Below are 44,749 nucleotides of genomic sequence, written 5' to 3'. Positions count from 1 at the left end.
AAACCCCCCACCCCCCCCGGCCCACCCCCCACCACCGCCGACACTTCCCCCGCCCCCCCCCCCCCCCCCCCCCCCCCCCCCCCCCCCCCCCCCCCCCCCCCCTTCAGTATTTACAACGCCGCGCTCAGCCTGAGGAGTACGGCCGTGTCGGTGCGCGGAAGCCGGATCGTGAGCTTCGCCTCGGCCGGGTCCCACTCCGTCGTCGCGTCGGCCGTCGTGGGCTGGAGCACCTCCGGGCGGAGCGCGACACCACGCAGGTGAGGCAGCGTGAGCGACCGGCTCTCCGGGACGCCGTCCCGGTCCCGGCGCCACACGGCGACGAAGGTGGACGCCTGCCCCCTCAGTCCGTGGGCGATCCAGGCGTCCTCCCAGTCCGGCAGTCCCAGCGGCCAGAAGGGGTGGGCGTCTGCGATCTCCGGCCGGATGTCCTTGTAGACGCCGATCGCCGAGCGTACGAGCTCGAACTGCTCGTCACTCATGCGGTCGAGGAACCCGGACAGGTGCACTCGGCCCAGGAGCGCCCCGGTGAGGGTGAAGGCGATCCGGTCTGGGGTGTGGTCGGGCTGGGGGTAGGCCCACACGGCCGCCTGTTCGGGGGTCGCGGCGGTGGCGGCCGCGGCGGCGATGGGCGGATAGCGCAGCGGGTCCTGCTGGTCGCTGGTGGACTGGATCTGGGCCACGGCGAGTTGGGCGTAGTCCATGCGCAGGCCGCCGGAGCCGCAGTTCTCCAGGACCAGGCCGGGGTGCCGGTCCAGGAGGCCGTTCATCCAGTCGAGGTGGGCGCGGTGGTGTCCGAGCAGTCCGGCGCCGGGACTCTCCGGGCCGTTCTCCGTGCCGGGACCGATGTTGATGTTGTAGTCGAGCTTGAGGTACCCGACGCCCCACTCACCGACCAGCCGGTCCACGACCGCGTCGAGGTGGGCCCGGGCGGCGGGGTGGCGAAGGTCGAGGTGGTGCCGGCCGTGTTCCGTGACCCGCAGGCCACCACGCCGGAAGAACGCCTCCGGCGGCAGGGTGTGGGCCAACGGGCTGCGCACGCCCACGACTTCGGGCTCCAGCCAAAGTCCCGGGACCATGCCGTGGCGCCGTATCGCGTCCAGCACCTCCTGGATGCCGCCGGGGAAACGGCCCCGGGCGGGCTCCCACGCGCCGACCGCGTCCCACCAGCCCTGGGCGTCGTCGTCGTACCACCCGGCGTCGATGACGAAGACCTCGGAGCCGGCCTTGCCCGCCGCCTCGATGAGCGGCAGGAGCCGCTCGGTGGTCGGGTCGCCCATGAGGGTGTTCATGTAGTCGTTGTAGATCACCGGGAGGGCGCGGAGGTCGGGATGCGCGCGGCGGATCAGCCTGCGGTAGTCGGTGAGTTCACCGAAGGCCGCGTCGAGGCCGCCGCTCCCGCCGCGGACCAGGACGGCGGGAACGGTGTGGAAGTCCTCGCCGGGCGCGAGGGTGTGCCGCCACTGGTGGTGGGCGTCGTCGGGGCCGAACAGGGCTGTGTAGGCGACGCCTTCGCGTTCGCCGCTCTCGAAGCGCCACCCCGCGCTGGACTCGATCTGCCACAGCCAGGTGCGGCCGGAGCGGTCGGTGAGCGCGCCGATCGGCAGGTGACGGCCGGTGGACCAGCTCCCCTGTGAGTAGCGCTCGAAGCAGCCGCGTCCCTCGTGACCGTGCGCGAACCGGCTCAGCGGGACGACCTGGTCGCGGAACGGCGCCTGGTGCCACCGGCATTCGGCGAGCCAGTCGTTGTCCGCCCAGTGCAGGGTCAGTCCGTCGAGAGTGCCGTCCGCGTCGGTGATGCCGCCGAGGGTCAGGGTGCTCACGCTCTCCAGCCGCAGCGGTGCGCGGCCCTCGTTGACCAGACGCACCCGCGAGCGCAGGAAACCGGCACCGGAAGCGGTCTCCAGGGTGACCTCGGCGACCAGACCGGTCTCCGCATCCGCCAGCCGGATCGTCGTACGCTCCCGGCTCCCCTCCCGGACGGTCTCGTGGTCGCGGTAGGTGAGGCGGTCGCCGATCGCGGTCTCGATGAAGCGCTCGCCCGACCACAGGCGTCCGTGACCGGTGGCGGTGACCTCCACCACGGGTACCAGGCCCGCCCAGTCCTGGTCGGACGCCCCCAGCCGGACCGAGCCCGTGGCGTCCAGGACGGCGTGCAGCCCGAGTTCCGGGTGCGACCAGAGACGGGATCTCTCGAGTGTTCCGACGACTGCGGTCAACGCAATTTCCCCTTCCGGGATGGTTCGGTACTGCGACGGTCTCGTGAGTGCTGAGCTGGGGATTCCCGCTCGGTGAGCGAGGGTTGACCTCGTCGGCGGCTGTGTTTGAAAGGTAAATCCCCGGTTACGGTCTCTTGACGCCCGCGATGTGACCGCTCACAATCCTCGCATGGTTGTGACCGGTCACACAAGCTTCGGCGGCCAGACCGCCCCCTCCCCGGGGCAGCGCAGACCCGCCAGCATCCGCGATGTCGCCCAGGAGGCGGGCGTCTCCTACCAGACCGTTTCGAGGGTCATCAACGGCCGTCCGAACGTGAAGGAGGAGACCCGCGGACGCGTCGAAGCGGCTGTGCGTGCCCTGGGGTTCAGGCGCAACGCCACCGCGTTCGCCCTGGCCAGCGGGGTGACCCGAGCGGTCACGGTCCTCACCTCCAACACCGTCCTCCACGGCTATGCGGCCACCCTGCAGGGTCTGGAGGAGGCGTCCCGCTCCGCCGGCTACGCGCTCGGCGTGCGGGTGGTGACCCCCGAGGACGACCTGGACCGTACGGTCGCCGCGGCCGCCGACACCGGTGGCGGCCTGATCGTCATCGGCTACGACCGGCTCGGCGCCGCCGTACTGGACCGTGTACCGGCGCAGGTGCCGTGCGCGGCGCTGGTGGAGGCGCCGCCGCCCGGCCGCACGCCCGGCCGTCCGGCGGTGTGGGCCGACGACCGGGAAGCGGCCCGTGCCGCCACCGAACACCTCCTCGCGCTCGGCCACCCGACCGTGCACTACGTGGCGATCCCCGCCTCGACCGGAACCCGGCGTTCGGCGGCACCCCGCGCCGAGGGCTGGCGCCAGGCCCTGAAGGCGGCGGGCGTGACCCCTCCCCCGCCGTGCGGCCGGGCCTGGGACGCGCAGGCCGGATACGAGGCGGGGAAGAAGCTCGCCGGGAGTCCCGACGTCACCGCGATCCTGTGCGGCAACGACGACCTGGCGCTGGGTGTCCTGCGGGCCCTGCACCACGCGGGCCGACGGGTCCCCGAGGACGTCAGCGTCATCGGCTTCGACGACGCCCCGCACTCCGCCTTCCTCACACCGTCCCTCACCACGGTCCGCATGGACTTCCACGGTCTGGGCCGCGCCGCCTTCGGGCTGCTGCGGGCCCAGCTCGACACCGACCGGCACGACCCCCCGCCCCCGCCGGCCGCACCCACCCTCGTCCACCGCGAGAGCGCCGGTCCGCACGGTTCCTGAACCGGACCGGCACCCGGCCCCCTGATCCCCACAGCACGTACCACCCCACAGCACGACCCTCGGCAGTACCGCACCACCCAACCCTCCGTTCGACCAAGGATTCCGCCATGAGAAGAGCCGTCTCCGTCCTTGCCACCGCCTGTGTCATCGGGCTGACCGCCACCGCGTGCAGCGACAGCACCGCGGGCGGCACCGGCGCCGCACCGACCGGGTCGGTGAACGCCACCGCCTCCCTCAAGGGCGTGAAGCTGACGATGTGGGTCGCGCAGAACAGCGTCTCGGAGCCCAAGCAGGCCATCGACGCGTTCGAGAAGGCCACCGGCGCCAAGATCACCACCGAGGTGATCCCCGACCCGTACGAGTCGAACGTCCCGACCAAGCTCGCCTCCGGCACCAAGCCGGACCTGATGTTCTGGCAGCCCACGGGCAGCACCCTGCCGTTCATCCAGCCCGCCCAGAACCTGCTCCAGCTCGACAACGAGGACTGGGTCCCCAAGCTCGGCAAGACGGAGCAGGGCCTCGGCCAGGTCGACGGCCACCGCTACGCCGCGATCGTCACCAGCCCCGCCGTGCTCGGCGTCTACTACAACAAGGCCGTCTTCAAGAAGGCCGGCATCACCACGATGCCGACCAGCTACGACGACATGCTGGCCGACGCGAAGACGATCAAGTCGAAGACGGGCGTGGCCCCGTTCTTCGAGGTCGGCGGCGACAAGTGGCCGCTGCAGTGGCAGGTGCAGCTCCAGATGACGGACCTGCCCCAGAGCTTCTGGGACAACCTCAACAAGAACAAGGACTCCTGGACGAACAAGACCATCGTCGACGCGATCACCAAGTACAAGACGAAGGTCCTCGACGGCGGGCTCGCCCAGAAGAACTACAAGACCGCGACCTTCGTGGACCAGGGCAAGGCGATCATGGACGGCAGTGCCGCGATGGCCGTGAACGTCACCGCGCTCCAGTCCGAGATCCAGGCGACCTCCAGCACCGCGGACATCGACGCGAAGCTGGGCTGGTTCCCCCTGTCCAACAGCGCCGCCAAGGCCGAGTACTCGCCCGACCAGACCAACGGCGTGGTCGCCTTCAACACCGGTGACGACAAGCGCCAGAACGCCTCCCGGCAGTTCCTGTCCTTCTGGCTCGGCAAGGACTACCCGGCCTACATCAAGGCCAACAAGCTCGTCTCCGTCCAGCCGTCCGTGCCCAACCCGGCCGGACTGCCGCAGACCGCGATCGCTCAGTCCGAGGCGCTGGCCACCGCGGCCGGTGTCTTCCAGGTCAAGGCGCTGACCGCGCCCGACATGCACCTGGCCCTCGCCGACATGATCTACGGCAAGAAGACCCCCAAGCAGGTCGCCCAGGCAGCCCAGGACCAGTTCGTGCAGGTCCTCAAGGCCCGCGGCGTCTCCGGCTTCTGACCGGTACGCCCCTCGCCAGTCCCTTCCCCGGGCCGCCCGTCGGTGGCGCGCCCGGGGTCCCGTACCGGAGGTTGAATCGTGGCGGACACTGCCACCCTGGGCGTCAAGGACGCCACGCGCACGCAGGAAGCGGACCGGGCCACGCGTCCCGGCCGGCGCGGGCGGTCCCGGCGCAGGGCCAACCAGCCCTGGTGGTTCGCGGTGCCCGCGCTCGCCGTGTTCGGTGTGTTCTTCCTGCTGCCGAACCTGCTGAACTTCGTCTACCCGTTCACCAACTGGTCGGCGTTCCACCCCCAGATCGGCTTCGTGGGCTTCTCGAACTTCTCCACGATCCTGCACGACGGGTCGATGGTCCGGGACATCCGCATCACCCTGGAGTACGCGGTCCTCGTGGCCGTCTTCCAGAACGGCTTCGGTCTCGGTCTCGCCCTGCTCCTCGAACGCGACACCCGCTTCAACCGCTTCTTCCGCGCGGTGTTCTTCCTGCCGGTGCTGATCTCCGCCCTGGCGGTGGGCTACATCTTCCGGGCCCTGCTCGCCCAGGACGGGGCGCTGAACAGCGTGCTGTCGTCCCTGGCCGGGCACCCCGTCGACACGCCCTGGCTCGGCTCGACCACCTGGACTCTGGTCGTCGTCACCCTCATCCACGGCTGGAAGTGGATGGGACTGGCCATGCTGATCTACCTGGCGGGTCTGAAGAGCATGCCGGGTGACGTGCTGGAGGCGGCCCGGATCGACGGGGCGGGCGGCTGGCGCACCTTCTGGTCGATCAGGTTCCCGCTGCTCGCCCCGGCGGTGACGTTCAACGTGACCACCGCGCTGATCGGCTCCATGAACACCTTCGACATCGTCCAGGCCACCACCGCGGGCGGCCCGGGCAGTGAGACCGAGGTGTTCAACATCTACATGTTCCGCATCTTCGGCCAGGGGCTCTACGCGCAGGCCTCCGCGATGAGCCTGGTGCTCTTCCTTATCGTCGTCGTCCTCGCCGTGCCCGTCATCGTCGGCCTGCGCCGCAGGGAGAACAACCAGTGACCACCATCGGCGCGTTCGCGCCCGTCCACCGGCGCCCCTGGCGTTGGCTGCAGCCCGTCTCCGTGCTGCTGATCGCCGTCGTCACCATCGGCATCCCGCTGTGGCTGGTCGCGGTCACCTCGGTCAAGCCGCAGGCCGAGGCCATCAAGCCCAACCTGTCCCTGCCCCACCACGTCCAGGCCGCCGCCAACTACAAGCAGACCTTCGACGAGGGCAAGGTCGTCCAGGGCTTCGTGAACAGCATGCTGGTGGTGGCCCCCTCCGTCGTGCTCGTCCTGCTCCTGGGGGCCGGCGCCGCCTGGGTGTTCGCCCGCCGCAAGGGACGGCTGGTCAACGCCCTGTACGCGCTGAGCATCAGCGGTTTGCTGCTGCCTCCCGCGGTGATCACCATCGTGATGGAGCTGCGCCAGCTCGGCCTGGCCGGCACCCGGCCCGGCATGATCGGCGTCTACGCCGGGATGTACCTGTCCACGTCGATCTTCTTCATGACCGGGTTCATCCGCGCCCTGCCCGAGGAGCTGGAGGAGGCCGCGCGCATGGACGGCGCCGGTCCGCTGCGGGTCTTCTGGCAGATCATCCTGCCGCTGCTCAGGCCGGTCATCGCCACCGCGACGATCATGGTGATGCTGTTCGCCTGGAGCGACATCTTCTACGCCTTCTTCGTCCTCGGCAGCGGGGACCAGGCCACCCTGCCGCTCAACCTCTACCAGGTCGCCAGCGCCCAGCTGTACCTCAACAACTGGCATCTGATCTTCGCCTACGTCGTGATGATGAGCCTTCCCATGGTGCTCGTCTTCGTCATCGCCCAGCGCCGCATCGTCTCCGGCATCACCAGCGGCGCCGTCAAGTAGCCCCACCCCGTAGCCGCACGAGCCTCCCGCAATGGTGCGGGAGGAGGAGGTCAGCCATGCCTCGCTCTTCCGCTCTGTCCCACGACCGCCGCAGGACCGGACGTCGCGCCGGTCTCACCGGTGCCGCCGCGATCGCCGCACTGGTCGCCACCTTCCTCATCCCGCGTGCCGCCGAGGCCGCCAACCCGCAGTTCACGGTCGACCTCGGCACCACCACCGGCGCGGTCGCGCACGGCGCGAACGGTGCCCTGTACGGGCTCAGCGACGACGGTGTGCCCGGCGACAGCGTGGTCGCGCCGCTGCACATGACGAGCATCGCCACCAAGGCGCCGGACGGTGCCCAGCACCCCAACGGCGACGCGCTGGTCGTGCAGTCCCAGTACGCCCGCACGGGCGGCGGCGACAACCTGATCTACATGCAGGACGTCTACGCCAACTGGCCTTACGAGAACAACGGGTTGAGCGACTACCTGGCCAAGGTCGACACCATGGTCCGCAAGGTGGCGGCCCGTTCGGACGCGAGCACGTTCGTGTGGGTGCCGTTCAACGAGCCGGACGGCAACTGGTACAGCGGACTGGGCAGTTCCAACGCCACCACCTACGCGAACGCGCTGAGCAGCTTCGAGAGCGACTGGGCGACCGTCTACAAGAAGATCCGGTCGATCATCCCGAACGCACGGATCGCCGGCCCCAACGAGACGCACTACGACACCCGGCTCATGGCCGACTTCTACCCGTGGGCGAAGACCAACAACGTCGTGCCCGACGTCACCACCTGGCACGAGCTGGCACCCAGTTCACTGTCGAGCTTCGACTCCACCCTCGCCACCTACCGGGCCCTGGAGGTCAGCGCGGGCATCAGCAAGCGGCCCGTCAACATCGACGAGTACGCCGACCAGCGCGACCTGTCGGTCCCCGGGCAGATGATCCAGTGGATGTCGCTGTTCGAGCGGAACAAGGTCGACGCCGACCTGGCGTACTGGGACATCGCCGGGAACCTGGACGACAACGTCGCCCAGACCAACATCCCGAACGGCAACTGGTGGCTGATGCGCTGGTACGCGGGCCTGAGCGGACAGACCACCAAGGTGACCCCGCCGCAGCCGGGCGTGGTCGACACGCTCCAGGGCATCGCCTCACTGGACACCGGCCGCAAGCAGGCCCAGGTGCTGCTGGGCGGCGGGACCACCGGCGCGGCCGACACCGTCATCCAGCACATACCGTCCGCCTTCGGCAGCACCGTCAACGTCACCGTCGAGCGCACCAGGTGGAGCGGCTACGAGGGCGGGGCACCCGCGCCGAGCGTGCTGGCCCGCAGCACCTACACGGTCGCCGCCGACGGCAGCATCACCGTCCCGCTGACCAACCTCGACCCGATGGCGGCCTACCGCATCACCGTCAACCCGGCCGGCACCGGCACGCCCACCGCGGCCTCCGTGCCCTGGTCGGCGTCGTACGAGGCCGAGAGCGCGGCCATCACGGGCGGCACGGCCTACACCCAGGGCACGGTCTCCAACTACTTCGGCCACGCCACCTCGGGCACCAAGGACGTCGGTGACCTGAACCAGTCGACCAGCAAGGTCGCCTTCAACGTCAACGTCCCGACCACGGGGACGTACAAGCTCAACGTCTTCTACGGCAACCAGTCCGGCGCCCCGGCGACGCAGACCCTCACCGTCGACGGCGGCTCGGCGCAGACGATCACCTACGGTCCGACGCTGTCCTGGGTCTACCGTGCCACCGCAGGCGCCTCGGTGTCCCTGACGGCGGGCACGCACACGCTGACCCTGGCCAAGGGCACGAACGAGGTCACCCTCGACAAGATCGACCTCACCGCCGCCTCCAGCGCGGAGACCCTCTACCCGGCCGCCTACGCCGACGTCACCGGCACGCCCACGTACGGCTACTCCGCATCCGGCATCACCGGCGCGGGCTCACTGGCCCTGGACTCCGCGGACTCGGCGATCTTCGACGTGTACGCCCCGACCGACGGCTACTACACGGTCCACACCGACTACTCCTCCAACGGCACCGGCACGCTCGCCCTGGACGGCGCCACCGCCGTGACACTGGCCTCGACCAGCGGGACGCTCACCGACAAGACCTCACGGCTGTACCTGTCGGCGGGCAACAACCGCATCACCGCCGCCACTTCGGGCTCCACCGTCCTGACCCTGCGGGACCTGCGCGTCGCCGCGAGCGCCGACACCACGGGCGTGACCGCCTACGAGGCCGAGGCCGCCACCCTCGCCGGAACAGCCGTCGTCACCTCGGACACCTGGGCGTCCGGCGGCAAGTACGTGGGCTACATCGGCAACGGCTCGGGCAACACGCTCACCTTCAAGGTCAACGCGGCGAGCGCCGGGCGTTACGTCATGAACGTCCGCTACGCCAACAACCAGGTCTCCGGGTCCGGCAACTACAACACCAACGTCGTCTCCCGCGCGGCCCAGATCAGCGTCAACGGAACAGCCCAGACGGTCATGTTCCGCAACAACTACAGCTGGAACAACTACTGGGACCTGCCCGTCCCGGTCACCCTGACCGCGGGCACCAACACCGTCACCCTGGCCAACTCCACGGCCTACGCGCCCAACGTCGACCGGATCACGGTCGCACCGGTCGCCGGCTGACGGCCAACGCACGTTGAGGGGCCCGGTGTTCGACGCCGGGCCCCTCACGCCTGTCCGGCGCCGAGCTGTTCCTGGACCCAGTGGTGGAAGGCGCCGATGTGGTGCTCGCTGGGGACCAGGACTCCGCCCTTGGCATACAGGCGTGAGCTCATCCCCGGCTGGGTGCGCTCGCACGCGTCGAAGTCCTGCCGGTTGACCCGGTCGAACAACTCCACCGACCGGCTGACATCCCTCCCGCTCTCCACGACCTGCGGAAGATACAGCCAGTCACACTCCACGACCGTACGGTCCGCCGCGACCGGAAACATCCGGTGGAAGATCACATGGTCGGGCACCAGATTCACGAACACCTGCGGCCGCACCGTGATCGCGTAATAACGGCGGTCCTGATCGTCGGAGACCCCGGGTATCCGGTCCAGCCCCTCCGAACCGTCGACCGTGAACCCCCGGACGTCCTCACCGAACTCCGCCCCGTGCCCCACGTAGTACTGCGCCGCGTACCCGTCCGCGAACTCCGGCAGCACCTCCGTCAGTTCGGGATGGATCGTCGCGCAGTGATAGCACTCCATGAAGTTCTCGACGATCAGCTTCCAGTTCGCCTTCACGTCATAGACGATCCGCCGCCCGACCTGAAGGCTCTCGATGTCGTACCGGTCGACGGACTCCACGTCGCCCAGCCGGGCCACCACGTCCGCGACCACCGAGTCCTCGAAGGAGGGCGGGTTCTCCGCGAGGCACACCCACACATAACCCAGCCATTCACGCACCGCGACGGCCGCCAGCCCGTACTCGGTACGCCCCACGTCCGGCATCTTCGTCAGGTTCGGCGCGGCCACCAACTTGCCTGTCAGGTCATACGTCCACGCGTGATACGGACACTGGAACGCCCGCTTCACCTCGCCGGACTCCTCCGTGCACAACCGGGCCCCACGATGCCGGCACACATTGAAGTACCCGCGCACCGAGTTGTCCCGCGCACGCGTGATCAGAACGCTCTCCCGCCCCACCTCCACCGTCCTGAACGAACCGGGTCTGGGCAGATCCGAAGCACGCACAGCACAGAACCACATCGCCTCGAAAATCCGCTCCTGCTCCAGAGCGAACACCCCGGCATCCGTATAGGAAGCGCCGGGGAGAGTCGGGATCAGGCTCTCGGGGAGGGCTGCCGAGGTCATAGAGAACTCCTGAGGTTGCCTTATGCGCAACATGTATCGACCAGCGCAACACACAGTGCAGCGCGCGCCTGGCACTGTCAAGAGTGGGCGAGCCCTTGACCGCGGGCCGTCACAGCCGGGACGATGTTGCGTATCAGTCGCACTGTTGCGTAATGCGCAGCCTTCGGGAGGACTCAGTGTCTCTTCGACCGCAACCCGACCGCGAGTTCGTCCTCACCCTCTCCTGCCCCGACCGTTCCGGCCTCGTCCACGCCGTCACCGGCTTCCTCGTCCGGCACTCGGGGAACATCCGGGAGAGCCAGCAGTTCGACGACCGGCTCCAGGACCGCTTCTTCATGCGCGTCCACTTCGACGTCTCGGACCCGGCCATGTCCCTGGAGGCCCTGCGGTCCGGCTTCGCCCCGGTCGCGGAGGCGTACCGGATCACCTGGCAGCTGTGCGACGCGGCGACCCCGACCCGCACTCTGATCATGGTGTCGAAGTTCGGCCACTGCCTGAACGACCTGCTCTTCCGGCAGCGCACCGGCGCGCTCGGCATCGAAGTGGCGGGCATCGTCTCCAACCACCCGGACTTCGCCCCGCTCGCCGAGACCTACGGCATCCCCTTCCACCATGTGCCGGTGACCCCGGAGACGAAGCCGGACGCGGAGGCCCGGCTGCTCGAACTCGTCGACGAACTGGACGTCGACCTCGTGGTCCTCGCCCGGTACATGCAGATCCTGTCGAACGACCTGTGCAAGCAGCTCGAAGGCCGGGCGATCAACATCCACCATTCGTTCCTGCCGAGCTTCAAGGGCGCGAGGCCCTACGTCCAGGCGCACGAGCGCGGCGTCAAGCTGGTCGGGGCCACGGCTCACTACGTCACCCCGGACCTCGACGAGGGGCCCATCATCGAGCAGGACGTCATGCGCGTGAGCCACGCCCAGAGCCCCGAGACCCTGGTGACCCTGGGGCGGGACGTCGAGGCGCAGGTCCTCGCGCGGGCCGTGGAATGGCACAGCCAGAACCGGGTCATGATCAACGGCCGTCGGACGGTCGTCTTCCGCTGACCGGTGTGGCCCCCTTCGCATAAGGTTCCGCCATGAGCAACAACGGCACCGAGTCCGCGGGTACCTCCGGTGGCGGTGTGCAGTCCGTCGACCGGGCTGTCACCGTGCTGGAGATCCTCGCCCAGCGCGGCGAGGCGGGCGTCAGCGAGGTGGCCGCGGCCATCGACGTCCACAAGTCCACGGCGTTCCGCCTGCTCGGCGCCCTGGAGGCGCACGGGATGGTCGAGCAGGAGGGCGAGCGCGGGAAGTACCGCCTCGGCTTCGGCATCGTGCGGCTGGCCGGAGCGGTCACGGGACGCATCGACGTCACCAAGCACGGCCGCGGGATCTGCGAGCGCCTCGCCGACGCCCTGGGCGAGACGATGAACATCGCGGTGCTGGAGTCCCATCACGTGATCAACCTCGACCAGGTGCGCGGCCGCTCCGCCATCACGGCGCAGAACTGGGTCGGCCGGCAGACCCCGATGCACTGCACGTCGAGCGGCAAGGTCCTCCTCGCCCATCTGCCGGACGGGCGCCGGGACGAACTCGTCGCCGTTGCCGGGCTCGACCGCATGACGGAGCGCACGCTGACCTCCCGGCAGGACCTGGAGGCCGAGCTGGTCCGGGTCCGCGAACAGGGCTACGCCATGACGGTGGAGGAGTACGAGGAGGGCCTCAACGCCATGGCCGCGCCGGTGCGTTCACGCGACGGCGAGGTCGTCGCCGCCCTGACCGCCTCGGGGCCCGCCTTCCGGCTCACCGAGGAACGGATGCACGAGCTGGCACCGGTACTGGTCAAGGGCGCCGACGAACTCAGCAGGCGGCTCGGCCACCTGGGCTGACGCCGGGCTCTCAGGATGCCCGAGGCTCAAGGACGTAAAGGCTCTCAGGACGTCCACTCCACGGCCGCGTCCAGCAGCCAGTCCGTCAGGTAGCCGGCGAAGGACGAGCGGACCAGTACCCAGAAGCCGGCGCCCGGTTCGTCACGGGCGACCAGCACGACCTGGGTGCGTCCGAGCGTGGTCTGAGCGCAGCGTCCGGCACCGAAGGCACGCGGGTGCAGATCCAGCGAACAGCCGTGGGCCAGCAGATCGCGGGCGCGGGGTCCCGCGACGAGGAGCGTGGTGCGCTGCGCCGACACGTCGACGACCGACACCGGCTCGTCGCCTGAGGCCTCGCGGATACGGTCCTCCACGTCCCGCCGGTCCGGCGGCCCCACCACGAGCCACTCGTCGGGCCCGAGCCACAGGGCGGTGAGCTCCCCGGCGCGTACGACGGTGTCGGGCTCGACGGGCAGCTGGAGCCCCAGAGCGAGCCCGACGGCGTCGGCCGCCGCGCCCTTGAGGTCGAGGCGCACGTCGATCTGCGTCAGGAAGGGGAGTTCCGCCAGCCGGACCGCTCCCCCGGAGGTACGGGTGGCGGCGGCGAGGCGGCCGGCGGTGTGCGACAGGGGGCTGCGGAGCGGGGCGGTAAGGGCGGTGTCAGCCATCGCGGCGGGCTCCCTCGGGGTCGTAGAGGACGGGGCTTGCGACGGTCACCGGAACCAGCCGGTCGCCGACGGGGGCGTACAGCCGCTCGCCGATGCGCTCCCGGCCGCCCTTGATCAGGGCCAGCGCGAACGTGCGGCCGAGGGCGGCGCTGCGGTAGCTGGAGGTGACGTGGCCGAGCATCGGGACGGGTGGCGCGGGCAGCACGGCGTCGGCAACCAGCTGTGTCCCCTCGGGGAGGAAGGCGCCCGGGTCCTCGGGGAGCAGGCCGACCAGGTGCTTGCGGTCGGGGCGGACGGCGTCGGCGCGGGCGTAGGAGCGCTTGCCGATGAAGTCGGGCTTCTTCTTGGACACCGCCCAGCTCATGCCGAGGTCGTGCGGGGTGACGGTGCCGTCGGTGTCCTGGCCGATGATCGGGTAGCCCTTCTCGGCGCGCAGGACGTGCATGGTCTCGGTGCCGTACGGGGTGATGCCGTACGGGGCGCCGGCCTCGGCCAGCGCCTCCCAGAGGGCGAGGGCCTGCCACGGTGACACGTTGATCTCGTAGGCGAGTTCGCCGGAGAAGCTGATCCTGCAGACCCTGGCGTCGATGCCCGCGACGGTCGTGTCCCGCCAGGCCATGAACGGGAAGTCGTCGTTGGACACGGCCAGTTGGGGCGCGAGCGAGCCGAGGAGTGCCCGGGACTCCGGGCCGACCAGTGCCACGGTCGCCCACTGCTCGGTCACCGAGGTGCAGTGGACCTTCAGCTCCGGCCACTCCGTCTGCAGCCACTCCTCCATCCAGTCCAGGACGGCCGCCGCGTTGCCCGTGGTCGTCGTGAGGAGGAAGCGGTCCTGGGCGAGGCGGATGACGGTGCCGTCGTCGAAGACCATGCCGTCCAGGCGGCTCATCACGCCGTAGCGGATCATGCCGACCTTCAGGGTAGACATCATGTTGGTGTACAGCCGGTCGAGGAGGACGGCGGCGTCCGGGCCCTGGACGTCGATCTTGCCGAGGGTGGAGGCGTCCATGAAGGCGACGCCGTCGCGGGCTGCGGCGCACTCGCGCAGGACGGCCGCCTCCATGTCCTCACCGGGCCGCGGGTAGTACCAGGGGCGCTTCCACTGGCCGACGTTCTCGAAGCGGGCGCCGTGCGCGACATGCCACTCGTGCAGGGCAGTTGTACGGATCGGGTCGTGCAGCGCGCCCCGGTCGCGGCCGGCGAGGGTGGCGAAGGACACCGGGGTGTAGGGCGGGCGGAAGGTCGTCGTGCCGAGCGCCGAGACGTCCACGCCGAGGAGTTCGGCGACGACCCCGCTGGCCAGGACCCCGGAGGTCTTGCCCTGGTCGTTGGCCGTGCCAGCCGTGGTGTAGCGCTTGGTGTGCTCGACGGAGCGCATGCCCGCGCCGGTGGCACGGGTCAGGTCGTCGACGGTGACGTCGCGTTGGAGGTCGACGAAGCGGGGGGCGCCGTCGCGGCCGGGGAGGGTGAAGACCTGCATCGGCGGGGTCTGCCGCGGTGGCGCGGGGAGCTGCGGGAGGCGGGGTGCGACGGCGGTGTAGCCCTCGGCCTCGATCGCGCGGGCTCCGGCGGCGGCGCCCTGCGCGAGGACGGCGGCCTGGTCGAACTCTCCGCCCGCGCTGCCCGCGACCTCGACGGCCTGGCGGCAGGCGCCGGGGACGAAGGTGCCGAGTGTGTCGTCGTACCGCAGCTTGCCGCCCGCCTGGCTGAACAGGTGCGCAACCGGGTTCCAGCCCCCGGAGACCAGGAGCAGGTCGGCGGTGAACTCCCGCTGCCCCACGGTCTCTCCGTACGGGGCGACGCTCACGGAGGTCAGACGGGCCTCGCCCTGCGTACCGGTGACGGCGTGCCCGGCGAGCACCTCGATGCCGGCTGCCCGGGCCCGGTCGGCCCACTCCCCCGGCTCCGGGCGGGTGTCGACGACCGCCGCGATGTCGACGCCCGCCGCGGCGAGGTCCAGCGCGGCCGGGTAGGCGCTGTCGTTGGTGGTGAGCACGACCGCGTGCCGGCCGGGCACGACGCCGTGGCGGCGGAGGTAGGTGCGGGCCGAGGCCGCCAGCATCACGCCGGGGCGGTCGTTGTCCGCGAAGGCCAGGGAGCGCTCGTGGGCGCCGGTGGCCAGGACGACACGTCGGGCCCGGATGCGGTGGACGCGTTCGCGGGAGACGTCGGCCGGGGCCGCGGCGCCGAGGTGGTTGGTACGGCGCTCGACGGCGAGGAGGTGGTTGTCGTCGTAGTAGCCGAAAACGGTGGTGCGGCGCAGGACGCGCACATCGGGGGTGGCGTCGAGACGTGTCCCCAACTCGTCGGCCCAGCCGAGGAGTTCGCCGGTCCCGCGCAGGCTGCCGCCGAGTTCGGGCCGGTCGTCGGCGAGGATCACGCGGGCTCCGCTGCCCGCCGCCGCGGCCGCCGCCGCGAGACCTGCCGGGCCCGCGCCGACGATCAGCAGGTCGCAGTGGTGGTGCACGGCGTCGTAGCGGGCCGGGTCGGGCTCGGTGGCGAGACGGCCCTGACCGGGGAGGCTGCTCGCCACCAGGCCGTCGTACAGCTCGACGGTAGTGGCCGGGAGCATCGGCTCGGGGAAGGGCTTCTCGATCTGGACGACGGCGTTGGGTTCTTCGGCCCCTGCCGAGAAGATGCCCCGGGGGCGGCCGAGTCTGATGCTGGTGCCGGTCTGGATGACGCCGTTGGCGAGGAGGGCGGAGGCGAGGGTGTCTCCTTGTACGCCCTGGTATTCGATGCCGTCGAAGGTGAAGGTGACGGTTCGGGTGCGGCTGCGTGCTGGGGGCTGCGCCCCCAGACCCCCGATCGGCCCTGAAGGGGCCTCGTCCTCAAACGCCGGACGGGCTGGAGATGCCGGCCTGGACTGAGAAGTGACCGGAAGCGCCTCCGTCGTCTCCGGACGGCTCTCCCCCGCCCGGTACACCGTGAGGATCTCGTTGGTCGATGTGTCCCGCACCGCGTTGAACCAGCGCCGGCAGCCCGCCGCGTGGCTCCAGCGTTCGGCGAACGGACCCCTCGGATTGGCACGGAAGAAGAGGTACCGGGCCCACTCCTCGTCGCTCAGGTCCGCGGGGCTCTCCGGGTACGGCACATGGGCCTGGCCGCCGTAGTGGAACTCGGACTCGTCACGGGGCCCGCACCACGGGCAGGGGATCAGCAGCATGTCGTTCGGCTCCCTTGAGGATCCCTAGTGGGCCACCGCGGCGGCGCCGTGCTCGTCGACGAGCGCGCCGGTGGTGAAACGGTCGAGCGAGAAGGGGGCGTTGAGCGGGTGGGGGGTGTCGTGGGCGATCGTGTGGGCGTAGACCCAGCCGACGCCCGGGGTCGCCTTGAAACCGCCGGTGCCCCAGCCGCAGTTGAGGTACAGGTTGTCGACCGGGGAGAGGCCGACGATCGGCGAGGCGTCGGGGCTGACGTCGACGATGCCGCCCCAGGTGCGCAGGACGTGGGCGCGGGCGAAGACCGGGAAGAGTTCCAGGGCCGCCGCCATCTGTTCCTCGATGATGTGGAACGCGCCGCGCTGGGTGTAGGAGTTGTACGAGTCGATGCCCGCGCCCATCACCAACTCGCCCTTGTGCGCCTGGCTGACGTACACGTGGACCGCGTTGGACATGACCACCGTGGGATGGACCGGCTCCAGGAGTTCCGACACCAGCGCCTGCAACGGGTGGCTCTGGAGCGGGAGTTCGATGCCCGCCATGGCGGCGAGGACCGAGGTGTGGCCCGCCGAGCACAGGGCCACCTTGCCCGCCGCGATCGGACCGAGGGAGGTCTGGACTCCGACCACCCGCCCGCCGACCACGTCGAGGCCCGTGACCTCGCAGTTCTGGATGATGTCGATGCCGGCCGCGTCCGCCGAGCGGGCCAGGCCCCACGCCACGTGGTCGTGCTTGGCGATCCCGGCGCGCGGCTGGTAGGTGCCGCCGAGGACCGGATAGCGCACGTCGGGTGAGATGTTGACGATCGGGCAGATCTCGCTGACCTGCTCGGCGTCCAGCCACTCCGCGTCCACGCCGTTCAGGCGGTTCGCCTCCACCCGGCGCACGCTGTCACGGACGTCCTGGAGGCTGTGCGCGAGGTTCAGGACGCCCCGCTGGGAGAAGAGGATCGGGTAGTCCAGCTCCTCCTCCAGGCCCTCCCACAGCTTGAGGGCGTGCTCGTAGATACCGGCGCTCTCGTCCCACAGGTAGTTGGAGCGGATGATCGTGGTGTTGCGGGCCATGTTGCCGCCCGCGAGCCAGCCCTTCTCCAGCACGGCCACGTTGGTGATGCCGTGGTTCTTCGCCAGGTAGTGGGCGGTGGCCAGGCCGTGTCCGCCGCCGCCCACGACGATGACGTCGTACGAGCGCTTCGGCTCGGGGGTGCGCCACAGCCAGTCGGGGTGTTCGGGGAGCTCGGCGCCGGGGGTGCGGGGGCTGCTCATCGGGCGTCTCCCTCGCCGGTGAGGTGCGGGTAGAGGGGGTGCTTCGCCGCCAGGGCCTCGGTGCGGGCGCTCAGGGCTGCGATGTCGGGCTCCGGCTGGAGTGCGAGGGCGATCACGTCGGCGACCTCCGCGAAGTCCTCCTCGGTGAGGCCGCGCGTGGCCAGCGCCGGGGTGCCGATGCGCAGGCCCGAGGTGACCATCGGCGGGCGCGGGTCGAAGGGGACGGCGTTGCGGTTGACGGTGATGCCGACCGAGTGGAGGAGGTCCTCGGCCTGGCGGCCGTCGAGCGGGGACTCCCGCAGGTCGACGAGGACCAGGTGGACATCGGTGCCTCCGGTCAGTACCTTCACCCCGGCGGCGGCAGCGTCCTCGCGGGTCAGCCGCTCGGCGAGGATGCGGGCGCCGGCCAGGGTACGGGCCTGGCGCTCGGCGAACTCCGGGGACGCGGCGACCTTGAAGGACACCGCCTTCGCCGCGATGACGTGCTCCAGCGGGCCACCCTGCATGCCGGGGAACACCGCCGAGTTGATCTTCTTGGCCAGGTCGGCCTCGTTGGTGAGGACGACTCCGCCGCGCGGGCCGCCGAGGGTCTTGTGGGTCGTGGTCGTCACCACGTGGGCGTGCGGGACGGGGTTCGGGTGCAGTCCCGCGGCGACCAGGCCGGCGAAGTGCGCCATGTCGACCATCAGCAGGGCGCCCACCTCGTCGGCGATCCGGCGGAAGGCCGCGAAGTCCAGCTGCCTGGGGTAGGCCGACCAGCCCGCGATGATCATCTTGGGGCGGTGTTCCTTGGCGAGCCGCTCGACCTCGTCCAGGTCGACCAGGTTGTCGCCCTCCGACACGTGGTACGGCACCACGTTCAGCATCTTGCCGCTGTAGTTGAGGCGCATCCCGTGGGTGAGGTGGCCGCCGTGCGCGAGGTCCAGGCCGAGGATGGTGTCGCCGGGCTGCAACAGGGCGAAGAAGACCGCCGTGTTGGCCTGTGCGCCGGAGTGCGGCTGGACGTTGGCGAAGCCCGCGCCGAACAGGGACTTGACGCGCTCGATGGCCAACCGCTCGGTGACGTCGACGTGTTCGCAGCCGCCGTAGTAGCGGCGCCCCGGGTAGCCCTCGGCGTACTTGTTGGTCGCGACCGAGCCCTGCGCCTCCATCACGGCGGTGGGCGCGAAGTTCTCGGAGGCGATCATCTCCAGGGTGGACTGCTGGCGGTGGAGTTCGGCGGCGAGGGCCGCGTGGACCTCGGGATCCAGTTCCGCAAGGGGGGTGTTCAGCGCGTTCATGGGTGTTCGCTCTCCCTGCTCAGCCGCGGAGGCGGGACATCGTCGGGTCGAACAGGGGCTCCTCGGCGACCACTGCCTCGACGCGCTGGTCGAAGTAGCCGATGTGCAGCGCACGACCGGTCGTCGCGAGTTCCGCCGGGAGCCAGGCGTACGCGATGCCCTTGCCGATCGTGTATCCGAAGGCGGCGCTGGTGACGTAGCCGACGGCGCGGTCACCGTCGTAGACCGGCTCCTTGCCCATGACGACGGCCCGCGGGTCGTCGACGGTCAGGCAGGTCAGCTTCCGCCGCACGTCAGTCCTGCGCCGCTCCAGCGCCGCCTTGCCGACGAAGTCCTCCTTGTCCGCCTTGACGGCGAACCCGACCCCGGCCTCGTACGGATCGTGCTCGTAGGTCATGTCGGTGCCGAAGGAGCGGTAACCCTTCTCCAGGCGGAGGCTGTTGAAGGCGCCGCGTCCGGCCGCGATGCCGCCCAGCGGCTTCGCCGCGCGCCACAGGGTGTCCCAGAGTTTGAGGCCCTGGTCGGCCGTGGTGTACAGCTCCCAGCCGAGTTCGCCGACGTACGACAGGCGCATCGCGGTGACCGGGACGGACCCGACATAGGCGCGCTTGGCGCGGAAGTACTTCAGGCCCGTGGCCGAGAAGTCCTCGTCGGTGAGCGGCTGGAGGACATCGCGGGCGAGCGGTCCCCACAGGCCGATGCAGCAGGTGCCGGGCGTGATGTCCCGGACCTGGACGGTGCCGTCGGCGGGCAGGTGGCGGGTGAACCAGTCGAGGTCGAGGTTGCCGTTGGCGCCGACCTGGAAGAGGTCGGGGGCCAGGCGGGCGACGGTGATGTCGCTGCGGATGCCGCCGTCGTGGTCGAGGAGCAGCGTGTACGTCACCGAGCCGACGGACTTGGCGACCTTGCCGGTGCACAGCCGCTCCAGGAGGTCGGCGGCGCCCCGCCCGCTCACCTCCAGGCGCTTGAGGGCCGTCATGTCGTACATCGCGACGGTCTCGCGGGTGGTCTGGGCCTCCGCGCCGACGATCGGCGACCAGTACTGCGCGGCCCAGTCGTTGGGGGTGACGATCGAACGGCCTTCCACCAGGCCCGCGTTGGACTCGTACCACTGCGGACGCTCCCAGCCGTTCGCCTCCAGGAAGAAGGCGCCCAGCTCCTGTTGGCGCGTGTGGAAGGGGCTGGTGCGGATCGGGCGCGGGTCACCGGAGGGCTGGAGCGGGTGGAGGATGTCGTAGACCTCGACGAAGTTCTGGCAGTCGCGGGCCAGCACGTACTCCGGGGCGAGCTGGTGCGGCTCGAAGCGGTTGACGTCGCACTCGTGCAGGTCGAAGGAGGAGCAGTGGCCGTCGACCAGCCATTCGGCGACGGCCCGGCCGACGCCGGCGGAGTGGGTGACCCAGACCGCCTCGGCGACCCAGAAGCCCTTGACGTCCGGGGACTCGCCGAGGAGGGGCAGGCCGTCGGTGGTGAAGGAGAAGAGGCCGTTGATGCCCTCCTCGATCTTGGCGTCCTTCGTCGCGGGGAGCAGTGACCGGGTCTCGGTCCAGGCGTCCGCGAAGTCGTCCTCGGTGAACTTCAGGACGGACGGCATCGCGTCGGCCTCGTCGACGGAGAGGATCTCGTCGGCGCTGACGGGCATGGGGCGGTGGCCGTAGTAGCCGATGCCGAGGGTGTCGAAGCGGTCGCGGTAGTAGAGGTCGGCGTCCTGGTGGCGCAGGATCGGGCGCACCGCCTCCTCCGTCTGGCCCGCGAGCGCGGGGACCGGCCCGGTCCAGGCGAGCTGGTGGGCGAGCGGGGTGAGCGGGAGGTTCATGCCGACCATGCGGGCGATCCTGGGGCCCCAGATGCCGGCGCAGCACACGACGATGTCGGCGTCCAGATCGCCGTGGTCGGTGCGGACGCCCGTCACCTCGCCGTCGGCCCTGAGCACGTCCAGGACCTCGTGGCGGGCCAGGAACGTCACACCGCGCTCGGTGGCCCGGCGGATCTGCGCCTCGACGGCGAGGACGGCCTTGGCGAGGCCGTCGGTGGGGATGAGGAGGCCCGCGAGGACCCGGTCCGGGTTGACGAGCGGGTGCTGCGCGACGCACTCCTCGGCGGTCAGCAGGCGGCTCTCGACGCCCCAGGAGGTGAGCCAGCCCTGGCGGCGGTGGAGTTCCGTGACGCGCTCCGGGGTGGTCGCCACCTCCAGACCGCCGACCTGGAGGAAGCAGGGCTGTCCGTCGACGTCGAGGGAGCTCAGCTTCTCGACGGTGTAGCGGGCCAGCTCGGTCATGGTCTTGGAGGCGTTGGCCTGGAAGACCAGTCCGGGGGCGTGCGACGACGAGCCTCCGGTGGCGGGCAGCGGGCCCTGGTCGACCACGGTCACCTCGGTCCAGCCGCGTGCGGAGATCTCGTCGGCGAGCGCGGCCCCCACAACGCCCGCTCCGATGATGACCACCCGGGGTCCCGCCATCGCCACACCTCCGGCTCAGTTGCTTTCTACGCAACGTGATTCAGGTTGCGCAACTCAATGTGCCCGTCGCCCGGATGGGTGTCAAGAGGCCGGGTGACGTCGTGGAACGGCCCGGAAAACGGCAACGCCCGGTGGGCGGTGCGCCGGAGTGCGCACCGCCCACCGGGCGTGAACGAGCGGGTTACTTGATCCAGGCGTCGACCTTGGCGCGGTTGGCGTCGACCCACTTCTTGGCCGCCGCCTCGTCGGACAGCTTGTCCACGGCGATCGACTTGGCGACGGTGTCCTGGTCGTCGTTGGTCCAGTTGAAGTTCTTGACCAGGTTGTAGGCGGGGCTGCCGGACTTGGCGAACTTCGCGCTGACTATCTTGTCGAGGTCGTAGTCGGGGTAGTCGCAGGCGACCTTCGACGGGACCGCGTCACAGCCCTTGGTGTAGGCGGGCAGCTTGACCCGGACGAGGTCCACCTCGGAGAAGAACCACTGCGGCGAGTAGAAGTAGCCGATGAACGGTGTCTTGTTCTGCTCCGCCTGCCTGAAGGACTGGATCAGCGAGGTCTCGCTGCCGCCCTGCACCACCTTGAAGTTCAGCTTGAGGTTCTTCACCAGGGCCTCGTCGTTGGTGACGTAGGACGGGTCACCGTCCAGCAGCTGGCCCTTGTCGCCCGACTCCGAGGTCTTGAAGAGCGACGCGTACTTGTTGAGGTTCTTCCAGTCGGTGATGTCCGGGTACTTCTTCGCCATCCACGGCGGCACGAACCAGCCGATGACGCCCTTGTTGCCGGTCGAGCCGGCCTCCACGGCGGTCTTCTGCTGGGTGATGTACTTCTTCTTCAGGTCGTCGTGGCCCCAGTTCTCCAGGACGGCGTCCACCTCGCCGGTCCCGAAGCCCTGCCAGGCGATCTCCTCCTTGAGGTCCTTCTTGGTGACCTTGCAGCCGAGGTCGTGCTCGGCGACGTACGCGACGACCGCCGCGTCCGCCTCGTAGCCCACCCACGGGTTGACCGCGAGGTTGAAGGTGCCGCACTTGCCGGAGCTGCCCGCGTCGTCGGCCCCCGAGGAGTCGCCGACCTTCGCGCCACCGCAGGCGGTGAGGGTGAGGCCGAGGACGGCCATGCCGGCCGCTCCGGCCCGCCAGTGTCTTGCCATCGTGTGGTGCTCCTTAAGCCCTGGTGCGGCGAGCCGCTGCCTGAGTGATCCGGTCGAACATGACGCCGAGCAGGACGATGGCGAGACCGGCCGCCAGGCCCTTGCCGTACAGCTCCCCCTGCGAGAACCCGGCCACGACGTCGTAGCCGAGGGCGCCCGCTCCCACGAGACCGCCCACGACGACCATCGACAGCACGTAGATCAGGCCCTGGTTGGTCGCGAGTGTCAGGGCGCTGCGTGCCATCGGCAGCTGGACCTTGGTGATGATCTGCCAGGTGTTACACCCGGTGGAGGTCGCCGCCTCGACGGTGGTGGCGGGCACGGCCCGCACCCCGTCCGCGATGATCTTGATGGCGACGGGCGCCGCGTAGACGACCGCGGCGACGATGGCCGTGAACCGTGTCGCGCCGAACAGCGCGAGGAACGGCACGAGATAGACGAACGGCGGCATGACCTGGGCCGCGTCCAGGGTGGGCCGCACCAGCTGGTCCACCAGGGCGCTGCGCCCCATCCACACCCCGAAGGCGGCGCCGAACAGCATCACCAGCACCGTCGCCACGACGGTCGACGCCAGCGTCGTCATGGCGTCCGACCACAGGCCCGTGCCGACCAGCAGTCCCACGCACACGGCGGTGGTGATCCCGGCGCGCCGGCCGCCGAGGACGACGGCGAACCCCGCGAGGGCGGCGCCGACAAGCCACCACGGGGAGTCGGTCAGCAGGGTCTGGAACGGGTTGAGCAGGCCGTTGGTGAGGGAGTCGCGGATGGCGTTGGTCAGTCCCGACAGGTTGTCCTGGGCCCAGGTCGTCACGTTGTCGGCGGCCTTGGCGATATTGCTGCCGGTGCTGCCGTCGCCGGGGAACTCGGCCGCCCACACGTAGGTGTGCGACAGGTAGACGAGCACCGCCGCCACCACTCCCCCGGCGGCGAGCAGGTGCTTGCGCCACTTCAGGAGGGGTCCGGCGGAGCGCCGGGCGGCCTCCGCGCGTCCGCTGGCCGCGGTGGTGACCCGGTCCAGGACGATCGCCATGACGACGATGGCGAGGCCCGCGTTGAAGGCCGTACCCACGTCGAGGGACTGCAGGGCCTGTACGACGGTCTTGCCGAGGCCGGGCGCGTCGATCAGGGCCGCGATGGTCACCATGGCCAGTGCGGCCATGATGGTCTGGTTGACACCCATGACCACGGTCCGCTTGGACATCGGCAGCAGGACCTTCAGCAGCGACTGCCGTCTCGTGGCCCCCATCGACTCGGCCGCCTCGACCGACGCGGCGGGCACCGAGCGGATGGCGTGCGCGGTGATGCGGATGGCCGGCGGGGCAGCGTAGATGACGGTGGCGATCGCGGCGGAGGCTCCGCCGATGAGGAAGATCAGGGTCAGCGGCGCCAGGTAGACGAAGGTCGGCATCGTCTGCATGAAGTCCAGGAAGGGCGTGACGATCCGGTTGACCCGTTCGGACAGTCCCGCCCACACCCCCAGCGGCAGGGCGAACAGCAGCGCCACCAGGACCGCGGAGAGGGTCAGGGCCAGGGTGTCCATGCTCTCCTGCCACAGCCCCTGGAGCCCGAGGAAGGTGAAGCCGGCCACGGCCAGCAGGGCGACCCGCCAGTTGGCCACCGCCCAGGAGACGTACCCGGCGAGCCCGACGACACCGAGCCAGCCGATCTGCGGGAGCGGGCGGTCGCCGGAGGGCTGGGAGATCAGGTCCTGCACGAAGGTCACCAGGTTGTCGATGACCAGCCGGATCTCGTTGAAGAAGTAGAGGAAGAGTGGGTTGGAGTTGCGGTTGGCGCCGATGGAGTCGTTGACGTCGTTGAGCCGGCGGTGCAGGTCGGTGAGGTCGGCCGCCGCCAGCGACAGGGTCTGCTTTCCACGCAGTACGAAGAACAGGACGAGCCAGACCACGAGGATCACGCCGACCACCATGGACCGGCTGATCCGGCGCACGGGGGCGGCGGGCGCAGGCGGGGCGGCCTGCGGTGCCTCTCCCGAGATCTCGGGCTTCTCCATGGCGACGGTCATCACACGTCGCCTTCCTGTCCGGCGACCACCGCGAGGATCTCCTCGTCGCCGACGATGCCGAGCAGCTCGCCGTTCTCGACGACCTTGACCGGCTTCTCGGCCGCCAGCACCGCCCGGGTGGCCTCCTTCACCACGACGTCCGGGCCCAACTCGGGTCCGTCCAGGGGGTCTTCGGGGGTGACGGGGCGCATGATCCAGCGCAGGGTGAGGACGTCGCCGCGCGGCACGTCCTTGACGAAGTCGCGTACGTAGTCGTCGGCGGGGGCGCCGACGAGTTCGTCGCCGGTGCCGCACTGGACCGTCTTGCCGTCGCGCATGATGAGGATGCGGTCGCCGAGCTTGAGCGCCTCGGAGAGGTCGTGGGTGATGAACACCATCGTCTTGCCGACCTCGTGGTGCAGCCGGATGACCTCGTTCTGCATGTCGCGGCGGATCAGCGGGTCGAGCGCGGAGAACGGTTCGTCGAAGAGGAGGACCTCCGGGTCACCGGCCAACGCCCTCGCCAGACCCACGCGTTGCTGCATGCCGCCGGAGAGCTGGTCGGGGTAGGAGTTCTCGTATCCCGAGAGCCCGACGAGTTCGACGACCTCCAGCGCCCGCCGGGTGCGCTCGGTCCTGCCCATGCCGCGGATCTCCAGCCCGAAGGCCACGTTGTCGACGACGCGGCGGTGCGGCAGCAGCCCGAAGTGCTGGAAGACCATGGAGAACTTGCTGCGCCGCAGTTCACGCAGCCGCTTCTCGTCCGCGTCGCGGATGTCCTCGCCCTCGAAGACGATCTCGCCCGCGGTGGGTTCGATCAGCCGGGTCAGACAGCGCACCAGGGTGGACTTGCCGGAGCCGGACAGTCCCATGACGACGAAGACCTCGCCGGGTGCGACGTCGAAGCTCACGTCGCGTACGGCGGCGGTGCAGCCGGTGCGGTCCATGAGCTCGCGGCGGGTGAGCCCACACAGCTCCTCGGAGTCCGGTACCTGCTCCGCCTTCGGCCCGAACACCTTCCACAGCCCGCGCACGGATATGACCGGCGTGGGAGCCGCGTCCTCGGGTGCGCCGCGCCGCGGCGGCACCTCGGTCTTGGTGGGGGTCATGGTCGACCTCTTCTCGGCGTTCAGCCGCGGAACCAGTGTTGCGGCCGGGGTTGGATGTTCTGCCAGATGTGCTTGGGCTCGCGGTACTCGTCGAGGCCGGTCGGTCCCAGTTCCCGGCCCACACCGGAGTGCCCGAAGCCACCCCACTCGGCCTGCGGCACATAGGGGTGGTAGTCGTTGATCCACACCGTGCCGTGCCGCAGCCGTCGGGCGACCCGCTGGGCCTTGCCGGCGTCCTGCGTCCACACGGCACCCGCGAGCCCGTACTCGGTGTCGTTGGCGATACGGACGGCGTCGTCCTCGTCGGTGAAGCGCTCCACGGTGAGCACGGGCCCGAAGGACTCCTCGTGCACCACCCGCATGTCCTGCCGGCACTCGTCGAGCACGGTGGGCGGGTAGTAGTGGCCGCTCGCGAGGGCGGGGTCGTCGGGCCGCTCGCCGCCGCAGCGCAGGACGGCGCCCTCCGCCACCCCGGCCGCGACGTACGCCTCGACCTTCGCGAGGTGCTGCGCGGAGATCAGGGCGCCGGTCTCGGCCTCGGGGTCGAAGGGGCCGCCGAGGCGGATCTGCCGGGCCCGCCGGACGATCTCGTCGACGAGCCGGTCGTGCAGGGAGTCCTCGACGATCAGCCGGGCGCCGGCCGAGCAGACCTGCCCGGAGTGCAGGAAGACGGCCGTGAGCGCGAAGTCCACGGCCGTCTCGAAGTCGGCGTCGGCGAAGACGACGTTGGGGTTCTTGCCGCCGAGTTCCAGCGCGACCTTCTTCACGGTCGCGGCGGCCGTCGCCATGATCCGTTTGCCTGTCTCCAGGCCGCCGGTGAAGGAGACCATGTCGACGCGGGCGTCCTCGGAGAGCGGCGCGCCCACCTCGGGCCCGGCTCCGAGGACGAGGTTGGCGGCGCCGGCCGGCAGCCCGGCCTCCTCCAGGGCCCTCATCAGCAGGATCGAGGTGGAGGGGGTGAGCTCGCTGGGCTTGAGGACGATCGTGTTGCCGGCGAGAAGGGCCGGAGCGACCTTCCAACTCGCCTGGAGCAGTGGGTAGTTCCACGGGGTGATCAGTCCGCAGACGCCGATCGGCTCGTAGACGACGCGGCTCACGGCGTCGTCCCGGCCGGTGTCGATCACACGTCCGGCGTCGGTGCCGCCGAGCCCGCCGTAGTAGCGGAAGCAGGAGACGATGTCGGCGATGTCGTACTCGCTCTCCACCAGCCGCTTGCCGGTGTCCAGCGACTCGGCGCGGGCGAACTCCTTGGCGTCGCGCTCGATCAGGTCGGCGGTGCGCAGCAGCAGTGCGCCGCGCTCACGCTCGGGGGTACGGGGCCAGGGTCCCTCGTCGAAGGCCCGGCGGGCGGCGGCGACGGCCGCCTCGGTGTCGGGGCGGGTCCCTTCGGACACGGTCGCGGAGAGCGTGCCGTCGGCGGGACATCGGATCTCCCGGCGGCCTCCGGCCAGCGGTTCCCGCCATTCACCGTCCACGTACAGGTCAGCCACGTCGGGAGCCCTTCGAGCGATTTCGTTGCGCATCGCGCATCGCATTGCTTGTGGTGGAACACTCTGGAGAATGCGGGAACCCACGTCAAGGGGTTGGAGGACCGTGGGTGAAAACTCTGCGTTACCGATTCAATCGGTCGAGCAGGGCGCGGCGCCACCGCTCGGTCTCGGCGATCTGGTTGAAGGTGAACAGATGCAGTCCGGCAACTCCCGCCGCGGGCACGGTGAGTTGCTCGGCGGTGCGGTCGAGCAGCCGCTCGGGTGCGTAGCCGCCGGGGACCGCGAAGCGCAGGAACCAGGCCGGATGCCGGGTGAGGAAACGGGTCGACTCCCCCACCCCGATCCTCGTCGCCATGGCGAGCAGCTTCGCCCGCTGCACGGGCCCCGCGACGCCCACATGAAGGGGCAGGGCGACGCCCCGGCTCCGGATCCGGACGACCCAGTCGGTGAGCACCCGCGGGTCGAAGCAGAGGTTGCTGACGATGTACGTGGCGTGCGCCCGCTTGTCCCACATCGCCTGGACGGTGAGGTCGTCGTGGATGAGCGGATGGCTCTCGGGGTAGCCGGTGATGCCGACGCGGGCGAAGGGGTCGCCCAGCTCACCCAGCCTGCGCAGCACCGGCAGGGCCCCGTCGTACACCCCTGCCGGTGGGTCGGCGTCTCCCGCGGGCACGAAGACGTCGTCGACGCCCGCCTCCCGGAGCCGGTCGACGACGTCCTTGAGGTGCACGTCATCCCGCAGCAGTCGCGCGGGCACGTGCGGGACGACCCGGTAGCCGTGTGCCGCGAGCCGGCCGGCCAGGTCGAGCGTCGGCTCCAGGCCCTTGACCGGTGACGCCGTCACGGTGACGACGACGTCGCGCGGGACATGGGCGAGGACCTTGTCCTCGGTGACCTTCGCGGGCAGCACCTCGTAGCGGACGGCGGCGAGCAGCGCGCGGAGGTCCTCGGCGCCCACCGTCTATCCCGCCTGCGTGTGAGTGTCGCGGTGCCGGTAGTACACGGCCTTGGAGGGCGCGAGCGGCTCCTTGCCGAGGATGAGGTCGGCCGCCTTCTCCGCGATCATCATCACCGGCGCGTAGATGTTGCCGTTGGTGACGTAGGGCATCACCGACGCGTCGACGACCCGCAGTCCCTCCACACCGTGCACGCGCATGCTCGCGGGGTCCACGACGGCCTTCTCGTCGGTGCCCATCTTGCAGGTGCAGGAGGGGTGCAGGGCGGTCTCGCCGTCCTTGGCGACCCAGGCGAGGATCTCCTCGTCGGTCTCCACGGACGGTCCCGGTGAGACCTCTCCGTCGTTGTAGGGGGCCAGGGCGGGCTGGTTGAGGAGCCTGCGGGCGACCCGCACCGCCTCGACCCACTCACGCCGGTCCTGCTCGGTGGAGAGGTAGTTGAAGCGCAGCGCGGGATGCTCCTGCGGGTCCTTGCTCCTGATCTTCACGGAGCCGATGGCGTCGGAGTACATGGGTCCGACATGCACCTGGTAGCCGTGTCCGCCCGCGGGCACCGAGCCGTCGTAGCGGACCGCGATGGGCAGGAAGTGGAACATCAGGTTGGGGTAGTCGACGTCGTCGTTGCTGCGGGCGAAGCCGCCCGCCTCGAAGTGGTTGGTGGCGGCGGGGCCCTTGCGGAAGAGCCACTGCAGGCCGATGAAGGGGGCACGCCACTTCGCGAGATACGGCTGCATGGAGACGGGCTGCTTGCAGGCGTACTGGATGTACACCTCCAGGTGGTCCTGCATGTTCTCGCCGACGCCCGGCAGGTCGTGCACGACGTCGATGCCGAGCGCGCGCAGTTCCTCCGCGTTGCCGACGCCGGAAAGCTGCAGCAGCTGCGGGGAGTTGATCGCGCCGCCGCAGAGGATGACCTCCTTGGCGCGGACCTGCTGGAGCGCGCCCTTGCCGCGCCGGTACTCGACGCCGACGGCCCGCTTGCCCTCGAACAGGACACGGGTGACGAGGGCGCGGGTCCTGACCGTGAGGTTGGGGCGCTTGCGGGCGGGCTTCAGATAGGCCTTCGAGGCCGAGAGCCGGCGCCCGCGGTGGACGTTGCGGTCGAACTTGGCGAAGCCCTCCTGCCGGTAGCCGTTGACGTCGTCGGTGGGCACGTACCCGGCTTCCTCGGTGGCCTTCTGGAAGGCGGTGAAGAGCGGGTTGGTGGCCGGGCCGCGTTCCAGGACGAGGGGGCCGTCGTGGCCGCGGAACTCGTCGTCGGGGTCGGCCGCGAGGCAGTTCTCCATGCGCTTGAAGTACGGCAGACAGTGCGCGTAGTCCCAGGTCTCCATGCCGGGGTCGGCGGCCCAGCGCTCGTAGTCCAGGGGGTTGCCGCGCTGGAAGATCATGCCGTTGATGCTGCTGGAGCCGCCCAGGACCTTGCCGCGGGCGTGGTAGACGCGCCGGCCGCCCATGTGGGGCTCGGGCTCGGACTCGTACTTCCAGTCGTAGAAACGGCTGCCGATCGGGTAGGTCAGCGCCGCGGGCATGTGGATGAAGACGTCCCACGGGTAGTCGGGCCGGCCGGCCTCCAGGACCAGCACCCGGTTGCCCGGGTCGGCGGAGAGCCGGTTGGCCAGTGCGCTGCCGGCCGATCCACCACCGACGATGACGAAGTCGTACTGCTGCTGAGGAGCCATGGTGCCTCGTCTCGCTCGCGCCGTAGATATGCGCGCATGCTAGTACGAGTAGCGTCATACGCACCAGGTTGCGAGGCGCGCAACTTGCACGACATATGCACCGGGTCTGCGAAACACCTCCGCGCCCTGTTGTTTACCCCCCGTATAGTTGCGTTGTGAGCAACTACAACCCGGATAACGAAACGACAGGGTCGTCGAGCGGCGGGGTGCAGTCCGTCGACCGGGCCATTCACGTACTGGAGATCCTCGCCCGGCGCGGCGAGGCGGGGGTCAGCGAGGTGGCCGCCGAGATCGACGTTCACAAGTCCACGGCGTTCCGCCTGCTGGGCGCACTGGAGGCGCGCGGACTGGTCGAACAGGCGGGTGAGCGCGGCAAGTACCGCCTCGGCTTCGGCATCGTGCGCCTGGCCGGCGCGGTCACCGGACGCATCGACATCACCCAGCAGAGCCGCCCGGTCTGCGAGGACCTGGCCGACGAGATCGGCGAGACCGTGAACCTCGCCGTGATGCAGGAGCGCTACGCGGTCAACCTCTACCAGGTGCGCGGCCCCGGGGCCGTCACCGCGCAGAACTGGGTCGGCCAGCTGACCCCGTTGCACGCCACCTCCAGCGGCAAGATCCTCCTGGCCCACCTGCCCGCCAAGGACCGCGCCGCACTGTTGACCGAGGCCGGCCTGAAGAAGGTCACCTCGCGCACCATCACGGCGAAGACGAAGCTTGAGAAGAACCTCGCCGAAGCCCGGGAGCGCGGCTACGCCTGGGCCCTGGAGGAACTGGAGCTCGGGCTCCACGCCATGGCGGCACCGGTCCGCGACCGGGACGGAGAGGTCATCGCGGCGCTCAGCGCCTCAGGTCCGGCGTACCGGCTCTCCGAGGAGCGGCTCCACGAACTCGCTCCGGTCCTGGTCAAGGGCGCCGACGAGATCAGCCATCGCATGGGTTACCTGGGCTGAGCCCCCAGCCGTTCCTGGACCCAGTGGTGGAAGGCGCCGATGTGGTGCTCGCTGGGGACCAGGACACCGCCCTTGGCATACAGGCGTGAACTCATCCCCGGCTGGGTGCGCTCGCACGCGTCGAAGTCCTGCCGGTTGACCCGGTCGAACAACTCCACCGACCGGCTGACATCCCTCCCGCTCTCCACGACCTGCGGAAGATACAGCCAGTCACACTCCACGACCGTACGGTCCGCCGCGACCGGAAACATCCGGTGGAAGATCACATGGTCGGGCACCAGATTCACGAACACCTGCGGCCGCACCGTGATCGCGTAATAACGGCGGTCCTGATCGTCGGAGACCCCGGGAATACGGTCCAGCCCCTCCGAACCGTCGACCGTGAACCCCCGGACGTCCTCACCGAACTCCGCCCCGTGCCCCACGTAGTACTGCGCCGCATACCCATCCGCGAACTCCGGCAGCACCTCCGTCAGTTCGGGATGGATCGTCGCGCAGTGATAGCACTCCATGAAGTTCTCGACGATCAGCTTCCAGTTCGCCTTCACGTCATAGACGATCCGCCGCCCGACCTGAAGGTTGTCGAGGTCGTAGTGCTCGATCGACTCGGTGTCCCCGAGACGCGTGATCACGTCCTGGACGACCTCGTCGAAGGGCGGCGGGTTCTCCGCGAGGCACACCCACACATAACCCAGCCATTCACGCACCGCGACGGCCGCCAGCCCGTACTCGGTACGCCCCACGTCCGGCATCTTCGTCAGATTCGGCGCGGCCACCAACTTGCCCGTCAGGTCGTACGTCCACGCGTGATACGGACACTGGAACGCCCGCTTCACCTCGCCGGACTCCTCCGTGCACAACCGGGCCCCACGATGCCGGCACACATTGAAGTACGCGCGCACCGAGTCGTCCCGCGCACGCGTGATCAGAACGCTCTCCCGCCCCACCTCCACCGTCCTGAACGAACCGGGTCTGGGCAGATCCGAAGCACGCACAGCACAGAACCACATCGCCTCGAAAATCCGCTCCTGCTCCAGAGCGAACACCCCGGCATCCGTATAGGAAGCGCCGGGGAGAGTGGCGATCAGGCTGTCGGGCAGGCCGGTCGAGGTCACAGGGCACTCCTCGGGGAACGTCGGGGACCGGTGATGCACGCCTTCGTGTACCGGTGATGCACGCCGGGAAGAGCGGTCGGCGTTCTGGGCGGAGCGGCGGCGGTGCTGTCAGGCCGCGGCGGCGAGCTGCTTGCGCCAGCGCGTGAACAACCGCGGCTGGTTCATCCCGAGCACGGCGACCGGGTGCCCGGAACGCCGGTAGACGGCCAGGACGTTGCGGTCGTCCCGGGCGCCTTCCTCGATCGTCACACTGTCGGCGCCGGCCGCGTGACCGGCGAACTGGATCTTCACGCCGTACTGGTCCGACCAGAAGTAGGGCGGCCTCGGCGCACTCGGTTCCACCGCGCCGCCCGCCAGCAGGGCGGTCACGGCCGCGTCGGGCCGCTCCCGTGCGCCGGTCCAGTGCTCGACGCGGCGGTGCAGGCCCGCGCGCGGGTCGTACCAGGAGGCGCAGTCGCCGACCGCGACCACACCGGCCAGGCTGGTGCGGCCGTCGGCGCCGCAGGTGACCCCGTCGGCGAGGGCGATGCCCGATCCCGCCAGCCACTCGACGCACGGGCGGGCGCCGACTCCCACGACCACGATGTCGGCGGGAATGCTGCGGCCGTCGTCCAGGAGGACGGCGTCGACCCGGTTCTCACCGCTCAGCGCCTTGACGCCCACACCGCACAACAGACGTACGCCGTGGTCCGCGTGGAGGGCGGAGACGAGCCCGCCCATGGTCTCGCCGAGGGGTCCGGCCAGGGGGGTCGGGGCCGCCTCGACGACGGTCACGTCGAGCCCGAGGGCGTACGCGGTGGAGGCGACCTCGGCGCCGATGAAGCCGCCGCCGATCACCACCAGCCGTCCCCCCAGGGCCAGTTCGTCCCGCAGGGCGCGGGCGTCGTCCAGGGTGCGCAGGGTGTGCACCCCGGCCAGGCCGTCGGTGCCCGGCAGAGTCCGGGCGGCGGCGCCGGTCGCGATGACGACACCGTCCGCCCGGACCTCGCTGCCGTCGGCGAGCCGTACGGCGCGCTGCGGGCCGTCGAGGCCGACGGCGCGGACGCCGAGCAGCCACTGCACCCGCAGATCCTCCTCGTCCGACTCCAGCGCGAGATCCGCCTCGCCCAGGGAACCGGCCAGGAACTCCTTCGACAACGGGGGCCTGTCGTACGGGCGGTGGAGTTCGTCGCCGATGACGACGAGCCGTCCGTCGTAGCCCTGCTTGCGCAACGAGCGCACCGCCGACAGTCCGGCGAGCGAGGCGCCGACCACGGCCACCGTCCTCACGCGGGGCCCCCGGCGAGCCTGGCCGCCACGCAGGGCGGCAGGTTGGGCGCGTCCGTGGACAGCTGGACGTAGATCATGCCGTCCTCGACGTGGACCGCGTGGGTGCGGACCGGGCGCTTGGCCGGCGGGGCGTCGACGGCACCCGTCCGCAGGTCGAACTTCGAGGCGTGCAGAGGGCATTCGACCTCGCAGCCCTCCAGCCAGCCGTCGGCGAGCGAGGCGTCCTGATGGGTGCAGGTGTCGTCGATGGCGAAGACCTCGCCGTCGTCGGTGTGGAACACCGAGACCGGCGGGTCGATGTCGAGCCGGTAGGCCTCGCCTCGGGGAAGATCCACGAGACGGCACGCGGGAATCATCATGACACCTCGGTGCGTATAGCGAAACGGATTGCGGTGAACGCAACGTCAGTTTGAGGGCGCCCGCAAACCCTTGTCAAGGCGTCCAGAGGACGGACACAGCCTTTGCGTGGCGTTGCAGGTAGCGCAACCCGCTGCGCAGTAATCAACAAGTGGACCCGCCGTCACAGCACCACGACGGACCGCAGCACCTCACCGCGGTGCATCTTCTCGAACGCCTTCTCCACGTCCCCGAGGCCGATGGTCTCCGAGACGAAGGCGTCCAGGTCGAAGCGCCCGCCCAGGTACAGATCGACGAGGGCCGGGAAGTCGCGCGAGGGCAGGCAGTCGCCGTACCAGGACGACTTGAGCGAGCCGCCGCGGCCGAAGACGTCGAGCAGGGGAAGCTCCAGCTTCATCTCGGGGGTCGGCACGCCGACCAGGACGACGGTGCCGGCGAGGTCGCGGGCGTAGAAGGCCTGTTTGTACGTCTCGGGGCGGCCGACCGCCTCGATGACGACGTCGGCGCCGAAGCCGCCGGTCAGCTCGCGGATCGCCTCGACCGGGTCGCTCTCGCGCGAGTCGACGGTGTGAGTGGCGCCCATCCCCATGGCCCGCTCCAGCTTGCGCGGGTCGACGTCGACGGCGATGACCTTGGTCGCGCCGGCAAGCCTCGCCCCCGCGACGGCGGCCATGCCCACCCCGCCGCAGCCGATGACGGCGACGGAGTCCCCGCGGCCGACGGCGCCGGTGTTCACGGCCGCGCCGAAGCCGGCCATGACACCGCAGCCGAGCAGCCCGGCGGCGGTCGCCGGGGCGGCCGGGTCCACCTTGGTGCACTGCCCCGCGGCGACCAGCGTCTTCTCCGCGAACGCGCCGATGCCGAGGGCGGGCGCGAGCGGGGTGCCGTCGAGCAGGGTCATCCGTTGGGTCGCGTTGCGGGTGGCGAAGCAGTACCAGGGCCGGCCCTTGGCGCACGCCCGGCACGTGCCGCAGACCGCGCGCCAGTTGAGGATCACGAAGTCGTCCGGCTCCAGTCCGGTGACGTCCTCCCCGACCGCTTCGATCCGGCCCGCCGCCTCGTGCCCCAGCAGGAAGGGGAAGTCGTCGTTGATGCCGCCCTCCCGGTAGTGGAGATCGGTGTGGCAGACACCGCACGCCTCGACCTTCACCAGCACCTCGCCGGGTCCCGGGTCGGGGACGACGATCGTCTCGACGGAGACGGGGGCGCCCTTCGCCCGGGCGACGACAGCACGAACCTCATGAGCCATGGGTTACTCCTCCGACGGGCCTGATCGTTGCCTCATTCGACACACGCATCACCATGCGCAACCGAGCATCGGGGGAGGGGGAGCCCGCGGTCAAGAGGCCGGTTCCGGCCGGTTCCGCGCAGGGTGGCGGCGGGGCAAGGAGGGAGGGCAGGGCCCACTGGAGCGAGGCCCTGCCCTCTCTGGATCCCGGAACGCCGCGTCACATGCCCACGTACGCCGCCAGATGCTTCGCCGTGACCGTGGACCCGGCGGCGACGAGTTCCGCGGGCGTCCCCTCGAAGACGATCCGTCCGCCGTCGTGGCCCGCGCCCGGACCGAGGTCGATGATCCAGTCCGCGTGCGCCATGACCGCCTGGTGGTGCTCGACGACGATGACCGACTTGCCGGAGTCGACCAACCGGTCCAGCAGGCCCAGCAGTTGCTCGACGTCGGCGAGGTGGAGACCCGTGGTCGGCTCGTCGAGGACGTACACGCCGCCCTTCTCCCCCATGTGCGTCGCCAGCTTCAGCCGCTGCCGCTCGCCGCCGGACAGCGTGGTGAGCGGCTGGCCGAGGGTGAGGTAGCCGAGCCCGACGTCCGCGAGGCGCTCCAGGATCCGGTGTGCGGCGGGTGTGGCCGCCTCACCGGCGGCGAAGAACTCCCCGGCCTCGGTCACCGGCATCGCGAGCACCTCGCTGATGTCCCGCCCGCCGAGGTGGTACTCCAGCACCGAGGCCTGGAACCGCTTCCCCTCGCACTCCTCGCAGGTCGTGGCCACCCCGGCCATCATCGCCAGGTCGGTGTAGACGACCCCGGCGCCGTTGCAGGTGGGACAGGCGCCCTCGGAGTTGGCGCTGAACAGCGCCGGCTTCACGCCGTTGGCCTTCGCGAACGCCTTGCGGATCGGTTCGAGCAGTCCGGTGTACGTCGCCGGGTTGCTGCGCCGCGAGCCGCGGATGGCGCCCTGGTCGACGGACACGACCCCCTCCCCGGCCGGGATCGACCCGTGCACGAGCGAGCTCTTGCCGGAGCCCGCGACGCCGGTGATCACGGTCAGCACGCCCAGCGGGATGTCGACGTCGACGCCCTGGAGGTTGTGCGTGGACGCACCGCGGATCTCCAGCGCCCCGGTCGCCCTGCGAACCGCGTCCTTGAACCCGGCCCGGTCGTCGAAGTGGCGTCCGGTGACGGTGTCGCTGGTCCGCAGCCCCTCCACGGTGCCCTCGAAACAGACCGAACCGCCCGCCGTACCGGCACCGGGACCGAGGTCGACGACGTGGTCGGCGATCACGATCGTCTCCGGCTTGTGCTCCACGACCAGCACCGTGTTGCCCTTGTCCCGCAGGCGCAGCAGCAGGTTGTTCATGCGCTCGATGTCATGGGGGTGCAGCCCGATGGTCGGCTCGTCGAAGACATAGGTGACGTCGGTGAGAGAGGAGCCGAGGTGCCGGATCATCTTGGTGCGCTGCGCCTCGCCGCCGGACAGGGTGCCCGAGGGGCGGTCGAGGGAGAGATAGCCGAGCCCGATCTCCACGAACGAGTCGAGGGTCTCCCCCAGTGCCGTCAGCAGCGGCCCGACCGACGGTTCGTCCAGGCCCCGCACCCACTCGGCCAGGTCGCTGATCTGCATCGCGCAGGCGTCGGCGATGCTGATCCCCTCGATCTTCGAGGACCTGGCGCCCTCGCTCAGCCGGGTGCCCGCGCACTCGGGGCAGACCATGAAGGTGATCGCACGGTCCACGAACTCGCGGATGTGCGGCTGCATCGACTCGCGGTCCTTGGCGAGCATCGACTTCTGGATCCGCGGGACGAGACCCTCGTAGGTCATGTTGATGCCCGCGATCTTCATCCGGACCGGTTCGCGGTACAGGAAGTCCTGGAGCTCCTTCTTGGTGAACTTCCGGATCGGCTTGTTCGCGTCGAAGAAGCCGGACTCGCTGTAGAGCCGGTAGTTCCAGCCGCCGGCCTTGTAGCCGGGGATGGTCATCGCGCCCTCGGCGAGCGACTTGGAGTCGTCGTAGAACTGGGTGAGGTCGATGTCGTTGACCGTGCCCCGGCCCTCGCAGCGCGGACACATGCCGCCGACGATGCTGAAGCTGCGGCGCTCCTTCACGGTCTGCCCGCCGCGTTCCATGGTGACCGCGCCCGCCCCGCTGATCGAGGCGACATTGAAGGAGAACGCCTTCGGTGAGCCGATGTGCGGCGTCCCGAGTCTGCTGAACAGGATGCGGAGCATCGCGTTGGTGTCGGTGACGGTGCCGACGGTGGAACGCGGGTCGCCCCCGAGGCGCTGCTGGTCGACGGTGATCGCAGTGGTCAGGCCGTCCAGGACGTCGACCTCGGGACGCGCCAGGGTCGGCATCAAGCCCTGCAAGAAGGCGCTGTAGGTCTCGTTGATCAGCCGCTGCGACTCGGCGGCGATGGTGTCGAACACCAGCGAGCTCTTGCCGGAGCCGGAGACCCCGGTGAACACCGTGAGCCGGCGTTTGGGGATCTCGATGCTGATGTCCTTGAGATTGTTCTCGCGCGCCCCGTGCACGCGGATCAGATCGTGACTGTCAGCAGCGTGCGGCGCGCCCGTCGTGGTGGCCTTGCTCATCGTGTCTCCATCTGTGGGGCCGGGCCGCCCTCGCGTCCTCGACGGCGTCCCCCGGCTCGGTCCGACCGGTTTCGACAGCTTCGAAGATTACGTCGGCCTCGGCGCTTCGGCGCAGCTCATGGAGTCACGCTAGCCACAGCCCCCGGCCGGCGCTTCTCGAATCCTGACCGACTGACCGACTGACCGACCGACCGACCGGCATCAGGGTCCTTCGTCCTGGACCAGCCCCGCGATGTGCGCGGTGACCGTGTCGAGGATGTCCTCCCACGTGGCCGCGTCGCCGAGGACGAGGTAGTTCAGCGTCAGCCCGTCGGTCATCGCCGCGAGATAGCGGGCCAGCACGGAGACGGGCACCCGCAGCCGCAGCTCCATGTCGCTGCGCAGCTGCTCGATGAGTTCGGCGTACGCCTCGCCGTACAGCTCGTACTGTCGCTTGGCCAGGTGCTCGAACCCGGGCTCGCGCAGGGCGTACTGGGTCAGCTCGTAGGTGAGCATGTGCGCCTCGGGGTGGGCGCGGACGTGCTCCCAGTACGCCCGGAAACCGGCTGCGACGGTCTCCTCCAGGGTGTCCCTGGGGCGCAGCACCTCCCTGACCACGGTGACGGACTGGTCGGTGAGGGCGGTGATGACGGCCTCGACGAGGGCCTGCTTGGAGTCGAAGCAGTAGTGGAAGACGCTGAGGGACACGCCCGCCTCGGCGGCGATGGACCGGGTCGTCGTCTTCGCGACGCCGTCCCGGGCCATCGCCCTGATAGCCGCTTCCGTCAGCTGCCTGCGCCGCTCGGCCGACGGCATGCGTGCCATGTATGTCCCCCGCTGTCGAGAATCAGCCGCTGTGGACGCCCACCTCGTAGAGCGAGTATCCCCATTCGGTGCCGCGGCCGAGACCGTGGACCCGGACGTAACGGGCCGGGGTGCCGGTGAACTTGGCCGTGTCGAGCCCGCCGTCACCGGAGGTGGTGGACCAGGCCGTGGTCCAGGTCGTGCCGTCCGTGGAGAGTTCGATCCGGTACGACTTCCCGTACGCCCGCTCCCAGTCGAGCGTGACCTTGGAGACCAGGTTGGTGGAGCCCAGGTCGACCTGCCACCACTGGTCGTCGCTCCAGTCGCTGGCCCAGCGGCTGGAGTCGTCGCCGTCCACGGCCCGGCCGGGCTGGTAGCTGGTGAACGGGTTGGACTCGGACGAACTCGCCGTCGCCGGACGCCCGGCCGCGAGGTTCACCGAGGCCTGGTGCCGCTCGGAGGCGCCCCAGGTGTCGAGGTAGGACTCGGCGCCGCGGAACAGGTCGTCGACCACGCCCTGTCCGCCGACGAGCCGGATGTCCTCGATCCAGTCGGGGATCATGCCGACATGGGCGGCGCCGTCGGTGTTGAAGTCGAAGACGCGCTGCCCGCTCGTCTGCTTGTCGATCACGGAACCGCCGTCGACGCTCTTGAAGGGGTACGTCACCTTGTTCGCGGCGTCCGCTCCGCGCGGTGCGGGGTGGTCGCCGATGCCGTTGAAGTCGGTGCCGTAGCCGTAGCCGACGTTGTACTTGTCGCGCAGCGCGTCGGTGCGCTTGGCCTCCGCGGCGAAGTCCTGCGAGCCGTGCATGTACTGGGCGACGAAACCGCCCAACGAGTAGACGCGCTCGGTCCAGTTGAGGTCCATCCAGCTGTGCGAGGAGATCACGCCGGGATAGTTCGCGGCCTCGAAGATGTCGAGGACCTGGCCGGTGGCCTTGACGCTCATGTGGTCGACCTCGACCATCATCTTGCGTTTCATCATGCCGCGCGCGGCGTACTCACCGAGGTCGGTGAGCCCACGGACGTTGCACTGCGCGTTCTCGTCGTACGCCGGGACCTCGGTGCCGGCGGGCAGGTCGCTCTCCGCCTCGCTGGCCGCCGTGCCGATGGGGTTGTCGTGCATCGCGGTCGTGCACTTCTCGGTCTTCCAGAAGGTGCCGGTGGAGAGGAACTGCCCGACGTTGATGGCGGTTCCCAGGCCCCCCTCGTCGAAGCGGACACCGCACAGGGCGTTGTCGAACTTGTGGCACAGGAACATGGAGCGCACACCCAGCGCGTACAGCTCGTCGAGCCCCTTGTCGATGTCGGCCTTGCTGCACTGACCGATGTCGAGGATCTGCTTGCAGCCGAACGGCTCGGAGGTCTCGACGCCGAGGACGACGGCCAGCTTGCCCTGCTGGATGACCTGTCGGGCCTGCGCGCTGTCGGTGACGATCCGGAACCAGCCCTTGCCCGTGCCGCCGTACATCTTGTCGATGAAGGCCTGGAGGTCGTAGGTCAGCTTGGCCTGCAGGCGGATCGAGGTCATCTCGTCACAACTGCGGTCCTTGAAGGGGTAGATGGAGCAGATCATGCCGTTGGTGACGAGGTCGTTGACGAGGACCCGCTGGCCACCGCGCCAGGCCCGCTCGACCCAGGCGTAGTAGTCGGCCTGGTGGGTCATCGAGTCGTACGCCGGCCAGTCCTTGAAGGTGGGCCAGCCGGTCGGGTCGTGCTTGCCGTCGCCGCCGTGGGTGATGTAGTCGAAGAGCGCGAGGGAGCCGTCCGGGTAGTGCTCGGGACAGTCCTTGAGCGCGTCGGCGACGCCGGCCTCGGAGAACACCTTGCCGCAGATCAGCCGGCCACCGAAGGCCTCGTTGGAGAACAGGTGGTTGTGCGCGTCGACGAACCCGCGGACCTCACCGGCCGAGTTGGTGCCGGTGAAGGGCGCTCCGGTGATGTTGATCTGGGCGTCGGGGGTGGGTCTGGCCGTCGGTGTCCACCAGTCGGTGGCCGCCGAACTCGGCGTGGGGCCGAGGATGGCGGCCAGCACCAGGAAGAGCACGGAGACCACGGTGATGTTCTTGCGTTTGCGGCCGGAGCTTCCGGTCATGGCCCACGTCCCTCGGTCGGCGGGGTGGCGCCGTCGACCGAGGGAGTTTTGACTGCCCTTGGGATTGTCATGACCGGCGCAATATTGCGTCAGGATCGCGACTGAGCATGTTCCGAGTCAAGAGTCCGGGACAGTTGACCTGATGACTGGGAGCTGTCAACCGTTGGCGCAGGACGCCCCGTTGAGGGTGAAAGCGGTCGGCGCCGTGTTCGTCGTACCCTTGCCGCCGATGAAGCCGACGGTGACCGAGCCCGCGGCGGGGATGGTGTTGGTGTAGGAGGCCGGGGTAACGGTCACCGCCGCGCCGCTCTGCGTGGCGGTCCCGCCCCACATGTTGGAGACGGTCTGCCCGTCCTTGAAGGTGAAGCCGAGCTTCCAGCCGGTCACCGCGGCGGTACCGGTGTTGCGGACGGTGATCTCCCCCTGGAAGCCGCCCTGCCACTCGCCGACCACCCGGTAGCCGACGGAGCAGCTTCCCGCGGGCGTCGCGGCGGTGGTCACGTTCACCGTCGCCGAGCGGGGGGAGCGGTTGCCGGCGGCGTCACGGGCGTAGACGGCGAAGGAGTAGGCCGTGTTCGCGGTCAGGCCGGTCACGGTGACCGAGTTCGCGGTCGACGACGCGACCTCGGTCTCGGTGCCGCCGCTGACGCGGACGACGTCGTACCCGGCTACGCCAACGTTGTCAGTGGACGCCGCCCAGGTCAGGTTCGCGGAGGCGGCCGTCACCGCGGAGGCGGCCGGGGCGCCGGGAGCGGTCGGGGCCTGGGTGTCGCCCGTGCCGCCGCCGAAGACCGTGGCCTCCTTGGCGGTCTGCGCGATGCCGTTGGCGCCGTTGAAGATCCGCTTGCCCCAGGAAGTCATCTGTGCCGGGTCGAAGTTGAGGACGAGGTCGAGGATCGGGTCGGTGTTGCCGCTCCAGGACCAGGCCAGATAGCCGATGTGGAGCTGCTCGGCGGTGGCCATCATGGTGTCCTCGTCCGGATCGCCCCACTGGTCGGCGGGGCCGCCGAACTCCCCTATCAGGATGGGCAGTTTGGCCGTGACGAAGGCGTTCAGATAGTCGGTGACCTCCGCCGCGGTGTCGAAGACGCTGTACATGTGGATCGAGAAGATCAGGTTGCCTGTGGTGTCGGCGGCGTACACGGACTGGGCGTTGGTGCGCATGACCTGCTGCCAGTCCTGGCCCCAGTTGGGCGCGTCCACCATGATCGTGTGCTGGAAGCCGGCGCCCCGGAGCTTGTGGATCGCGGCGATCGTCGGGGCGGTCCAGCCGGCGGGGTCGGTGTTGCCCCAGGGCTCGTTGCCGATGTTGATGACGATGTAGTCCTCCTGGCCGACCAGGACGCTCTTCAGGCCGATCCAGTAGTCGGCGGCCTGGTCGAGGGTGCCGGCGGCGCTGTCCTCGCCGTATCCGGTGGTGTCGTGCACCTCCAGGACGCAGATGAGCCGGTTGGCCTTGCACTGCGCGATCACGTTGGTCACGTCGGCGGCACTGTTGGCGGTCCAGCGATGGCCGTCGGCGAGGACCACCCGGACGGTGTTGGCGCCCTGCGCCTTGATGTCGGCCAGCGACCCCAGTTCGTTCGGGTACCAGGTGTGGGCGTGGTTGACGCCCCGCATGACGAAGTCGTTGCCGTTGCCTTCGACCAGGCGGCCGTCGCTGATGTGCAGGCCGGTGGCCTGGGTGGCGGGTTCCTCGGCGGCCTGGGCCGTGCCGGGACCCAGGGCCCCGAGGACCACCAGTCCGGTGAGGGCCGCCAGCTTGGCGAGGAGGGTGCTCAAGGGGCTCTTTCTCGTTCTTCTCACTGCGGCTCCAAAGGTGAGTCGTGCAGTCGGAAGGGATATGGGAGCGCTCCCATGGAAGCCACTCCGTCAAGTACACGTCAAGATGCGCGACGGCAAAGGGCGGCGACCGCGCATAGGGTTCCGAGCCTCGACCACCGCACCCGGGAGGCACGTTGACCCCATATCCCCTCGACCCCCACTCGGTGAACGCCGAAGCCTGGCATGCCTACGGCGACCACCATCTGCGGCGCGGCACGGTACTGCCGGAGCTGGAGCGCTTCGACTAGGGCCTCGGGGACACCGGTCCCGGCGCCGAGATCCTCGGCGAGCTCGCCGGGCGGCGGGTCCTGGACCTCGGGTGCGGCCCGGCCCGGCACGCGGCGCATCTCGTCCGCGCCCACGGCGCCTCGGTGGACGCGGTCGACTCCTCGCCGACGCAGCACGAACGGGCCCTCGCCCGCTACGACTCCCTGCCCGGCCTGTGCCTGATCAGGGCCGACGCCGTCGAACACCTCGGCGCGGCACAACCGTACGACGTCGTGTACTCCGTCAACGCTGTGCCGTACATCGACCCCCGCAGGCTGCTGCCCGCCCTCGCCGGGGCGCTGCGGCCCGGCGGGACGCTGTGCTTCACCGTGCTGCACACCAACTCGCGCGGTGACGGCCCCTCCTCCGTGGTCGAGTCCCGGACCGAGATCCTGCGGCTCGCCGGGGGCGGGGAGGCCGACGTCCGGATGTGGGTGCTCACCCCCGAACTCTGGACGGACCTGCTCGGCGACCACGGGCTGCGGGTCGAGGGCATCGACGTCCTCGACGCACCGGAGGAGGGCAACCACGCCTCGTACCGGATCTTCCGGGTGACCCGGCCGGTCCGGGTCTCCTCACGCCCCCGCACGAACCGCGGTCCGGCACCGCACGCGGCGATCGGGGTCGGCACCATCCTGTACGGACCCCGCGGACTGCTCCTCGGCCGGCACCGGCGCGGCACCTGGGAGTTGCCCGGCGGCACGGTGGAGCCCGGGGAGTCGCTGGTGGACACGGCGGTGCGCGAACTCCGCGAGGAGACCGGCATCGAGGCCCGCCCCGCCGACGTCCGGCTCCTGGGCACGCTCCTCGACGACGTCGACGGCGTGGTCCGGATGACGGTGGCGAGTCAGGTCACCGCCTGGCGGGGCGAGCCCGGCGACCAGCCCGGCGAACGCGTCGGTGACTGGCGCTGGTTCGCCCTGGACCGCCTCCCGGAGAACCTGTTCGTGTGCAGCGCCCAGGGCCTGACCGCCTGGCGCCCGGACCTGCCGATCGACCACACTCCGGCGCATTTCACGCCGTACGCCACGTCCGAGCTGCCGACGCGGTAGGAAAGCGGGGGTCGTTGGGCGAGAGGGACGAGAAGACGTGGACGTCTACGAAGCCGTGACCAGCCGCCGAGCCGTACGGGCGTTCAGCGACCGGCCGGTGTCCAGGGACGTACTCGAACGAGTCCTGGCCGCGGCGGCGCGCGCCCCGTCGAGCGGGAACCTCCAGCCGTGGCACCTGTATGTCGTGACCGGCGAGCCCCTGGCCGGGCTGAAAGAGCGCGCGACGGCCCGGGCCCTGACGGGAGACCCGGGCGACGAGCGGGAGTATCCGATGTACCCGGCCCCTCTGGCCTCGCCGTATCTGGATCGTTTCGCCGCCGCGGCCGCCCAGCGGTACGCCGCGCTGGGGATCGAGCGCGACGACCCCGACAGGCCCCGGAAGATCGCCGCCCTGAACTCGGAGGCGTTCGGGGCACCGGTCGTGCTGTTCTGCTACCTGGACCGGACGATGGGGCTCGGGCAGTGGGCGGACGCGGGGATGTACCTGCAGACGGTGATGCTGTTGCTGAGGGCGGAAGGGCTGCACAGCTGCCCCCAGGTGATGTGGACGATGTACCGCAGGACCGTCGGCGAGACGGTCGGGGCAGATGACGGGCTCGTCCTGTTCTGCGGTGTCGCCGTGGGCTTCGAGAGGGAGGGGACGCCACCGCCGCGTACCGGGCGGGCCGACATGACGGAGACCGTGAGCTTCGTCGGCATGTGAGCGTGCAACCCCCTCGCAACCTTCGCCGTGCTGGACTCGGCGGCCATGGACGAGGATTCCGCACGTGCCGGGTACGACGAGGCGCCGCGCGTCGAGCTCACCCCCGCGGCCGCCGAACTGCTGCGCCGGTTGCACGAGGCCCACGGGCCGCTGATGTTCCACCAGTCGGGCGGCTGCTGCGACGGCAGCGCGCCGATGTGTTTCCCGGCGGGCGAGTTCCGCACCGGTGCTTCCGACGTGCTGCTCGCCGAGCTGGACGTGGCGGGGGTCGGGAAACCGGTGTCGTTCTGGATGTCGAGGAGCCAGTACGAGGTGTGGAGTCACACCCGGCTGATCGTCGACGTGGTCGAGGGCCGGGGCAGCGGATTCTCGCTGGAGGCACCCGAGGGGGTGCGTTTCCTCATCCGTTCGCGTGTGGTCGGCGCCTAGACCTCCCCCGCGCCATCGCCGTCTGATGCACTTCCCCTGAGTCCTGGGACAGTTGACGAGACATCAGGGAGAGCTGTGACGCACCGTCAAAGTCGTTTCGGCGCAGGCAGATCGGTACTGACGTTCCTCGCGGCACTCGGCACACTGGCCGGTGCGGCCCTGGTGGGGGCGGCACCGGCCGGTGCCGCGCCGGGGTGGACGCAGTTCGCGACGGGCGTGCAGTACGAACAGTTCGACATCTACGCGACCGCGGGGCCGGCGCATGCCCATGTGCTGCGCGTGGACCTGGGCGATCCCCGGGTGCGGGTGGAACTGCTGTATCCGGGCGCGGGGGGGGGGGGGGGGGCCCCCCCCCCCCCCGGCCCCCCCCCCCCCCCCCCCCCCCCTCCCCCCCCCCCCCTCCCCCCGAACGAAAGAGGCAACGCCCCACCCCCCTCCCC

The 44,749-nt window shown here is 70.1% G+C and carries 32 protein-coding genes; 11 read left to right on the top strand and 21 right to left on the bottom strand.

Going from position 1 to position 44,749, the window contains the following annotated elements; all coding sequences use genetic code 11:
• Nucleotides 1-110: 110 nt before the first annotated feature.
• On the bottom strand, nucleotides 111-2,216 hold the full coding sequence (locus ACZ48Z_RS27975) for an alpha-galactosidase (protein WP_468738645.1): 2,106 nt from the start codon (nucleotides 2,214-2,216) through the stop codon (nucleotides 111-113).
• A gap of 169 nt (nucleotides 2,217-2,385) precedes the next feature.
• Here ACZ48Z_RS27975 and ACZ48Z_RS27970 point away from each other — a divergent pair, with 169 nt between their 5' ends.
• The 5 genes from ACZ48Z_RS27970 to ACZ48Z_RS27950 all read left to right on the top strand — a co-directional run bounded on the left by ACZ48Z_RS27970 (nucleotide 2,386) and on the right by ACZ48Z_RS27950 (nucleotide 9,393).
• Nucleotides 2,386-3,456: a LacI family DNA-binding transcriptional regulator gene (locus ACZ48Z_RS27970; protein WP_468738644.1), complete on the top strand. Its 1,071-nt coding sequence runs from the start codon at nucleotides 2,386-2,388 to the stop codon at nucleotides 3,454-3,456.
• A gap of 107 nt (nucleotides 3,457-3,563) precedes the next feature.
• A complete protein-coding gene (locus ACZ48Z_RS27965) occupies nucleotides 3,564-4,874 on the top strand; it encodes an ABC transporter substrate-binding protein (RefSeq protein ID WP_468738643.1) in 1,311 nt (436 codons plus the stop codon).
• A gap of 78 nt (nucleotides 4,875-4,952) precedes the next feature.
• Entirely contained in the window at nucleotides 4,953-5,909 is a 957-nt protein-coding gene (locus tag ACZ48Z_RS27960) for a carbohydrate ABC transporter permease (RefSeq protein WP_389104563.1), read from the top strand.
• Nucleotides 5,906-6,760: a carbohydrate ABC transporter permease gene (locus ACZ48Z_RS27955; RefSeq protein WP_468738642.1), complete on the top strand. Its 855-nt coding sequence runs from the start codon at nucleotides 5,906-5,908 to the stop codon at nucleotides 6,758-6,760. Before ACZ48Z_RS27960 ends, ACZ48Z_RS27955 begins: the two co-directional genes overlap by 4 nt.
• A 56-nt stretch (nucleotides 6,761-6,816) precedes the next feature.
• Complete coding sequence (locus tag ACZ48Z_RS27950) at nucleotides 6,817-9,393, top strand: CBM35 domain-containing protein (protein ID WP_468738641.1); 2,577 nt, start codon at nucleotides 6,817-6,819, stop codon at nucleotides 9,391-9,393.
• Nucleotides 9,394-9,437: 44 nt separating this feature from the next.
• Here ACZ48Z_RS27950 and ACZ48Z_RS27945 read toward each other — a convergent pair whose 3' ends face one another.
• Nucleotides 9,438-10,568: an aromatic ring-hydroxylating oxygenase subunit alpha gene (locus ACZ48Z_RS27945; RefSeq protein WP_468738640.1), complete on the bottom strand. Its 1,131-nt coding sequence runs from the start codon at nucleotides 10,566-10,568 to the stop codon at nucleotides 9,438-9,440.
• A 176-nt stretch (nucleotides 10,569-10,744) separates the two neighbouring features.
• Here ACZ48Z_RS27945 and purU point away from each other — a divergent pair, with 176 nt between their 5' ends.
• Nucleotides 10,745-11,617: a formyltetrahydrofolate deformylase gene (purU, locus tag ACZ48Z_RS27940; protein WP_468738639.1), complete on the top strand. Its 873-nt coding sequence runs from the start codon at nucleotides 10,745-10,747 to the stop codon at nucleotides 11,615-11,617.
• A 32-nt stretch (nucleotides 11,618-11,649) separates the two neighbouring features.
• Nucleotides 11,650-12,441 (top strand): IclR family transcriptional regulator, encoded by a 792-nt coding sequence (locus ACZ48Z_RS27935; RefSeq protein ID WP_468738638.1) that lies wholly within the window; start codon nucleotides 11,650-11,652, stop codon nucleotides 12,439-12,441.
• A gap of 44 nt (nucleotides 12,442-12,485) precedes the next feature.
• Here the strand turns inward: ACZ48Z_RS27935 and ACZ48Z_RS27930 are convergent, their stop codons facing one another.
• The 11 genes from ACZ48Z_RS27930 to betA form a co-directional block, all read right to left on the bottom strand.
• Complete coding sequence (locus tag ACZ48Z_RS27930) at nucleotides 12,486-13,088, bottom strand: sarcosine oxidase subunit gamma (protein WP_468738637.1); 603 nt, start codon at nucleotides 13,086-13,088, stop codon at nucleotides 12,486-12,488.
• Nucleotides 13,081-16,254: a sarcosine oxidase subunit delta family protein gene (locus tag ACZ48Z_RS27925; RefSeq protein WP_468738636.1), complete on the bottom strand. Its 3,174-nt coding sequence runs from the start codon at nucleotides 16,252-16,254 to the stop codon at nucleotides 13,081-13,083. The genes ACZ48Z_RS27930 and ACZ48Z_RS27925 overlap by 8 nt, the downstream gene beginning before the upstream one ends.
• Before the next feature lie 24 nt (nucleotides 16,255-16,278).
• Complete coding sequence (locus ACZ48Z_RS27920; RefSeq protein ID WP_468738635.1) at nucleotides 16,279-17,514, bottom strand: sarcosine oxidase subunit beta family protein; 1,236 nt, start codon at nucleotides 17,512-17,514, stop codon at nucleotides 16,279-16,281.
• Nucleotides 17,511-18,794, bottom strand: a complete 1,284-nt coding sequence (gene glyA, locus ACZ48Z_RS27915; protein ID WP_468738634.1) for a serine hydroxymethyltransferase — start codon at nucleotides 18,792-18,794, stop codon at nucleotides 17,511-17,513. Before glyA ends, ACZ48Z_RS27920 begins: the two co-directional genes overlap by 4 nt.
• A gap of 19 nt (nucleotides 18,795-18,813) precedes the next feature.
• A complete protein-coding gene (locus tag ACZ48Z_RS27910; protein ID WP_468738633.1) occupies nucleotides 18,814-21,252 on the bottom strand; it encodes a GcvT family protein in 2,439 nt (812 codons plus the stop codon).
• A 181-nt stretch (nucleotides 21,253-21,433) separates the two neighbouring features.
• Nucleotides 21,434-22,399, bottom strand: coding sequence for an ABC transporter substrate-binding protein (locus tag ACZ48Z_RS27905; RefSeq protein ID WP_468738632.1), 966 nt, complete (start codon nucleotides 22,397-22,399; stop codon nucleotides 21,434-21,436).
• A 13-nt stretch (nucleotides 22,400-22,412) separates the two neighbouring features.
• Nucleotides 22,413-24,422 carry an ABC transporter permease gene (locus ACZ48Z_RS27900; protein WP_468738631.1) on the bottom strand — a complete coding sequence of 670 codons (2,010 nt, stop codon included), beginning with the start codon at nucleotides 24,420-24,422 and terminating at the stop codon, nucleotides 22,413-22,415.
• The gene (locus ACZ48Z_RS27895; protein WP_468738630.1) at nucleotides 24,422-25,510 is read right to left on the bottom strand and encodes a quaternary amine ABC transporter ATP-binding protein; all 1,089 of its coding nucleotides are present in this window, start codon (nucleotides 25,508-25,510) and stop codon (nucleotides 24,422-24,424) included. The genes ACZ48Z_RS27900 and ACZ48Z_RS27895 overlap by 1 nt, the downstream gene beginning before the upstream one ends.
• A 20-nt stretch (nucleotides 25,511-25,530) precedes the next feature.
• Entirely contained in the window at nucleotides 25,531-27,000 is a 1,470-nt protein-coding gene (locus tag ACZ48Z_RS27890; protein ID WP_468738629.1) for an aldehyde dehydrogenase family protein, read from the bottom strand.
• 121 nt (nucleotides 27,001-27,121) lie between these two features.
• Complete coding sequence (locus ACZ48Z_RS27885) at nucleotides 27,122-27,958, bottom strand: methylenetetrahydrofolate reductase (protein ID WP_468738628.1); 837 nt, start codon at nucleotides 27,956-27,958, stop codon at nucleotides 27,122-27,124.
• A gap of 3 nt (nucleotides 27,959-27,961) precedes the next feature.
• Nucleotides 27,962-29,635: a choline dehydrogenase gene (gene betA, locus ACZ48Z_RS27880; RefSeq protein ID WP_468738627.1), complete on the bottom strand. Its 1,674-nt coding sequence runs from the start codon at nucleotides 29,633-29,635 to the stop codon at nucleotides 27,962-27,964.
• Between the two features lie 206 nt (nucleotides 29,636-29,841).
• Here betA and ACZ48Z_RS27875 point away from each other — a divergent pair, with 206 nt between their 5' ends.
• Complete coding sequence (locus tag ACZ48Z_RS27875) at nucleotides 29,842-30,588, top strand: IclR family transcriptional regulator (RefSeq protein WP_468738664.1); 747 nt, start codon at nucleotides 29,842-29,844, stop codon at nucleotides 30,586-30,588.
• On the opposite strand, the gene ACZ48Z_RS27870 is transcribed toward ACZ48Z_RS27875, so the two are convergent.
• The 8 genes from ACZ48Z_RS27870 to ACZ48Z_RS27835 form a co-directional block, all read right to left on the bottom strand.
• Entirely contained in the window at nucleotides 30,576-31,703 is a 1,128-nt protein-coding gene (locus ACZ48Z_RS27870; RefSeq protein ID WP_468738626.1) for an aromatic ring-hydroxylating oxygenase subunit alpha, read from the bottom strand. The genes ACZ48Z_RS27875 and ACZ48Z_RS27870 overlap by 13 nt on opposite strands.
• 108 nt (nucleotides 31,704-31,811) lie before the next feature.
• Nucleotides 31,812-32,972: an NAD(P)/FAD-dependent oxidoreductase gene (locus tag ACZ48Z_RS27865; RefSeq protein WP_468738625.1), complete on the bottom strand. Its 1,161-nt coding sequence runs from the start codon at nucleotides 32,970-32,972 to the stop codon at nucleotides 31,812-31,814.
• The gene (locus tag ACZ48Z_RS27860; protein ID WP_328745333.1) at nucleotides 32,969-33,331 is read right to left on the bottom strand and encodes a bifunctional 3-phenylpropionate/cinnamic acid dioxygenase ferredoxin subunit; all 363 of its coding nucleotides are present in this window, start codon (nucleotides 33,329-33,331) and stop codon (nucleotides 32,969-32,971) included. The genes ACZ48Z_RS27865 and ACZ48Z_RS27860 overlap by 4 nt, the downstream gene beginning before the upstream one ends.
• Before the next feature lie 161 nt (nucleotides 33,332-33,492).
• Entirely contained in the window at nucleotides 33,493-34,578 is a 1,086-nt protein-coding gene (locus ACZ48Z_RS27855) for an S-(hydroxymethyl)mycothiol dehydrogenase (protein ID WP_468738624.1), read from the bottom strand.
• A gap of 199 nt (nucleotides 34,579-34,777) precedes the next feature.
• Nucleotides 34,778-37,156, bottom strand: coding sequence for an ATP-binding cassette domain-containing protein (locus ACZ48Z_RS27850; RefSeq protein WP_468738623.1), 2,379 nt, complete (start codon nucleotides 37,154-37,156; stop codon nucleotides 34,778-34,780).
• 201 nt (nucleotides 37,157-37,357) lie between these two features.
• Nucleotides 37,358-37,960: a TetR/AcrR family transcriptional regulator gene (locus tag ACZ48Z_RS27845; RefSeq protein ID WP_468738622.1), complete on the bottom strand. Its 603-nt coding sequence runs from the start codon at nucleotides 37,958-37,960 to the stop codon at nucleotides 37,358-37,360.
• A 22-nt stretch (nucleotides 37,961-37,982) separates the two neighbouring features.
• Entirely contained in the window at nucleotides 37,983-40,034 is a 2,052-nt protein-coding gene (locus tag ACZ48Z_RS27840; RefSeq protein ID WP_468738621.1) for a galactose-binding domain-containing protein, read from the bottom strand.
• A gap of 156 nt (nucleotides 40,035-40,190) precedes the next feature.
• On the bottom strand, nucleotides 40,191-41,840 hold the full coding sequence (locus ACZ48Z_RS27835) for a cellulase family glycosylhydrolase (RefSeq protein ID WP_468738620.1): 1,650 nt from the start codon (nucleotides 41,838-41,840) through the stop codon (nucleotides 40,191-40,193).
• 296 nt (nucleotides 41,841-42,136) lie between these two features.
• Here ACZ48Z_RS27835 and ACZ48Z_RS27830 point away from each other — a divergent pair, with 296 nt between their 5' ends.
• The 3 genes from ACZ48Z_RS27830 to ACZ48Z_RS27820 are packed head-to-tail and all read left to right on the top strand — an operon-like array spanning nucleotide 42,137 to nucleotide 44,309.
• Nucleotides 42,137-43,177 (top strand): bifunctional class I SAM-dependent methyltransferase/NUDIX hydrolase, encoded by a 1,041-nt coding sequence (locus tag ACZ48Z_RS27830; RefSeq protein ID WP_468738663.1) that lies wholly within the window; start codon nucleotides 42,137-42,139, stop codon nucleotides 43,175-43,177.
• Between the two features lie 37 nt (nucleotides 43,178-43,214).
• On the top strand, nucleotides 43,215-43,880 hold the full coding sequence (locus ACZ48Z_RS27825) for a nitroreductase (protein WP_468738619.1): 666 nt from the start codon (nucleotides 43,215-43,217) through the stop codon (nucleotides 43,878-43,880).
• A gap of 45 nt (nucleotides 43,881-43,925) precedes the next feature.
• Nucleotides 43,926-44,309, top strand: coding sequence for a DUF779 domain-containing protein (locus tag ACZ48Z_RS27820; protein WP_468738618.1), 384 nt, complete (start codon nucleotides 43,926-43,928; stop codon nucleotides 44,307-44,309).
• Nucleotides 44,310-44,749: the final 440 nt, after the last annotated feature.

It is taken from the genome of Streptomyces sp. NPDC031225 (assembly GCF_055570355.1).
Note: the sequence above shows the minus strand (reverse complement) of the source record. Positions and strands in the feature narration are given on the sequence as shown.

Excerpts from the sequence above, each read along its gene's own strand:
- ACZ48Z_RS27970 (WP_468738644.1), top strand. The coding sequence starts at position 2,386 with ATGGTTGTGACCGGTCACACAAGCTTCGGCGGCCAGACCGCCCCCTCC.
- ACZ48Z_RS27965 (WP_468738643.1), top strand. The coding sequence starts at position 3,564 with ATGAGAAGAGCCGTCTCCGTCCTTGCCACCGCCTGTGTCATCGGGCTG.
- ACZ48Z_RS27950 (WP_468738641.1), top strand. The coding sequence starts at position 6,817 with ATGCCTCGCTCTTCCGCTCTGTCCCACGACCGCCGCAGGACCGGACGT.
- ACZ48Z_RS27945 (WP_468738640.1), bottom strand. The coding sequence starts at position 10,568 with ATGACCTCGGCAGCCCTCCCCGAGAGCCTGATCCCGACTCTCCCCGGC.
- ACZ48Z_RS27935 (WP_468738638.1), top strand. The coding sequence starts at position 11,650 with ATGAGCAACAACGGCACCGAGTCCGCGGGTACCTCCGGTGGCGGTGTG.
- ACZ48Z_RS27930 (WP_468738637.1), bottom strand. The coding sequence starts at position 13,088 with ATGGCTGACACCGCCCTTACCGCCCCGCTCCGCAGCCCCCTGTCGCAC.
- ACZ48Z_RS27925 (WP_468738636.1), bottom strand. The coding sequence starts at position 16,254 with ATGCTGCTGATCCCCTGCCCGTGGTGCGGGCCCCGTGACGAGTCCGAG.
- ACZ48Z_RS27920 (WP_468738635.1), bottom strand. The coding sequence starts at position 17,514 with ATGAGCAGCCCCCGCACCCCCGGCGCCGAGCTCCCCGAACACCCCGAC.
- glyA (WP_468738634.1), bottom strand. The coding sequence starts at position 18,794 with ATGAACGCGCTGAACACCCCCCTTGCGGAACTGGATCCCGAGGTCCAC.
- ACZ48Z_RS27910 (WP_468738633.1), bottom strand. The coding sequence starts at position 21,252 with ATGGCGGGACCCCGGGTGGTCATCATCGGAGCGGGCGTTGTGGGGGCC.
- ACZ48Z_RS27905 (WP_468738632.1), bottom strand. The coding sequence starts at position 22,399 with ATGGCAAGACACTGGCGGGCCGGAGCGGCCGGCATGGCCGTCCTCGGC.
- ACZ48Z_RS27900 (WP_468738631.1), bottom strand. The coding sequence starts at position 24,422 with ATGACCGTCGCCATGGAGAAGCCCGAGATCTCGGGAGAGGCACCGCAG.
- ACZ48Z_RS27895 (WP_468738630.1), bottom strand. The coding sequence starts at position 25,510 with ATGACCCCCACCAAGACCGAGGTGCCGCCGCGGCGCGGCGCACCCGAG.
- betA (WP_468738627.1), bottom strand. The coding sequence starts at position 29,635 with ATGGCTCCTCAGCAGCAGTACGACTTCGTCATCGTCGGTGGTGGATCG.
- ACZ48Z_RS27860 (WP_328745333.1), bottom strand. The coding sequence starts at position 33,331 with ATGATGATTCCCGCGTGCCGTCTCGTGGATCTTCCCCGAGGCGAGGCC.
- ACZ48Z_RS27855 (WP_468738624.1), bottom strand. The coding sequence starts at position 34,578 with ATGGCTCATGAGGTTCGTGCTGTCGTCGCCCGGGCGAAGGGCGCCCCC.
- ACZ48Z_RS27850 (WP_468738623.1), bottom strand. The coding sequence starts at position 37,156 with ATGAGCAAGGCCACCACGACGGGCGCGCCGCACGCTGCTGACAGTCAC.
- ACZ48Z_RS27845 (WP_468738622.1), bottom strand. The coding sequence starts at position 37,960 with ATGGCACGCATGCCGTCGGCCGAGCGGCGCAGGCAGCTGACGGAAGCG.
- ACZ48Z_RS27840 (WP_468738621.1), bottom strand. The coding sequence starts at position 40,034 with ATGACCGGAAGCTCCGGCCGCAAACGCAAGAACATCACCGTGGTCTCC.
- ACZ48Z_RS27820 (WP_468738618.1), top strand. The coding sequence starts at position 43,926 with ATGGACGAGGATTCCGCACGTGCCGGGTACGACGAGGCGCCGCGCGTC.